Genomic DNA, 55,874 nt, shown 5'->3' with positions numbered 1-55,874 from the left:
CACCGGGGGCAATGCCGGCCCCCTCCGGAGCAACCACCCGCACCGATACGCCGGCACCCGATACCGCCGCGACCTCTGGCTCAGGCAATTCCGGTACCGGCTCACCCAGCTTGGCACGGGCCTGATTGATAATGCCCTCGATCATGCGGGCTGCTTCCGAACCGGGCGGCTCTACAGCGATCAATCGCTGCCAATACTCCACGGCAGCACGGTACTGCGCCTGTTCGTAAGAGGCCATTCCCAACAGCCCCAGCGCCGTGCGATTGTGCGGGTCTATGGCCAGCGCGCGCTCGGCGCGCATCCGTGCACTGTCGTCGAGCTGTCGATTCGCCGCCAGATAGTGTGCCTGGGCCGCGTAGGCCAGCGCTTGGGCATCTTCGGGTGCCGCCATCGACAGCGCGTCGTAGACCTCAGCTGCCTTGGGGTAGTCCTGCTGTCCCATGTAATAACGGCCCAGCAAAGCCCGGTAGTGCAGATTTTGCGGGCGCGAAGCAGCGCGAGATTCGATGGAGCGTATCAGCGACTGCATTTGCTCCGGCGAACTCTGATCGCCCAGACCGCGCAATTCGCTAGTGATCTGCACATCCGCAATGGCACCCAGCTGGAGATAAACACCGCCGCTGAATACCGCGAGGGCCAGCAGTAGGACCCAGGCGGGAAAACGCCCAACGTCCGGCGCGGTAGCAGTCTCGCCGATGGCAGACTCATCGTCTTCCAGCAGGCGCAACCTGGCGTCGTCCAAAAGGTCGCTAGCACCCTCTTCGGCCAGCTCCTGCTGGCGCAGGCGATACGCTTCGAGATTGGCCTGCTGCAGGTCCTCGGCACTGCTCTCAACGGCGCGCGGGCGCAGGTAGAACAGCCCCGACAACAAGACCAGGGCAACACAGCCCGCCAAAAACAGCGTCATTTATCCTGCCCTGCCTGCTCCAGTAGTTCATCCAGTCGCTGCTGCTGACCGGGGTCAAGCAGCGCTTCCTCACTCATGCTGCGGCGCCCACGCAGGGTCGCCACCACACCCACCAGCGCGAGCACCAGCAACCCCAGGGGGGCCAGCCACAGAATCAGGGTGGCGCCATCGTAGCTGGGCCGATAGCGCACAAACTCGCCGTAGCGCGCGACCATGTACTCAAGAATTTCCTCGTCGGATGCGCCTGCCTCCAGTTGCTCATAGAGCAGCCGGCGCAAGTCCTGGGAAATCGGCGCATTGGAATCGGCAATATTCTGGTTCTGACACTTGGGGCAGCGCAATTCGGCGCTGAGCTGCCGATAGCGTTCTTCCAACGCCGGATCGCTGAACTCATAGGTTTCGATCACCGCCTGGGCAGCAATACTGACAAACACCAACAAGGCAATAACAAAACGCATTACTGAGGGCCTCCCTGTCCACCCAGCTCCCGGTAAATGGGCGCCAGAATCGTGGTCCAGACCCGCTCATCAACCACACCCACATGGCGATAACGCACAACACCGGCTGCATCCACCAGGTAGGTTTCAGGGGCGCCGTAGACCCCCAGATCCAGCCCCAGAGTGCCCTCGCGGTCGGCGATGCTGAGAATATAGGGATCGCCGAGCTGCTCCAGCCAGGTGATGGCAGCGGCGTCATCGTCTTTGTAGTTAACGCCATAAATAGCTACACCGGCGGCACCCAGGTCGGTCAGGTAAGGGTGTTCCACCCGACAGGACACACACCAGGTGGCCCACACATTAAACAGTGCCACCTGGCCGGTCACAGATTCACGGGTGAGCGCTTCGCCACTCCCCAACGCAGTCAGAGAAAACGCGGGCAAGGGCTGATCTATCAAGGCCGAGGGCAATTCCGTAGGATCCAGTTGCAGGCCACGGAGCAGAAACGCTGCCAGCACCGCAAACAAAATCAGCGGCAAAAACAGCTTTAATCTAGCCGGCATACTGGGCTCCAGAGACAGGTGCAGTCACGGCCCTGCGAGTGCGATAGCGCTTGTCTGCCACGGTCGTAAAGCCACCCAGTGCCATCAGTATGGCGCCCAGCCACATCCAGCGCACCATCGGCTTGTAGTGCAGGCGGATGGCCCACGCACCGTCCGCACCAATGGGCTCACCCATGGCCACGTAGAGGTCGCGGAACAGGCCGGGATCGATGGCCGCCTCAGTCATGATCGAGCCACCGGCGAGGTAGCGGCGCTTCTGGGGCGCCAACCGGGCCACAAACTTGCCATCGCGACTCACCTCGAAGCGGGCCTCATCGGCGACGTAATTGGGGCCGCGAACCGGCGCAACTTCGACAAAGCGGAACTCATAACCGGCGACCGTTTCCACGTCGCCCGGCTGCATTTTGAGGTCGTGTTCAACACTGTACTGACTGGTGGCAACAACGCCGACGATGCATGCGGCAAAGCCCAGGTGGGCGGTCACCATCCCCCAGTAACTGGCAGGCAGACGGCGGAATCCGCGGCCAATATCGCTGGCAGTTTTCACCCGGTTCCAGCAGTCTCTGGCCAAACCGAACACCAACCACCCTGCCAGCAGCACCGCCAGCGCCACCCACAGGTTGTAATCTGCGCCGAACAGCGGCAGGGTCAGAGCGCAGACCACGGCCACCGCCAGGGGCAGCAACAATTCACTGCGCCACCGCGCCGGCGTGTCTTTCTTCCACCGGGAAATCGGGCCCACCCCCATAAAGGGCACCAACAGCGCCATCAGCGGCACAAATACCGCGTTAAAATAAGGTGGCCCCACCGAGTACTTACCACCGCCCAGAGCATCCATCAGCAGCGGGAACAAGGTACCGAACAAAACTGTCAGCGTTGCCACCAAGAACACGACATTGTTGAGCAACAATAGGGATTCCCGCGACACCCAGGCAAACGTTACCCGGCTGGCCACGGCCGGCGCGCGCAGCGCGTACAGGGTCAGTGACCCGCCGACCACAATGGCCAGGAATACCAGAATAAAGACGCCGCGCTCGGGATCGTTGGCGAAGGCGTGCACCGAGGTAATCACCCCGGAGCGCACCAGGAAGGTACCCAACAGACACAGCGAAAAGGCGAAGATCGCCAGCAGTACCGTCCAGCTCTTGAACAGGCCTCGCTTCTCGGTCACCGCCAGCGAGTGAATAAGTGCCGTCCCTGCCAGCCAGGGCATAAACGACGCATTTTCTACCGGATCCCAGAACCACCAGCCGCCCCAGCCCAGCTCATAGTAAGCCCACCAACTGCCGAGCATGATACCGAGGCTGAGAAACGCCCAGGCAACATTGGTCCAGGGCCGCGACCAGCGAGCCCAGGCAGCATCGAGTCGACCACCAAGCAACGCCGCAATGGCGAAGGCAAAGGCTACCGAAAAACCCGCGTAACCGATGTAAAGCAAAGGCGGGTGAATAATCATGCCCGGGTCTTGCAACAAGGGATTGAGGTCACTGCCCTCGGCGGGAATGCCTGGCAGGAGCCGCGCAAATGGATTGGAGGTGAACAGCGAAAATGACAGGAAACCGACCGCAATGGCGCCCATGACCGAAAGCACCCGCGCCTTGAACACCAGCGGCAACGAGGGACTGAAAATCGCGACCGCAAGAGTCCACAAACACAGGATCAGACTCCACAGCAGCATCGAGCCCTCATGGTTGCCAAACACCGCGCAAAGCTTGTACACCATTGGCAACAGGGTATTGCTGTTATTGGCCACCAGGGCCACAGAAAAGTCGTCCTGCACAAAAGCAATACTCAGGCAGATAAAGGACAGCGTGATAAAGAAGGTCATACCCGCAGCGAGCCCGGGGCCCAACTGCATAGACGCCTGATGACCGCGCCAGGCGCCCCAGGCAGGAATCAGGGTGAGCGCAATCGCCATGCCCAGACCAACGATCTGGGAGAACAGCCCTAACTCAGGGATCATTGTTTCACCCCCTTGTGGTCAAAGCCTGACTTTTCCAGCGCATCCGCCACTTCCGGCGGCATATAGTTCTCGTCATGCTTGGCGAGCACCTCCGTGGCACGCAACACCCCATCGGCGTCGAGCTTCCCGGAAGCAACCGCCCCCTGCCCTTCATCGAACAGATCCGGGAGAATCCCTTCATAAGTGACCGGCACATCGGCGCTGAAATCGGTGATCACGAAATACACTTCGAGACTGTTATCACTGCGGGTAACGCTACCCTCTTTCACCATACCGCCGACCCGGATCGCCTGACCGATCGGGGCCTTGCCCGCAGCCACTTCTGCCGGCGGAAAAAACAGGTTGATATTGCCGCGCAGCGCATAGGCCACCAGGCCAATCGCCGCGCTGGAAAACACAACAATAAACAGCACCAGGATCAGACGTTGTTTGCGAACAGGATGCATCAGGTTTCCTCTGTGGTCCCGGTATTTGGAGCGCCCTGCTGGCGCCGAAGTTCCCCGGCCACCTGGCGCAATTGCGCCCTGGCCCTGCGCCCGGGCAATAGCAACATGAGCACAATTACGGCAAGAGTTATCGCGTAGGCGGCCCAGACATAGGGACCGTGGCCATCCATGTGCATTAACGTCTGGAAACTGTCGAAGTACATTACCGTGCCTCCTGCGCCAGCTTGCGGACCCACTTGGTGCGCGACTCACGCTCCAGAATCTCCGCCCTCATGTTCATAAGCAACAAACAGGTGAACAGCGCATAGAACGCTGTAATCATCAGCAGCAAGGGATACAACATGCTGGGATCAATGGTCGACTCACCGGTGAACTTGATGGACGCGGGCTGGTGCAGGCTGTACCACCAGTCCACCGACTTATAAATAATGGGGATGTTAACTGTGCCGACCAGGCTAAGCACGGCACAGGCTTTGCCCGCGGCCTCCTTGTTGTCGTAGGCCTCGTAGAGCGCCACCACCCCCAGATAGAGAAAGAACAGGATCAACATGGACGTGAGCCGGGCATCCCAGACCCAGTAGGTACCCCAGGTCGGCTTACCCCAAATCGCACCGGTGACCAGCGCTATAAACGTGAGCGCGGCCCCACCGGGGCACAGGCGCGCATGGCCACGTCCGCCATCTTCATTTTCCAGATCAGGCTGATGCCGCCGGCAATCGCCATCACGTAGTAACCGGCCAGAGCCACTACCGCGGCGGGCACGTGGATATAGATAATCCGGTAACTGTTACCCTGGCGAAAATCGGGTTCGGTAAACAACACGCCCCAGACCACACCCATTGTCAGCGCGAGCAGCGTGAGAGGAAGGAGGTAACGCAGAATGCTGCCGGAAATTCCGTACAGCCAGGGCGGCGATCCGAGTTTATGGAAGAAGGTCCACATAACGGCGGTGATTATACAGTCGCGGGTGCAGCGAACAACTGCACAGGCGCAAGTTCAGGTATTTTGATCAGGACATTATCAGGCATCAATACTTATCCTCAGGCCTGCGGCAATAGCAATGGGAGCCAGCGCAATCGCCAGCGAGAGCATGGCGCCAAGTATCGCCAGATAGGGCACGGCGGGCGCCCCGCTAACCGCCGCCTGTACGGCCGCACTGCCGAAAATGAGTACGGGCATGTACAGCGGCAGTATGAGCAATGAAATCAGCATGCCGCCGCGCTTTAACCCCACGGTGAGTGCAGCGCCGATGCCCCCCACCAGGCTGAGCACTGCGGTGCCAATCAGCAGGCTCAGGAACAGCGCCCCGAGCGCCTGCCCGGGCAGGCCCAGCATGAGCGCAAACACCGGCGAGACCACTGCCAGCAGCATCCCGGTTACCAGCCAGTGGGCGCCCACATAGGCAAGCACCGACAGAAACAGCGGCTGCGGCGACAGCAGCAACTGCTCCAGGCTGCCGTCATCATAATCACTGCGAAAGACCGTATCCGATGTGAGCAGATTGGACAGCAAGGCGATAATCCAGAGAATCCCCGGCGCAAATTCCGCCAGCGAATCCGGTGCCGGGCCAAGGCCCAGCGGGAACAGCGCCACCACCATGGCAAAGAACAACAGCGGATTGGCAATCTCAATGGGGCGGCGCACGGCCAGCACCAGCTGGCGCCGCAGCAACCGAAGACAGAACGCAGCCGTACCCGGAGCCGTCATTGGCTCAAACCAGTGCTGAGTGACAGTTGCTGCATGGGATAGGCGGCATTGATTACCTGGTGCGAGGTCAATACGACCGCGCCACCCTCGCGAGCGTGGGCCACCATTAACGCCTCGAGCGCAGCGACGCCGTCAACATCAATGGCAGTAAAGGGTTCGTCGAGCAACCACAAAGGACTTTGCGACAGGTACAGGCGCGCCAGATTGACCCGACGGTGCTGCCCCGCCGACAGCGCATGGCTGGGCACATCCTCGAAGCCATAAAGCCCCACCTGCTCGAGCGCTCTCTCGATCGCAGCGTCGCTGTAGATACCCTCACCGGCGACATGCCAGGACAAGTTCTCACGCGGCGTCAGCATGCCCTTAACACCGCTCTGGTGACCGAGATACAGCAGTGGCGCCGAGCGCTCCACGCGCCCGAGATAACCGTAGCGGGAAAGCCCCGCCAATATCCGCAGCAGGCTGGTTTTACCAGCACCGTTAGCACCGGCCACCTGGACCAACTGACCGGCCTGAATAGCAAAAGACAATCCTTCAAACAGCTGACGCCCGCCCCGCTCCAGGGACAGGTTGTCCGCTGCGAGCAGCGGTGCGCTGGAAGAGGCGTTGGTCAGAGGTTCACCACGTTGACCACAGGGATGTGCAGATCGGTGTCGATCTGGTCGGCCTTGAGGCTGTTGAAGTCGAACAGTTCGCCGTCAGCCAGCTGCGACGGCGCCACATTGCGAATGCTGCGGAAAATGGTTTCAGTGCGGCCAGGATACTGTCGCTCCCAGTCGTGAAGCATCTGCTTGACCTGCTGGCGCTGCAGATTCTCCTGCGAACCGCACAGGTTGCAGGGAATGATCGGAAATTCCTTGTACTGGGCAAACTCTGCCAGGTCCGCTTCCTTGCAGTAGGCCATGGGCCTGATCACCACGTTCTTTTTGTCGTCCGAGAGCAACTTGGGCGGCATGGCCTTGAGGCTGCCGCCAAAGAACATGTTCAGGAACAGGGTCTCGACAATGTCATCGCGATGGTGCCCCAGGGCTATCTTGGTCGCACCAATATCTTGCGCAAAGCCATACAGACTGCCGCGGCGCAGGCGCGAACACAGCCCACAGGTGGTTTTACCCTCAGGTACCACTTCCTTGACAATGCTGTAGGTATCTTTCTCGAGAATGTAATAAGGAATGTCGAGACCGGACAGGTACTCAGGTAGCACTTCTTCCGGAAAGCCCGGCTGCTTCTGATCCAGGTTCACCGCCACCAGCTCAAAGGAGATTGGCGCCGACTGCTTCAGATTCATGAGTATGTCGAGCATGCCATAGGAGTCTTTACCCCCGGACAGGCACACCATGACCTTGTCGCCTTCCTCGATCATATTGTAATCGACGATGGCGTTACCCACGTTCCGCCGCAGACGCTTCTGCAGCTTGTTGAATTCAGTTTTTTCCTTGCGTGATAGTTCGCGCACGATTTCGGCCGTTAGTGCTTGAATTGGCGCGCATTTTACTTGCCCAAGGGCAGCGGAGTCCAGCGCTAACGAGCGCCGATGACGGCGATAAGCTCAGGCAGAGAATCCACCACCGCCAGGGGGCCGTGTTTTTGCAAGCGGGAGACGCTGTGCACCCCGAAACTCACCCCCACTGAGGCCACACCCGCGTTGGCCGCCATTTCCAGGTCGTACTCGGTATCGCCCACCATAATGACCTCATGGGGCGCCACTTGCTGCACCGCCATGATCTCCTGAAGCATCTGGGGATGTGGCTTGGAACGGGTTTCGTCGGCGCAACGGGTAATTTCGAAGAATTCCTCCATGCCCAATCTCGCCAGCACCCGATCCAGGCCCCGACGGCTTTTACCCGTGGCGACACCCAGCGCATAGCCGCTGTCCCGCAGGGCTTGCAGCGTGTCCAGGGCGCCGGGGAACAACTGTGGCGGGGCCTCCTCATTGGCCACATAAGTGGCGGAATACGCCTTTATCATCGCCACCAGCTCCTCCTCCGGAATATCGGGGTAAAGCCGGGCGAGCGCCTCGCGCAAGCCGAGACCGATAATGTTGGCTGCGGCGGCATCACTGGGTGCTTCCAGCCCCATACCCGTCGCTGCCTGCTGTACCGCGACCACAATTTGAGCGACCGAGTCGCACAGGGTTCCATCCCAATCAAATATAATCATATTTCAATTAATTACGCAGTTTTTCTAAAGCCATTTCAAGGTCTTCATCGAGGGGAGCCTGGAGCTCCAGACGACCTACTCCCGGCAGTTTGAAACGCAGCTCATGGGCGTGCAGAAAGAGCCGCTTGAGACCCAGCTCACGACACAGCTGCTCCCCCTTCTCCGAACCGTACTTGGCATCCCCCAGCAGTGGAAAACCGGCATGCAGGGCATGCACCCGGATCTGGTGGGTGCGACCCGTTACCGGCTTGGCCTGAACCAGCGTGGCGCGATCGAAACGCTCCACGACCGAAAATTCGGTGATCGATGGCTTGCCCTCGCGGGACACCCGCACCATTCGCTCGCCAGACTTCAGGGTATTCTTCTCCAGTGGCGCCTCTACTTTGCGCAGATTGCGCGGCCACTTGCCCGGCACCAGGGCCAGATAGCGCTTGTCGACCCTATCCTCGCGCAACTGGCGGTGCAGCTCGCGCAGCGCTGACGCCTTGCGGGCGACCATGATCAGCCCCGAGGTATCGCGATCGAGGCGGTGTACCAGTTCCAGATATCGATCCTCCGGGCGCAACTGCCGGAGACACTCAATCATGCCGTAGTTCAGGCCGGAACCGCCGTGTACCGCCAGCCCCGAGGGTTTGTTGATCACCAGCAGGCTGCCGTCCTCGTAGACTACCCGCTCGCCCAACTGCGCGGCCCAATAACGAGGCACCTTAGGCGGCTCGCTGGGCGCTGGCGTACGCAGCGGGGGAATTCGCACCTTGTCGCCGGCCGCAAGGCGGTAGTCGGCCTTGACTCGTCCTTTGTTGACCCGGATCTCGCCCTTGCGCAGCGCTTTATAGAGCCGGGTTCGGGGTACACCCTTCAGTTCGCGGGTCAGGAAGTTGTCCAGGCGCTGCCCGGAGTAGTCCTCACCCACGGTAACAAATCGCACAGTTGGCTTTGATTGTTCGCTATCTGACATAAGCTACGGAAATCGTTTAATTTTCCTTGAATTGCTGGTATAGTCCGCCCGCTGTGATCGCACCCGCCCGTGAGTTTTTCCGGTGCCGGTGAGTAACATTCCTGGCGAAGTGTGGGCCTGCCGATGAAATTGCAAGGTACCGCCAGACAGATCACATATTGAGGATGTCGAGGCGATGGCTTCAACCGCGGTCCGAATATTCCGCCAGCCAAGCGCCTGAATCGACATAAAATGTAACCGAGCAGCAGTGACTGCCGGGACACCGAATCAGTTAACGAGATATACCAGCGTCGTCGCAAGCCCCAGGTGCTGCGACACTAACAAAAAGGCGGAGTCAGTACCACAAGTACCCCCGCCGACGCTGCAAGGCTCCGCCGGATGGCGGCGTCCCTGGAACTCGATGCCGGGAGAGGCATTTACCGATACAGGGCAGACGCCCGGTGCAACGCAGCTCTGCTGCAGCCCCTCCCTTAACAGGCTTGATTGCCTGCTCTCTAACTGTATTCCCTGCCCCGCCAGGCCTGCTCTTAAGGCTAATGGCACATCTATGAAGAAAATGCTGATTAACGCAACTCAACCTGAAGAGTTACGTGTCGCGCTGGTTGACGGCCAGCGTCTGTACGACCTGGATATCGAAAATCGCACCCGTATCCAGAAAAAATCCAACATCTACAAGGGCAAGATCACCCGCGTTGAACCCTCTCTTGAAGCCGCCTTTGTCGACTTCGGCGCCGAGCGCCACGGCTTTCTGCCGCTTAAGGAAATCGCCCGCGAATATTTTTACCGCAAGCCGGAAGGTGACGGCCGCCTCAAGATCAAGGATGTGGTCAAGGAAGGCACTCAAGTTATCGTGCAGGTCGATAAGGAAGAGCGCGGTAACAAGGGCGCAGCCCTGACCACCTTTATCAGCCTCGCTGGCCGCTACATGGTGCTCATGCCCAACAATCCTCGCGCCGGTGGTATCTCCCGCAGCATTGAGGGCGACGAGCGCAGCGAACTGCGCGAGAACATGTCGCACCTGGAAATTCCCAACGGCATGGGCGTCATCGTACGCACCGCTGCCGTCGGCCGCTCCACCGAAGAGCTGCAGTGGGACCTGAACTACCTGCTGTCACTGTGGGAGAAAATTGGCGAGGCCAACGGCGAAGTCAAAGCCCCCACCCTGTTGTTCCAGGAAAGCAATGTCATCATCCGCGCAGTACGCGACTACCTGCGCGACGATATCGACCAGGTACTCATCGACTCCCCTGAAGCCTTCAAACAGGCCCAGGACTTCGTAGGCATGGTAATGCCGCAATACAAGAGCCGCCTGCGCCAGTACGACGACAACATCCCCATGTTCAACCGCTTCCAGATCGAGAGCCAAATCGAAACCGCCTTCCAGCGTGAAGTGCGCCTGCCCTCTGGCGGCTCGATTGTCATCGACCCCACCGAAGCACTGGTGAGCATCGACATCAACTCGGCGCGCGCTACCAAAGGCAAGGACATTGAGGAAACCGCCCTCAGGACCAACCTTGAAGCCGCTGACGAAATAGCCCGCCAGCTACGCCTGCGCGACATGGGCGGCCTGGTGGTGATTGACTTTATCGACATGCTGGCCTCCAAGAGCCAGCGCCAGGTTGAGAACCGCATGCGCGAAGCGCTGGGCATTGACCGCGCCAGAGTTCAGGTGGGCCGTATTTCCCGCTTCGGTCTGCTGGAAATGTCACGCCAGCGTCTGCGCCCCTCTCTGGGTGAGACCAGTGGCAAAGTCTGCCCCCGCTGTAACGGCCAGGGCACCATTCGCGACACCAAGTCGCTGGCCCTGTCGATTCTGCGCCTGCTCGAAGAAGAGGCCATCAAGGATCGCAGCGCCGAGGTGCGCGCCATCGTCCCTGTCGACGTGGCTGCCTACCTGCTCAACGAGAAGCGCGGTGCTTTAAACGGTATCGAGATCGACACCAAGGTACGGGTACTGGTTGTGCCCAACCCCAACCTAGAGACACCCCACTTCGAAGTGCAGCGCCTGCGCGACGACGAAGTCGAAGGTCACGAGATCAGCTACAAGATCGACATGGCTGAACCCGACATGGATGCCATCACCGACAGCCACAAGGCGGCCATCCCCGTGCAACAGGCTGCCGTCCAGGCGGTAACACCTTCCGCTCCTGCGCCTGAAGCCGCGCCACGCGAAGAAAAGCCCAAGCAGCAGAAGCAGCCCCAAAACCGCAAGCGCGGTGGCAAGCAGCGTAAGCCTGAGCCCAAGCCAGGACTCTTCGCGCGTATCTGGGCCGCCATTGTTGGCGAGCCTGAGCAGGAACAAAAACCTGCCAAGGGCAAAGGCAAGAGCAAACCCCAACAGCGTCAGGGTGGCGAGCAGAAATCTGGCGGTAACGGCAACAATCGGAATCGCAACCGCAACCGCAACCGCAACCGGAACTGGAATGGCGACAGCCAGCAGCGCGGCGATAACCGCAACCAGCAAAATCGTGATGGCGATCAGCAGCGCAAGTCGGAAGCCGGTGACAACCAGCAGAAGCGTCAGCGCAGCGAAGAAGGCGGCAACAACCGCAATCGCAACCGCAACCGTCGTCGTAACAACGATGATCGTCGCAAGCAGGACCAGGCGGTTGAAGCTAACAGCCAGGATCAGCAGCAGGATGCAGCAGCCCAGGGTGGCGATCGTCGCGAAGATGCACCGCGCAAGCGCCCATCTGATATGAAGCGTGGCGAACCGCGCCGTCGCCGCAACCGCAGCCGCAAGGCCGACGGTGAACAGGCAGCAGGCAACGTTCAGGCGCTGGCATCACTGCCCGCCGTTAAAGCCGAAGCCGAGGCTCCGGCACCGCAGGCAGAAGCGCAGCCCAAAGTGGCTCAGGCTGACACTGCGCCAGTTGAAGCAACTCAAGCTGCAGCACCTCAAGCCGAGGCGCCGAAGGCTGAACAGCCCAAGACGGAGACTCCGGCACCGGCTCCCGCCACCGAAGCTACCGCTGCACCCGCAGAGGAAGTCGCTGAAGCTGCCCCGGCAGTTGCAGAGACAGCCGAGGTTGTCGAAGAAACTGTCGAAAGAACTACCGAAAAGACTGTCGAGAAAGTCGTCAAGGCCGAGCCTGCTACACCCGCAATACCGCCCGCCGGCATTACTGGCGATGGCCGTGCGATTAACGACCCGCGCGTCGCCGCCAAACCGGTGACTGCATTGGCGATCAGCACCAATACCTTCGCTCTGTTCAATGACACCGTGGCCCCTGCCGCCGCGCACAGCGGGCGCGTCGTGCCCCGTGCGGCCAACGATCCCCGCGGCCCACTGACAACGGCAACACCGGTTGCTGAAGCAGCCCCGACTGAAGAAGTTGCCGTTGAAGAAGCGGCGGACAGTGAAGCGCCCGTTGCCGAGGCTGCAGCACCTGCACCGGAGGCCACCTCCGAGACAGACGCACAGCCTGCTGCAGTGGAGGCGACAGCTGAACCCAAGAAGGAGTCAGAGGCCGCACAGGGCTAAAAAGACCGGAGAAAACAGACGCAAGCGGCTTTGGGCCCTTGTGCCTGTCTCTCCAATCGGTATAATCCTCGCCTGCTCCGTACCGCGGTACAGGCGCAAACAATTTGTAAGTTTCGGTGGGCTGGCTGAGTGGTCGAAAGCGGCGGTCTTGAAAACCGTTGAGGGTTTATCCCCTCCCGGGGTTCGAATCCCTGGCCCACCGCCATATACTAAAAAGGGGCGCCCGTTTGGGTGCCCTTTTTTTTCCTCGCTTGAAAAACCGCAGGCACTTACTACGCTTAATACACGCCCATAATGTTATTTGTTGTCGTGGGCTGAGTGGTTTTTATTGTTCGCCTATATCAGAACATCGTCGTCATACGTGTTCGACATGGCACTCGAATGCTCTGTATAGGTGCAAATGCGAGGACTTAGCATTGAAAACTTTCTACACCCTGGCCTGTGTCGCCCTGATCTTCAGCTCTACCCTTCTATCTGCTTGTTCCACATCGCGCTCAGACGCGCGCGTGGAAGCGAGAACAGAAGCGCGCACTTCCGAGCGCGTGGAAGATCGGCGCGACTAAGCCAATGCGATAACTGAAAGCGTGAACGACAAAAACCCAACGGAACGCATCGCAGGATAATCGCGATACTCGTCGGGTAACTCTGACTTCGCATGGCCTCTACCTCGGTAGAGGCCACTTTCTCTCAAACCAGCTTTAATTTCCTACTGGAAAAAAGCCGCAGCACGCGCTTTGATTTCCTCGGCTTTATCTTCACTGGCATCGGCCAGTTCCTTCAGATACGCCTGCCCCTCTGCCAACTTCTCCTTGATGTCATTCACCTGGCCGAGAATTTCCTCGTCCAGGTCAGCATCCGCCAGATCCGCCTCGGCCTGAGCTTTGCGAGCGCGCGCATTGGCCTGCGCTGCTTCAAGCTGCTCGTCGTATACGGCCATCTGTTTTTCCACTTTCTGTTTCAATAAATCAATCAAACTCACTATCAGGTCTCCTGTCGTTCGATGAGTTAAACAACGTAGCCCACCGGTGCGCGGTAGACGTAAATATTTATCGGCGAATTCAATAAAGACTGAAACGTATGCAGCTGTGAATCGCCACAGTCACTGCCAACCCCCTGCCACAGCGTTTCGCGTATACTCGACGGCAACCTTCGTCATCGTCTGCCGGGAGATAAGATCATCAAACACATTGCCTTTGTTGCGCTACTAGTCAGCACACTGCTTGCCGCCTGCACCCCTACCGCCACTGTTACCAAATCCTGGACAGCCACGAACCTGTCCGACAAGCGTGGTCTGCGCGGCGTACTGGTATACACCGCAGCCTCGAGCGAATCAGGCCGCAGGGCGTTTGAGCAGGAATTCGCAGAGGCCCTGCACAAACAAGGCGTCAAGGCAGTGGCAAGTTACACCCTGCATCCGGGAACCGAGATTACCCGGGAAGATGTAGCAAAAATGGCAGCAGAGGCCGATGTAGACACAGTGCTGGTCACCCTCTTCGCGGGGCGCGATGAAACTGCCGTACTCCACCCGGGGCGCAAATACTACGGTGTCGCACCGGTTTACGGCACGGGTTATTACGGACGTGGACGTGTCTATGGCGTTCCCTACCAGGTCGGGGAAACCCAGGACTTTTGGGCGGAACACACCTCAGTCCACCTCACGGCGAAACTCTACGAGGTCAGCACGGCAGATCGGCTCTGGGAAGCGTCAGCCGGCATTGAGGAGAGCGATGACATCGCACAAATGCGCTCTGCCTTTATCGACTCTTTTATGGGGGATCTTGCGGCCCACGGCATCGTGGACCGCAAATAAGGATCAGCCCTCGTACTGATCAATCACCTCGCGCGCCACGCGCATGGCAGACAGGGCCTGCGGATAGCCGCAATAAGCGGCGGCGTGCATGATGATCTCGCGCACTTCTTCAGGCGTCACACCGTTATTGAGTGCTCCGCGCACATGCCCCTTGAGCTCGCCGTGAGCCTGCAGCGCAATCAGCATGGAGACGGTGACAATGCTCCGGGTCCGTCGATCCAGCCCGTCGCGGGTCCATACCCCACCCCACACATGCTCCATGGCGGCTTCCTGCAGCGGCATATCCAGCTCCGTGGCGTTGCCCAGGGAGGCATCCACATGGGTACTACCCATCACTTCGCGACGAATAACTTCGCCGGCTTTCATATCTTCCAGGCTCATACAAAGGCTCCAACAAGGTAACTAGCGGTCATAGCAAGTGGCGGCGATCATAGCTTAAACTTGCGTCTTTGTAGCCAGTGCGCAGAGCAAATATGCAGTTATCGATTCTTGACCAATCTCTGGCAAGACAACCCTCGGAAACACCCACCGCCCTGAAAGAAACCATCGAAATGGCCAGGCTCGCCGAAATGCTGGGCTATCACCGTTTCTGGCTGTCGGAGCACCACGCCTTTGCCACCGTCGCCGGCAGCGCGCCCGAAGTGCTATTGGCCGCAGTGGGCGCGGCCACCGAACGTATTCGCATAGGCTCCGGGGGTATCATGCTGCCCCACTACAGCCCCTACAAAGTAGCCGAGGTATTCTCGCTGCTGAGCAACCTCTACCCCGGCAGAATCGATGTGGGCATCGGCCGGGCGCCGGGCGCCGATATGTCGACGGCTGTGGCACTGGCGACCGATGGCAGGCCAAAATTTGAACGTTTTCCGGAACTCACCGAGCAACTCAGCCACTACCTCTGGGACGACAACACCCGTCCTGTGGTCAGCCCGCGGCCGCAACCCGGCATTCCCCTGTGGATGCTCGGCTCCAGCGCCGACAGCGCCGTGTTGGCGGCACAGCGCGGCCTGCCCTACAACCTCGGTCTGTTCATTAATCCGCAGGCAGACCACCGGCTGATCGGGCACTACAAACAGCACTTCCAACCCAGTGAATTACAGCCCGAACCACACGCCATTCTGACCCTGAGCGTATTCTGTGCCGACGACGAAGAGCGGGCCAAGGCCCTCTGCCTGGCCCACGACCTGAACCTGTTTCGATTTTTCACTGGCGAGAGCGACGGCAGGTCACTGACCCCGGCAGAAGCCTGCGCGTACCCGCTGGGACCACGTGAAATGGCGTTTATTCGCAGCCGCGAAGACAGCCGCGCCGTGGGCACCCCGGCGCAGGTTTGGGAGCAGATTAACCACCTGGCACAGCTGCACCAGGCGGACGAAATCATGGCGGTGACGAATATGTACTACTTCGAGGACCGCCAGCGCTCTTTCGAGCTGTTAATTGAATCTCGGCAGAACTAACCGGTCTCAGTGATAATGCTTTTGGTAAAGTAACCAGACGGAACAGCAGCAATCAGAGTTAACTTTCATTACCCTCACGGTACAGTTGTTCTGCCCTGCCTTTGAGACCTTCACCGCAAATATTGAATCCCTTGCGAACCGCTTCGCCCATCATCTCGACCATGCCCTGTACCTCGGGGCCGGTGAATTCGTCGTAGCTGACATAGGTGCAGCGGTTGTCGTCGATAGGCTCAATCACCTGCCAGCGCTCGGCGTGAATAGGATCTCCCGGCTTGTTTTCCATGGCCCAGGCAATGCGGTGCGGGGCCTCAATACAGGACATGTACTCAACCTGGTCACTGAGGCCGAAGCCAAGATCGACCTTCATCACGACCGGCGCACCCAGCACCAGCTCCGCCTCCATTGAGGGGCAGAATGCGTTCCATTCACCATAGTTGGCGAAGTCGACAACTACCTGCCAGACCAGTGCTGCCGGGGCCTCTATGGTGAAGGTGTCGGACGACACCACGATCTGTTCGGACATATTTCCCCCTGTTATGCCAATAACCCTACAAAAATTCCTGTAAATTCAGCAAGATAACCCTACTAAATTCAAGGCTAACAACCCTTTAAATTTGAACTATTCACCCTTATTATTTGTCCAAACGATACTCGCACGTAAAGTGCACCACACAACGGAGTTAACGATGCAAGACAAGAGTCTGTACAACATGAACACTACTGGCGTGGACAGTGTCCTGGCCACCAACAAGGTGCTCAAGAACACGTACATGCTACTCGGCATGACCCTGGCGTTTTCTGCGGTAACCGCCGGCATCTCCATGGCCATGGGCCTGTCCCACGGCGTTGGCCTGATCCTGAGCCTGGTCGGCTTCGGCCTGCTGTTCGTCGTCCACAAAATGGCCGACACTGCCAAGGGCCTGCCCGCCATCTTCGCCTTTACCGGCGTCATGGGTGCCTCGATTGGCCCTATGCTCAACTACTACATGTCCATGCCCGGCGGCCCTGCGCTGGTTATGCAGGCTCTCGGTGGCACCGCGGTGGTGTTCTTCGGCCTGTCTGCCTACGCCCTGACCACCCGTAAGGACTTCTCCTATATGGGCGGCTTCCTGATGGTAGGTCTGCTGGTCGCCGTGGTAGCGTCTATCGCCAATATTTTCATGGGCATTCCCGCGCTGTCGCTGACCATTTCCGCGGCCATCGTTATGATCATGTCCGGCCTGATTCTGTTTGATACCAGCCGCATCATTAACGGCGGTGAAACCAACTATATCCGCGCCACCGTCAGCCTGTACCTGAACATTTACAACCTGTTCATCCACATGCTGCACCTGCTCACCGCCATGGGCGGCGACGACTAAGCGCAGCCAACCCATGAAGACCCCGGTCCCTGGCCGGGGTTTTTTGTTTTCGAGGATCCGATTTTGATCTATACCCTGCTGGTCAACAGTTCACCCGCCTCAGGCTCGGGTGCACGCAGCGCCTGCGCGTTCGCCCAGGCGGCCATTGCCCGGGGCCACCAGATCAACCGGGTCTTTTTCCTCGATGAAGGCACCACCACCGGCTCAGCCATGGCGGTATTTCCCCAGGATGAGACTGACCGCCTCGCGCCCTGGGTGGCGCTCGCCGACAATCACAATGTCGACCTGGTGCTGTGCATCTCCTCTGCCCTCAAACGCGGCATGCTCGACAACACCGAGGCGGAACGCTATGAGCGCAACGCGGCCACCGTACATCCCGCATTCACCGTATCCGGCCTGGGCCAGCTGGTAGACGCCGGCGCGGGTGCCGACCGACTGGTAACCTTCGGTGGCTGATATGGCTGACAAGAAGCGCTACGTGGTACTGATACGGCGCACGCCTTACGGCAGCAGTCTGGCGCGCGCCTCGGTTGATCTCGCTCTGGCACTCGGCGCCTTTGAACAAGACTTTGATCTCGTGTTTATGGGCCAGGGCGTACTGCAGCTGCAGCGCGAGCAAGCCAGCGAGGCCATCGGCCAGAAAAATGTTGGCCGTGCACTGTCATCACTGCCTCTGGTGGATATTGAATCTGTCTATGTGGAAGCGGATGCGCTCAAGCGCTACGGCCTCTGCGCAGAGGATTTGATACTGCCGGTACACGCCCTCGAAGCTGAAGGCATCAGGGCACTGCTCGCCGATGCTGATCACTTGGTGGGCTGCTGACATGATTCTGCATACCGTTGCCACACTCAGTACTCTCGCAGATTGCCTGGCGGTAGCCGGCGCCGACGACAGCATCTTACTCATGGGTGATGGCGTTTACGCGGCATTGGCCAATAGCGAGCTCAGCCAGACGCTCAAGGCCAGTGGGCTTCGGATCGAGGTTATGGAGAGCGATGCCAGCTCCGCGGGTATTGCCCAGGAACTGCTGGCCTTCCCCGCTACCGACATGGCCGGCTTTGTGGCACTGACCGAGGAATACCCTCGTCAGCTGGCCTGGTACTGACCTGTGCTTTCCGCCTCGGCATTCGACCAAGAAGGCTTCCTGCTGAACCTGGATGACTGGTCTCCAGATGTCGCCCGGCAGATTGCCGCCGCTGAAGATATCGCACTCGGTGACGGCCACTGGGAAGTCATCGAGCTAGTACGCAGTTACTACCGCGAATTCGACGCCTCTCCCGCCATGCGCCCTCTGGTAAAATATTGCGCACTCAAGCTCGGGCCTGACAAGGGCAAGAGTATTTACCTGATGAGCCTGTTTCCCGGCTCGCCGGCCAAACTGGGCAGTAAAATTGCCGGCCTGCCAAAACCTGAAAATTGTCTCTGAGCTACTGTGACCACTGACTTTCAAATTCCTCGCGAAGAACACCCCTTCGCGCCCTACATTCGCATACTCGGCAAAGGCAAGACCGGCAGCCGCTCGCTGGATCGCGACGAGGCGCGCACCGCATTTACCATGCTGCTGCGCGGCGAAGCCGACCCCATGCAAGTTGGCGCCTTCCTCATGTTATTGCGGGTAAAAGAAGAGACTGGTGAAGAGCTCGCCGGCTTTGTGGACGCCTGTCGCGCCGTGATGACAGCGCCCCCCGCCTCCCTCAACGCCGACCTGGACTGGCCCAGTTATGCCGGTAAACGGGCCCAACACCCGTGGTTCCTGCTCTCAGTGAGCCTGCTGGCCCAGGCCGGATACCGCGTATTCCTGCACGGCGGCGATGGTCACACCCAGGGCCGGCTGTACACAGAACAGGCCATGCGCGCGCTGGGCCTGCCCGTGGCAGACGACTGGGCCCAGGCGGCCCAGCAACTCGACACTGATCAGCTTAGCTACCTGCCCCTGCGCCACTTCTGCGCGCCATTGAATCAGCTCATGCAGCTGCGCCCCCTACTGGGCTTGCGTTCGCCGGTAAACACCCTGACGCGCATGCTCAACCCCCTGGGTGCATCCGCCAGTATTCACAGTATTTTTCACCCGGCGTATGGCGCCCTGCATCACGCCGCTGACAAATTGCTCGGACAGCCGCGCTCACTGGTCTTCAAAGGCGATAGCGGCGAGGTGGAGATCAAGCCACAGGCCAAAACCCGCCTGCTGCTGTTAGACGGCGAGCAGGAATCCGAGCAGCTGATGGCGCGCACGATTGATGGCAAAGCACCCGCGGTGGAACACCCGACCACAGCACCCTTACAGGCTCTGTGGCGCGGCGAGAGTCACGACAACTACGGCCTTGATGCAACCCTGGCAACCACCGCCGCTGCACTGCTGGCACTCGGTTATGCCGACGACCTGCCTGCCTGTGAGCTGCGTGCGCAGGCACTGTGGGACGCACGCAACAAGGAGCAGATCTGACATGCCCATGAGCAACGTCAAGCCGCAGGACTACGATCAGCTCCTTGCGGCAAAGCGCAACACGGTACAGGCACTGCTCTCGCCCTGGTGTCAGGGCGAGCCCGATGTGTACCCTTCCCAACCGACCGGTTTTAGGATGCGCGCCGAGTTTCGAATGTGGCACGAGGGCGACGCGCTCGATTATGTGATGTTCCGCAAGGACGACCCCAAAACGCCTGTGCCCATCGAGAGCTTTCCCATCGCCTGCGACAGTATCCAGGCACTGATGCCGATAATGCGAGCGGCGCTGGCGGGCAACGAGGCGCTTCGGCGCAAACTTTTCCAGGTGGAGTTTCTCGCCACACTCTCGGGCGAAATGCTCGTGACCCTGATCTACCATCGCAAACTGGAGGAAGACTGGGAACAGCAGGCCGAAGCGCTGCGGCAGCAACTGCAAACCGACTCTCTCGGTCTTTCGATCATCGGCCGCAGCCGCAAACAGAAAATCGTGCTGGGCAATCACTGGGTCACAGAACAACTCAACATCGAGGGGCGCACGTACTCCTACAACCAGTATGAGCAGGCCTTCACGCAGCCCAATGCCCGGGTCAACATCAACATGATTGAGTGGGCCTGCGAGCGTGCCGCTGAATTGGACGGCGACCTACTGGAACTTTACTGCGGCAATGGCAACTTCACCCTGCCCCTGGCCAGGCATTTCGACGAGGTCATCGCCACCGAGCTCGCCAAAACATCGGTGCGCGCAGCCCGAGAAAATATCGAAGCCAATGCCAGCGACAACGTACAAATCATTCGCCTGGCCGCGGAGGAAGTTACCCAGGCCATGCAGGATGAACGGGAATTCCGGCGCTTGCGCGATATCCCCAAGCCGCTTCAGGATTACGACCTGCGCACGGTATTTGTGGATCCACCCCGGGCGGGGCTGGACGATGCCACGGTGAAAATGGTGCAGCGTTTCGATGCCATCATCTACATTTCGTGCAATCCGCACACGCTGGCGGACAACCTGGCGGTGCTGAGCGAAACACACCAGGTGCAGCGCTTTGCCATGTTTGACCAGTTCCCCTACACCGACCACATGGAGTGCGGTGCCTTCCTGCAGCGGAAGTAAATTAGCAACGGATACCCAGCGCCAGTAAGCCACGCCCCAGCACTTCGTCGAGCCGCTCTGCGTCGGCGGCGTTGACCTCGAGACTGTGCAGGCCGAGCTCCCGATACAGCTCGCGCTTGCGCAGCCGCTGCGAAATTTCCCCGGCGCTGATATCGCTGTCCCAGCAATCGATATAGACATTGCCCGCCGGGATATAAAAATCCGCGGTAATAAGTTCTTCTGTGGGCAGTGCCCGCTTGAACGCGTGCGCAAGCTGGGCGAGGTACAGCCAGTTACACACGCGCATTTGCAGCGGTGTATCAAGCTGGTGCCCATCAACACCCACGCAGCTCACGGATTCAGCCGGGCTGGCAAAAAGATCCGGCTCAGCCCCCGCGTCCGCGGGTTCGGCTGTCGGGATCTGGTCCGATTGACGAGTCAGCTCGCGATGAATCACCGCGTGATCAATAATTTCGTGGGGCCAGGTCACGTAGTAGGCGCCACTGGATTCGCTTTCTTCCTGCTTACCCCCAAGCGACTTACCCAGCTCGGTCAGCTCCCATCCGAGAATGGAGTGATGCTGCAGGCCGATCTCTGCCAGCGCCCGGTTAATCTGGCGCGCGTGCAGACGGGGGTAATAACGGCGCATGGACGCAGCCGTAATACGCTGATTGGATTCAATAGCCGCTAGCAACGGGTGGTGGTCCAGCGTTTGCGGCCAGACAATGTATCGGCCATAGCGACGGCTGTTCTGGTAGGAGCCGCCTTCAAACTCGCCTTTTGGGAGCAGCGTCCAGGCGTCGCCGCTGCGACGTATCCAGCCGTAGTCGCGCAGCGTGGCAAATAACTGCTGAACGGGGATATCCAGCTTTTTGGCCAGCGCTGTGGTGGAGAGTTTGCTGTCGTCGTCGGCCACGTGTTCAGTCCAGGGCGAGCTCGCGGTAGCGTTTTTCCAGTGCAGAATACACCTGGGATGCAAAGTCCTCGGCGCCTTTATCCAGCGCGTCTACCACTTCAACCAGGTGCTCGTTGTCTTCCTTGCCCGACCAGTTCTTGATGTAGGTGCCGTCCTTGTAACCATGATCCTGGCGGAAGAAGTTCAGCACGTTCTTGCCAACGTATGCAGTGTAGAGGCTGTCAAAATCGAGTTCCGAGGCCAGCATCAAATCCCAGAACAGGCTCACGGAAAACCCTTTGGTCTGAAGGCAGTTCAGCGCCAGCGCCTCAGTGGCCTCACGCACGCCTTCACCGCTAGGTTGGTGGGCCTGAATGTCGGTTTCCATCTCGGTGGCTATGGCGTCGATGGATTTGCCTTCCACAAACAGCGCCGACATACCGAAGTGCCATATATCGATCGCCTCCAGGCGCACCTGCTCAAGGTCCGGCTCCTGCTTCTTCCACCACTTGAAGCCGTAGTGGTCGATTAACTCGCCGCACTCGATCCATGCAGCGCGATACCACTCAAAGTGCTGCTCCACCCACTGCGGATGCACCCGGGTATTCATTTTGTCCTGCATGGTCAGCATGTTAATCAGCGCTTGTTTCAAGGAGAGCCTCGCGAATTCTGGATGTGGAAAGGCAGGAAGAATAACAGATTTTGTGTGAATGGTGCCCGGAGCCGCCCCTAGCAACTTGAAGACTTCGATGATGAGAACATGAAGTTACGGATGCTGACAATAGATATGCGGCGCAACACGCTGCGCGGGCGGATGTGCGCACATGTACGGGATGACCGGCTGGCGTGTCTGGACACCCTTTTGTCGCCCACGGACATGTTCGAGCGTGCCCGACCCCCTTACGCTATCTGTGACCAACCACTAGTAAGGAGAGTAGTGATGGGCAAAGGCTTGCGCAATAGAGAATTGGGATCCCAGGTCAAGGAGCTGACCGGAGGCCAAAGCGAGTCAGTTGACAAGGTCGACGATCTTTTCGAGAAGCTTGCTGAATTGGAAACGATCGACGGCTTAAGGTTGACTCAGACGAGTGAAAATATTCGCGCGCTCGAACTAGGAATAACGTACCTGTGGGCGATAATCGTAACTGGCTGGATTGTGACCTATATGGCTTAGTGGCCCGCACTCAATTGCCGCCAACCCTGCCCCATTCGAACCCACCTCTAAGCCCCCGTGGCTTTACACCGGGTAATACCGCGGCATGGCTTGGGCTTGGCGGCGGGTAGCGGGGATTAGAATGCAGGCCCACCAAGTTCCGCTTTGGGGCCAATAGCAGTCATTGATATTTCTCGCAAAAGCACTTGCGAACAAAGTAGCCTGAGATTGCTATCACTATGGTCGCTCAAACAAGCACGTACTCTTCTATATTCCTGATAGTACTTCGCATTCAAAATTTAAGTAGGTCGAGTCAACCCATGTGGCGTGCATATCTTTGTCGCATCTATCGCTGTAGATCAAGGGTACCAACATTCCTTCTATTCTACTGACTCCGATTCTATGCTCTGCGAACTCCTTAGCCGAATATTCTTTCTAGGGGGTATTTTCGTAAGGTCCAAGCACATCAGCGTATTCAGCGGATATTGGCCATAGAATCTGTAAACAGTGATCTTCCCCTCTGTATTTTTCTTTGGTGACGGCCAGCACTTGATCTTAGCTATCCCCTATGGGGAAAACATAAGCGTCACCTGAAAGCACAACTTTGTCGCCTTCAATAACGGGTAATCGCCCCGCAACGAGAACAGTGAGTACAACCAAAAATGCTATGTGTATTGCGATAGCAAATAGACTTACAATCGACACCACCAAATTTTCGATAGCTTCCATAGCGTGTGCGCATTCTAAGGATTGGAAAATCGCAGCCGCCCGGCCCAGCGGTACTGAAAAACAACTCCCGATTCCGAGCGTGCATAGATCGTTTAGGCTCCCCTGCAGAGGCCCGATCTCATAGCGGAGGATCTCTGTCAGTTCATCGAACTGCAGAAGACACAGCGGCAGCTCTGCATGAGATCTCCGTTCACAATGACGTTTAGCGCAGGGCTATGTGGCCAATATGACGAAGCTTTTTTGCTTGAAAGCAGTGCTATTTTCATAGGACGCCTTCTTTCTTTTACATGTGCCGCTATTTAATAGTTAATCAGGCAGATATAAATGAGAGTGTGCGATATAGGTACTCGTCCAGTGTAGCGCGTGTAATGATCTTGGGAGTTCAGGATGAAAGTTGCAGTAATATGGGTAGCAAGAGTGGCTTTTCTGTATTGTTTTTATCAGATACTGTGTGGGCCTTATCACGTCATCTTTACCATTGGTCTTGACTCGCCTGAAATAAAAGAGCTCTGGGGTGCTGTCTTCCAGATGTGGTCTTTTTACATTCCTGCCGCACTTGTTGCTCTGGTGCTAGCTATTCCTCTCAGTCCTCGTATACCTGATGAGATTCATTTTCGATGGGGTGAGATTACAACAGAGCCGATACCAACTCCGGAAGTTCCCGAGAACTGCAAGCCCCTCGCGTACGATGTCTCAACGAAAACATTTGTTGTACTTTGCACCGCAGCAGGCGTACTTGTAGCCGCACCGATCGCAGTTTTATCTAAATTACTCGGGATTCTTCCACCGAATGAGCCGGTTTATTATGTGATAGCCGGTATCGGTGGCTTTTGGATGGCGCCCTTTCATGAGGGTATCCATGCAGCTGCAGTTCCTGCGCGTTTTAGAGAGAGTCTATGGTTTGGTGTTTGGCCTAAGCGTCTGCTGATGTATGTGTTCTTTTCTGCAGAGCTCTCAGTCGGCAGGATGGCCTACATCCTCATGCTGCCGTTTCTGCTCCTTACGGTCCTGCCAATGATCGCTACAGCCTTTACTAGCCATGAAACCGCGTACTTTATCGCTGCCTTTGCTCTTGGGCATGCTATGAGCTGCGGAGGAGACTTCATGTCATTACTGTTGATCCTCCGAAAGACGCCGGCAAAAGCGGTTTTGCTGTTTACGCACAACAGACTCTTTTTGAAAATGCAGTAGCTTGAGGGACGGCGGTAATTTTAATAGGAATACTAGAGAAAATATTCTTGAATATTGCTACATGCGATGAAAGGTGGATGTTCGATCTCTTGCAAGTCGCGAAATATAAATCCCAATGAGGGAATGAAGATGAAGAAAGGCATTCAGAGCATCACACCTGCTCAATCCAAAGCGGTATCTGGCGGGCTTCGCCCATCAGTGATAAGCGTTAGCCCCTAAAGGACGCGTCAAAACAGTTTTAACGGCATGGAATGTATATACCGTTTATACGGCATGTATAGTTCAATGATCGACGAAAAAAGCCTCACATATTGTCCACTTTCGCCTAAAATGGGCACGCATTGCCGTAAGTCAGATGTCCGCTTTGGGGCCAAAAGCGGACGTTCATAACGCCCACAACAAGGGCCGCTGGTACAGCGGCCCCGATTGCTTGTGCTTGTTATATGGCCGCCTATTTTAGAGCGCACTAGTGGCAAATCTCCGGCGGAAACGTATGAAATACATAGACCTCACCATCTATTAGTGCCTGCTCATAGTATTCGAGGTTATCGCTTTCAGCATAATCTTCGCGTGCAACTAAACTTTTCTCTTCGAGTGTGCGAATCGCCCAACCATGGCTTTCAATATCTAGACGAGCCTGCTCCTCAGCAGATTTTGGCATTGCCTGGTTAATCCAGCAGTTTACGTATGCGCCCCCATATTGCGCATTCTCATCAGAGTCATATTTTGGTTCTACTTCAAATTGCAAGTAGATCATAGCGAGGCCATATAACGCTTCAAGCTGGGGCGGCCGTGAGGCCGTCCCGGCGCAAAGCGCCCTTGCAGCCTTGACTTGTTAATGTGCCGATCATGACTCCCTCTTTACAATAAGTAGCAGTGCACCCCAAACCACAAGCCCTACAACGACGCTAGACGTAAGATATATTTTCCAGAACTCGACGGAAACTACAGCACTTGCCCACAGTTTTTGAGGTAACGTCATAGGAAGCATCCGATCTGAGACATAGCCCTCTAGTTCTCTCGGGGCAGCGAGTCCATCAGCTGAGGCTCGAGAGCCGCTTCGTTTACGTGCTGTCCCTCAGATGCAAAGAAAATGTATGCGAATGGAGCCAATAGCCCGACAAGCATCGCGTACAGGAGGAGTCTACGTTTTCTCTTTGCTACGAGCATAGGACTAAGGCACTTTAACGCCTCGGTTTGCGGCGGACCACGCAGTGGGCCGTCCGAGCCAAAGGCGGCAACACCGACTTGTTATGTGCTTTAGACATTCCAGCCGTCACCATGATGAGAATCTTCATCTGACGAGCGATAATATTCGGATTCCTCTTGGCTGATACCGTCACCAGAACTCGCGGAACCACCAAGCAAGCCCGCTACTACAAGCCAGACCACGCCCGCACCAGCCACGCCAAGGGAGGCAAGAACACTCTCACCAGATTTGTAGGCCTCAACCCCGAGATAAAGCCCTACAAACAAAATGATGGAACCTACAATCCACTTAAGTGATCCCAAAGCTTCGTTCATGGACTAATCTCCAGGCACATAACGCTTCAAGCAGGGGCCGCTGTAAAGCGGTCCCGGCCCGCAGGGCCCTTGCTGCCTTGACTTGTTATGGGGCCGGTTCTTCATAGGATTAGATTGCCTCTAAATCAGTTACTGGAACGACTAGATCTCCAGAGCCATCTCCTGGCTCCACTAGATATTCCACCGGATTGGCGTATGAAGCGATACTTACGACAGCTGCACCCTTACCGATGCCAGGTCCCCGCCTTATTGCTACAGAGTCATTTATGCAGAATGGGAAGCTCTCGCTTCTCTTCCCTTCATAGAAGTCCCTATCTATGGCGTCGTGAGTCACTGCTTAGGCACCATAACAGCTAGGTATATGGAAAAAGTCAGTGTGCATCGAAGATCCTTTTCAATGTGAATGTCCGCTTTGTGGACGTTATTTGCCCTCAAATTTACCACATTCCCCAACGGCAGCTAAGGGGCCAATAGCGGACACTCGCTACCGTCGCGAGCAACGGCTGGCAGTAAGCCAGTCCGCCTGCCTTGCCCTGTTAGGCAATTTCCGATTCCCTCGTGCCCAGCATTATTAAAATCTCTGGCTCATCTTCGAACTCAGATACCTCAACGCCGGGAAATGGTCCATTCGATTCAATGATTCTAGTTTTAAAACTCAATGGATCTCCAACACCTATGTCTCTAACCATATCGTCATCTAGTTCCGTGAAGTTTAAAGCCAAGAAGTCACCTATCAAGAACTTATCTTTGAATGGCACCTCTATTCGCGGCATCTTGAGTTGGATAAAAGGAGAATTCATAGTGGAATCTGTTTCTATACGAACCACAGAACCGCTTGCTACTAATATCGAGCCAGCCAATCTAGATGATATATCGGCTGCACTCGAACCCGACATAAACAGTCCTGCTACTTCAGTTACTAGCTCTGACCAACTAAATTCCATGTTCTTCCTTATGCCTAACGCTTGCAGCAGCGGCGACCGAGCAGTGGCGAAGCCACTGGTTGGGCGTCCGGCCCCAAAGGGGCGTACTGCCTGCCCTTGTTAAGTGTTTCAACGGTCACCATTAGCCTCTATGGTAAAAATCGACTCGGTTTGCCTGCCGCCATTTATAGGGGCACTCTGGCGCATAGAAAGCCTTTTTCCATTCACTTTCGGTCGGGTCTAGTACCCTGCCTAGGGTCTTGCACTTTATACATTCTACTTCAAGGGTTTGATCATCCGTCGCTGTAGAGTAGACCCACCATGAATGGCTACAGTCAGGCGGGTCATTTTCCCAGTCGTCGCGCAATGCATACAGGAAGACATTGATCATGTATGCAAGCTCTCTGAATTTGATGATTATGAACACACCAGACACTTAACGCTGCGAGCTGCGGCAAAAGTTCGCTGAGCGTACTTTTGCCCGAAGCCTCGCCTTGCTATGCGCTTTCATACAGAGACCTTAGCTCGTTCATGTTGCCCGAAACGTATAGTTCGATTGCCTTACGAGCTTCTTCGGTCGAAAAATTTTGAGTATCCACACTAATAGTTCCGAGTTTAGTGCCAAGACCAAACCAACGCTTCTTCTCGCCAGGGAAAAGGCATTGTGAAACAAACGTTAAGCTTGAGCCATTTTTGAAAGAAGAAACCCATATCATATTTTTTTTGGGGAGCGTAATCAGGGATAGTGTTGGAGAGCATTTCTCTAGCTCCTCAGCCAGAGCAGACTGACCTTCCCAATCAAAGGTATCAAAGGCTTCGAGCGCTCCAGCAGCATCGACTAATCCAGCCTCTTCCGACTCGTCATGAGAATGATGTGCGTATTGATAATTCAGGTGCATAGCTTACTCTCCGGGCGCATAACAGCTGGTTACTTGGAGACAGTCAGCGTTCATCATAATTCCTTTCAATCCGAGAGGCCGCTTTGGGGCCAAAAGCTGTCATTTCTGGATGACCAGGTCGCCCTGTTGAAGTCTGATTGATCTTCCATCAAATAAAACTTCCTCCCAATTCTCAGGCCTATGTGACTCACAATCATGTGCAACGACATAATTGTCATAATTTGGATCACCAGTACCTGGCAGCGTAAAGAACTTGGAGCCACCCGTTATGCCGTAACTCTCGCATAGTTCTAATTGCTGAATAGCAGTGTCAATTCTATTGATTAACCCTATGTGTTCAGCCCTGTCGGCTATCGAGCCAAGTACCTCAGTGGATTGAAGCTCGACCAGATAGTCTTTCAGCTTATCAATGGCAGGGTTCATCGAAGCCTGCCATCCGGGTGAGGAAAGAAAACTGTGTTACATGCATCGAAAATCCTTTTCAACGTGAATGGCAGCTTTGTGGACGAAAGCTGACATCAGCCAGCCCAACCCAGAACGACCGCTTTCACCTATAATCAGACTTAGGTCTATCTTTAGAACAGTCTAGGACTGGACAGCGAGGCAGCAAAAACGACATGTTGAAAATGATCTTCTGTGTACGAAAGAAGAAAGGTCTTTCAGATGAGGAATTCTTTGATTACTGGCTCAAAAGTCATGGTCCCCTTGTAGCCTCTCAAACAATTTCGTTGAATATCAAACGCTATGTCCAAAGTCATGCGGTTGACGGTGAGTTCGGACATGAGGTTTCCGCTGCACGCGGGATGAAAATTTCAGGTTTCGACGGTATCGCCGAGATTTGGTGGGATAGCCGTAAAGAACTGGATCTAGCGCTACAAACAGAAAATGGACAGGCGGCAAGCGCCATTTTGGCTGAAGATGAGGCTCGTTTCATCGATATGGAGCGGTCTACCATATTCTTCACCGAAGAGCACTGCGTTTTCCAAGCGCCGTGAAATGAGTGGCGGCTAAGAGGTGATAGCGGACCTTTCTGGATACCTAGGCCAGTTAAGCACTTCAATGCCCGCTTTCGCCTGCAAGCAGCCGCAATATCGTGCTGAAACATAATGCAGCTGATATTTTATAGTTGTATCAAGCAGCCCGAGTATTTATGGGAACCCAAATAATATGAACGAGACGCCTCGTCCATCCCGGCTGGCGGCAATATTAGTTCTGGGCGCAGTGCTTGCTGCAATGGCAGTTACGGGCTGGCAGCTCCTCAGCATCCCAGACTCCTTTGAAATTAAGCGACTGATCGAGGATGCGGGGCCAGTTCAGCTGGCGGGACAGTCGGCAATCTTTACTGCGTTCGGCCTCGCCTGCCTGTTTGCCCTACTCGACCGCGAGCGCAGGGTAGCGTATGTGCAGTTGAGCTATCTGCTGATGTTCTACGCACTACGCGAGGCTGATTATCACTACGAGCTCTCGGATCACGCCAAGGCGACTCAGTTCAAGCGCTTCTTTTCACATGAAATGATCCCCTTGTCGACAAAGCTCTTCCTCGCAGCGATCGTCATCCTGTTCCTCGTCGTAATGTACCGTTACCTGAAAGCACAACTACCTGTGTTCCTGCGCTCGCTCCGGGTGCAGCTACCCTGGGCTATATTTGCCTTCGCCTGGGCGGTTGTGTTTTTCCTATCGCAAGCGATCGACCAGATACCCGTTTTCCACAATGTGACGGGCCAGGTATTCGAAGAGATTTTTGAATCCGGCGCGGAATTTCTGGTGCTAATCGCGATGATTCTGTTTCGCTTGCAAGTTGATTTGGACAAAGTAGCTGGAGCCGGAAGTCGGCTTTGAGGTGGGAGCGGACCGTTGGTTTAGACTCGATCTTAAAAGGATTTTCAGGTCGGGTAACTTTCTATATCAAGGACGAATGGTACATCAAGCCCTCCAGTTAATCATGATGTCTACATTGGTTCTGCGTCACATAGAGCCAAAAATTTCAAGATCATAAAGAATCAGATCAACCTAATATTTATGGTGCCCGGAGCCGGAATCGAACCGGCACGCCGATTAAGGCGGGAGATTTTAAGTCTCCTGTGTCTACCAATTTCACCATCCGGGCGGAGGGATCAGGCTGCAGTTACAGCCCTCTGGGAGGGAGCGCATCATAGCATCAGGGCATGGCCGCAGCCAAGAGAGAGGTCATCAGATCACTTTGAACGCGTGCTACACTTCTCTACACCTACATGTGCCGGCCCACTTTCCATGCGAAAACTGCTCATTGTCGCCCTGCTGTTGTCTGTGCTGCTTGCACTGCCACTGCTGGCGATGCGCTCTGAGCGGACCCTGGCGTTTCTGGCACACTGGGCTGTCGATACCTTTACCGACTATCGCCTCAAGCTGGTATCACCGGTGTTGCGGCCTTTCGAGCGCAACGTATCCGCGGCGGAGATCCACGTCTATCCCGAGGATAATGACGCGCCGCCCTTTCTCACGGTGTTGGACTTCGAGGGCAATATTGGCTGGACCGATCTGTACACGACAAACCTCGTGGACACCCGCTTGAAGGCGCAACAGGTCATTTTGTATACATCTGATACGGACAGTACCAGCGACCCCGCTCCCAGAGAGTGGCTGAAGTACATTGGCTGGCTGCCGGCCGAGCTCAGTATCGGCCAGTTCCACCTGGTTACCGCGAGAGAAGAGGTCTTTATCTTTCCGCTGGAAAATGTAAAGGGCGGCCGCCCTAACGACCAAACCTTTCTCGCCTCAGCCCGCGCCCAGTATGAGGGTGAGCCGCTGGACCTGAATGTCGGCCTGAACGCCCTGCTCGAAGAGGGCCACATCACCGCCGTCAAGTTCAACGGGGAGTTCAGCGCACCGGTCTCCAATAGTGTCGTGCAATTACGCGGCGACGTGCACGGCACCGCCGACAGCTTCAATTACGACCTGCAGCTCAACGCGGACTACGCTGATGTATCTGAATTTCTGCGAGGCTTTAACGCCCGTGGCGAGCTCGAGGGCCGCTTATTGCTGCAAGCACAGATGCGCGGCGATGCCGATGGGTTCGTGTTGAGTAACGCCCTTTTCACCCTCGACAATATGCCCGCCTACGGCATCGAGGCCGCAGGTACCCTCGACTACGATATCAGCGGCGGCGGCGAGTTAAGGCTCGATGCCGCCGGCGAAATCTCTTCCATGGACGTGGTGCTGGACTGGCTCGATGTCGACCTGCACAGCCTGGGCCGGGCCAGCGGCAACGCGGTGATTACCGGCACCGTTCGCAACCCGATGATTGATCGCTTCATGCTGCGCAGCGAGGCCGACAGCGGCCTGGTGGTGAACGCCATTGGCCGTGTAGATCCCTTCCGCATGGGGGACGCCGAAAACAAAGTTAGACTGGATGTTGCTGGGCCGTCAATCGCAACCTTGGAGCAGTGGACCGGCCCGCTGCCTTTTGAGCCCGGCGCGTTTTCTGCATCTGGCCTGCTAGTAGGACGCCATGGCAGCGTGTCATTGAGAGATCTCGTGGTCGAAGTGGGTGACCCGGACGAGCTGATCTTCAGGCTCACCGGCAGTGCCGGCAGCTTGGATGGTATGGACAGCGAAGGCATTGCCGCAGCCCGCGACCTGGACCTCACCTTGAGCGTCGATTCCCCCGACAGCCGCTACCTGGGTGAGATGCTCGACATACCGATTCCCGCCGGCTTCGTGCTTGACGGCGAGCTGACACTGAAAGGTACTGGTGCGATACTCGAACCGGTTAATGGCCTGTTCACAGCGCGCAGCCCCAAACTGGATTTCATCTTCGTGCCTCACGCTGCGAAGGTCACCCCAATGGCCCACCCTGTAATCACGGATACGCTCGCTAGCGTGGCCATTACCCTAGACGACGTGAGCGCCCTCTCTGAATATATCGATGTGGATATTCCCGCCCGGGGACGACTCGACGGCAAGGCAGAACTTACCCAGTACGGGGAACGCCTGGCGCTGAACAATCTCAAAATGATTGTAGACGGCAATGAACTACAGTTATGGGCCACCGGTGAGGTTGATCACCTGGTACCACTCGATGGGATAAAGCTGAAAGGCCGGTTCAGCGACATTCCCACCGCTCGCATACTCAATCGTGCGCTGGACGGACTCGACTATCAGAAACCACTCGGCATGCTATCGGGCAGATTTACCGTCGACTACAGCGGCGGGAAACTCAATATTCCCTCGTTCACCATCGAATCCGACGACAAACAGGGGCCGCTATTACTTACTGTCTCTGGCAAGAGCCTGGACATCACCGGCAGGCTAAATGTGCAAAGTGATATTGATTACCGCCTGCGCGACCCAGACCTGCTTGAGGCGCTGACCGGGCTGCGCATGAACCCGCTGCAGGGTCAGGGCAAGATCCAGCTTTCACCATCAGAATTTGTTTTATCCCATACCGGTGAAATTGGCGATTCGGTAGCCAAGCTTGATGCCAGAGCAAGTTTGAGCGCTGGCAAGCTTACGGGCCTGACGGCCGCACTAAACAGCCCACTGCTTTACCTGAGCGACCTGGGTCTGCAGGCAGAAGTCGCTGCTGAAGGCTATAGCCCGGTCGAAAAGCTCGACCGGGCCGAGCCACGTGACTTTATCGAACATATCCTGGGCCGGCGCGCTTCAATGCCCACCGATCTGCGGGTAAATTTTGGCGGCATCTCCGGCAAACGCACCAATATTAACCGGCTCGACATCCACGTCACTGGACAGAACAATCGCTATACCCTGCGGGAGTTCAATGTGGGATATGCAGATACCGTCGGGGAGGTGCGCGGCATAGTCGACCTCAATGCGCAACCGCCCTTCGTCAGCCTCGCGGGCGAGGCCGTAGCGTTACCATTGAACACCCTCGGCCGGGATATGGGCATGGATGCCGACGTACGCGGCGAACTGACCCTGCGTGGCGGCATCAGCTCACAGGGCACTGATATGGATCAGCTGCTCGGCGACCTGGATGGCAGCTTGGCGCTGGCGCTGGAGGATGCGGAAGTTCAGGGCGCTGCCTACGACCTGCTGGCGACGGATCTATTGGCCTGGTTTTACACCGGGCCTCCGCCAAAAAATCCACCCACATCGACTGCACCATGGCCAAGTTCAAGTTGCTGAACGGTGTCGCCAGCAGCGACAGCCTCTACGTCGAGACCCGGCGCATGGTAGCCACCGGAGAAGCCGAGCTGGACATGGTGAACCAGCTCATGGATGTAAAGATCACCCCCCGTTCTAAATCCCGCGCACTGCAGGTCCCTTCTTCGGTGCGGCTCAAAGGGAAATTCGACGACCCTAGGACCACCGTTTCGCCGATTGCGGCCGCCTTCGATGCCTATGCAGAGGTTCTGGCCCTGGTTCCTAAGATTACCCGCAAGCTGTTTGGCATCAAGTCTCGCAACAAACAACAACGACCCTGTGAGGCCGTCCAGTAGCCTGCTACAATCCGCGCATTAATAACGATTTCAGGTGAAACATGGCAACAGCACGGGGTGAATTTACCTCCCGCTTTGGGTTTGTAATGGCAGCTGCAGGCAGCGCAGTGGGCTTGGGAAACATCTGGGGGTTCCCTACCCAGGCCGCCAGTAACGGGGGCGCTGCCTTTCTGCTGGTATACCTGATCCTGGCCTTTACGCTCGCCTACCCGGCACTCATGGCCGAACTCATTATTGGCCGCCACGCGCACGCCAACACGGTATCGGCGCTCCGCCTGATTTCCCCCAACGCTGCGTTGCGCACAGTCGGCACCACCACCGGTATCGCCGGATTTGTGGTCGCCAGCCTAATCCTCAGTTTCTATGCCATAGTCGCAGGATGGATGGTTGCTCACTGTTTGTCGTCAGCGGCACTCCTGCTGGGCATGGATGGCGCCTCCGAGTGGCTGGTGTCGTTCGGCTTTGTGCGCAACCTCATTTTCATGCTGCTCTTTATGGGCCTGACAATCAGCATTATCAGCGCCGGCGTGCGCGAGGGGATTGAGCGCTGGTCCGCCAGGCTGATGCCTGCCCTGCTACTCACTCTCATGGCGCTGGTGATTTACGTCCTTACCCTGGACGGCGCTGCTGATGGCCTCAAGGTCTATCTGCTGCCTGACTTTGAACGCGCATTGGAACCCAAACTGATTATCGCAGCGCTCGGTGCCGCCTTCTTCTCGCTCTCGCTCGGGGTGGGCACCATGCTGATCTACGGATCCTATGTATCTGACAAGGAAAATCTCCCCGTGCTTGGCGGCATGGTCACGCTGGTGGATATTTCAATTGCGGTGGTGGCAGGCTTCCTGGTGCTGCCGGCCATGTATGTTGCGCTGAACAACGGCGTTGAGATTTTCACTGATACTGGTGCACTTATTTCGGAAGACACCCTGATCTTCACTGTACTGCCGGAACTGTTTTCCACCATGGGCGCTACCGGCCTGATCGTCAGCTTTACCTTTTTCTTCCTGATGAGTATTGCCGCACTGACCTCCTCCATCTCCATGCTGGAGGTACCTGTGGCGTACACCATCGAAGAGCACGGCATTAAACGGCATACGGCCGTGTGGATGATCGGCGGGGCCATTGCGCTGGTGAGCACCGCCATCCTGCTGAATTTCGGCACGCTGTTCGGCCTCGTGATCTCGGTCACCACCCGCTACAGCCAGCCGTTACTGGGCTTTATGTTCTGTATCTACGCGGGGTGGGTGTGGAACCGCAATTCTATTTTGCAAGAATTGCGCAAGGGCAACCCTGAGGTAGAACAGGGCCTGTTCTGGAAGGTCTGGCCCTGGTATGTGAAATTTGTCTGCCCGCTGATTATTCTGGCGATTTTCCTCCAGTCACTGCTGGGCTGACAAATCAATAGTGCCGGTCTCCTCGATACGCTGGGTCGGCAGAAAGCCATTGAAATCGATTTTGGCCGAGAATTTATAGTCAAGGCTGCTGGTGGTCTCATGGGTAAGGCCTGCCAGTAGCCGCACCAGCTGGAACAATTGCAACCCCGCTTCTACAGTAACGACCTCCTCGGAATACCCGTCGATATAAGGGACGTCGTTAGTCACACCGCTCAGCAGTTCCTTGTCTAGTATCTCTACACTGTAGCTGATGCCCGCGATATCGAGTGCTTCCTTATTGGGGTTGGCGATTCTCAATTTAAATTCAAAGCGTGGCGTGCTGCCGTTTGATGGCAGTGCTTTGAAACTCTCCAGGGTCACTTTGGGGGGATCGTATTCGGCCATCATATTGGCGCAGCCTGACAGCAGCGCCAGCACAACGATGACGAAGAATGGTCTCAGCTGGGCCATCAGCCGCCCTCCCCTTTGCGGGTAAAGAAGAACACACCGTAGGCGAGGCTACCGCTGGCAAACACCAGTGCCACCCAATCGCCTGTGCGCTGGTACATCCAGGCGCTGAACAGGAACATAGCAATGGCTGCCGCCATGCCGAGACTTCTACCGAGTTGACCCATGTCACCCCACCATCAAGATCGTGGGGTCACATTCTAGACCAATTGATCAGGAGCGCCCATGGGGGCTGACTGCGGTCTCCAGGGCACGTTCGGTTAACCACCGGGCCTGGCGCACCAGCGCATAGATCACGGCGTTGCTGGCAGCTTGCTGCCAGGTGTCACCGTCCCTGGAGGCACAGGTATCCTCGAGTTCGTTGAGATCCTGCACCATACTCACCAGCTTCTGGTAACCGTCAGGGCTCGCCTCTTGCAGCTCGCGCAACTGCTTGTCGCTGAAGGAATGCGGCCTGCGAGCCACCAGATCAGCAAGGCTCGAGTGCCCCGCTTCTGTTTCACGCTCGGTAATTCCGTGGGCCAGGTAGTAAGCCAGCTCAGTGGGCTCCGGAGGGAATGGTGCCGAGGCCACCCCGGCACGATCCAGCTCCTCGCGCCAGTGGTCGCTGATGCTATCCGCCAGAATCATCAGGCAGGGATCACCGAGACATTCCCGGGCGCTGTTCAAACGGCGCCACGCCTCAGGCCCCAGGGAGGTGCTTTCAACGACAAGGGCGTCGCACTGAAACTCCCGTGAGCTTGCCGCTTCGAGAAATTCAATCACGCTACTGGATGTAATCCGGGCATTGCACTTGGCGAGATAGCCCTGGTGCTCCTCCAGCCAACCGGCCAGACGCTGTCCAACAAACGTCACCCTTGGCCGCGGTGCCGCGGCAGCAGTGCCTGTGCTACTTTCCAGTAAATGCTCGAGCGTCTTGCGGTCGCTGTTGGCAATCTCGCCTATCCGAGTGCCGCTCTGAACCAACGCTGAGATCAACTGCAAATGATCCAGGTCTGTCTGCGTATACTGCCGCCGCCCAGTAGGTGACTTGTGGCTAGCGCCTAAGTGATAACGACGCTCCCACACTCGCAAGGTATCCGGTTTTACGCCCGTCAGCCGAGCCACGGTACCGATGCCATAAAGGGGCATGGATTGGAACTCTATCTGTGTCACTTGCTTGCAACCTCTACCACTGTTTAGTAACTGTACGCAGCTGCCGATAGGTTGGATTTACCTATCGTACGCAATCCTCTGGCGTCTACTTTGCGTAGCTATTGCATACCCGTTCGTGACCACGTAGTTTCAAACTTCAGGAGAGCCGCTCATGACAACTGCACAGGACAAACACCCACAACCACTGGTCGGTATCGGCTCCTGCCTGGCGGGCAATGAGGTGCGCTACGATGGCCAGAGCAAGGCCGCCAATATTCACGTACAGCGCATGCGGGAATGCTTTGACACCCGCCCGTTCTGCCCGGAAATGGCGATTGGCCTGGGTGTACCGCGCCCCCCGATCCAGGTTGCCGGGGAACCGGATGACCTCAGGGTTGTAGACGTTGCGACGCGGCAGCAGGACGTCACTCAGCCGCTCAAAGACTTCGCTCAGCAGGTGCTCAACAACAACCCCACTATGGCCGGATACATTCTGGTGAAAGGTAGCCCCAGCTGCGGCTTTGACCGAGTGAAGCGCTTCAACAAAGAAGGCCGACTGGTCGCCCGGGACAGCCAGGGGGTATTTGCCGCAACACTGGCCACCATCGATCCCCTACTCCCGTTGGAAGACGACGGGCGCCTGAATGACCCCGGGTTACGCGAGAGTTTTGTCACCCGGGTATTCACCTACCACCAGTGGCGCGAGTTGTGTGCTGAGGGCCTGGATGCAGGCAAGCTGGTGTCTTTTTACAGCCGGCACAAATATCTGGTCATGGCCCACGACGTGCCGAGTTATCGCAAGATAGGTAAGATGCTGGCAAACGCCGGCAAGGAAGATATTGAGGAACTCGGCCAGGCATTTATCACCGAACTGATGACGGCTCTCACCAAACGCACCAGCCGCCGCAGCCACGCCAATGTGTTGTTTCACATTGCCGGGTACCTACGCAAGAAAATTGCCCCTCCGGAGCGCCAGCGCCTGAGCGATTTGATCGAACAGTACCGTCTCAGTGCAGTTCCGCTTATCGTGCCTATCACGCTGCTAAAGCACCACTTTGCCAATCACCCCAACGCCTATATCGATCAGCAGGCCTTTTTAAGCCCGTTCCCCGATCAGCTGCAAATCCGCAACGTCACCTAGAGCTAGCACTCAGGTGACGGGAACCTGGTCCCGCTGTGCAGGCTGTTCATCCATCCGGTAGCGATAGTCCCAGCTGAAAAAACGCCCGGGGGTTATCGTAATGGTGACCTCATCCTCAACTCGCGACATCAGCCAGCGAGCCAGGGACTGGCTGCCGCCGCCCAGATAGCGATCGATCGCCAGCAGCAGTGTGTCAGCGGCTCCCTCGCCGGTGAGCGCTGCGTCGCCCTGCCCACGCACACCGCAGTAAGGCGGCTGGTTCGGCGACACCTCGAACCCCACCTTGGGTGATTTACGCAACAGTTTTACCAGCGGCGAATTGCGATGGGATACACAATGGAATTTTCCGTCGCGAAAGATGTACCAGAGTGACACGACTCGCGGGTAGCCGTCCTCGCCCACACAGGACACGCGCAGGGGGTAGCGGCTGTCGCCAAGCCAGTTGTGAATGTCCGCTAATTCCCAGGGGCCATTGGTCTTCAAGGCGTTCTCCTATTGCTGGATTGCAGTCACTGCCTGTCGCAGTGAAGGATAGCGAAATACGAACCCGTTTGCCTGCAGCGCGCTAGGTACTACGCGCTGGCCATTCAGCAGGAGTTCATCCGCCATTTCGCCCACCAGTATTCGGGCCACCGGGCCTGGCACAGGGAGCGACACCAGCGGTGAATAGTGATGCGCCAACTCGCGGCAAAATTCGCGCGCTGTGACGGGTTCGGGGGCACTTAGGTTAAAAGGGCCTTCGGCGGCATCGTCTTGCAACAGGTATTTGATGGCGGCAACCACATCGGCGCGATGCACCCAGCTAAGCCACTGCCGACCACTCCCGAGCCAGGTACCAAGGCCGAAGCGGAATGAGCCGGCCATCTGGACGAACGCGCCACCGCCCTGGTCGAGTACCACACCCAGGCGCAGCATGGTCACCCGGCAGCCCAACTCGCGCGCCTGTGCCGCGGTTTCTTCCCAACGCTGGCAGAGGTCCTGGGCAAACCCGGGTACCTGCTGCCCATCTTCACCCAACGCTTCGTCCTGGTGATGGCCGTAATAGCCTATCGCGCTGGCCGTGAGAATCACCGCCGGCGGCTGTGCCAACCGGCTGGCAAGGTCAACCAGCGCCTGGGTGGTGTCGATACGGCTGTTCACCAGCTGCTGCTTGTAACTGCGACTCCAGCGCTTGCCGGCCATGGATGCGCCCGCAAGGTTGATGAACGCGTCGAAGGTCTCGGATGAAGGGATGTCGGCGAGCGCTGTGAAGGATGTAAAGCGGCCTTCACATGGGTTCACCTGCCTGCTGTAAACCACAATGTCATGGCCATCTTCGACCAGTTCAGGCAGTAGCGCCTCGCCGATAAACCCTGTGCCGCCGGTAACCAGAATTCGCATACATCCTCCTCGAGAAATTATACGTCAACCCACGTCTGTGGATCACTGCATCCATTGTCGAAACGCTACGTATACTAACAGTATGACAATGACAGACAGCCACGACGCACTCGCACATTTTCTTGCCGCACACAGCAATCTACTGGTGCTCACGGGGGCAGGCATAAGCGCCCCGTCGGGGCTCCCCACCTATCGCGATGAGAATGGCAGTTGGTTGTATCGCAAACCCATTCAACACCGCGATTTCCTAACCCGGGAGAGCACCCGCAAGCGCTACTGGGCGCGGTCAACCCTTGGCTGGCCCGCGGTGCGCGATGCATCACCCAACGAGGCACACTGCGCGCTGCAAAAACTGGAAAAAAAGGGCCAGCTGGAATTGCTGGTTACCCAAAATGTGGACCGGCTGCACCAACGTGCCGGCAGTCGCAGGGTCATCGACTTGCACGGCAGGCTGGACCGGGTGCGCTGCCTGGATTGCGGTGCCTTGGCCAGCCGCGAAAGCCTGCAGGAGACACTGGCCAGCGCCAACCCCTGGCTGAGCGCAGACAGCGGCGAGGCCCGCCCCGATGGCGACCGGGATTTGCCAGATGACACACTGGCACGTTTTGAAATTCCATCCTGTGCACGGTGCACCGGCGTACTGATTCCGGATGTCGTGTTCTTTGGTGGCAGCATTCCGCCGGCACGTCACGATTCCTGCAATGCGGCACTGGATCGGGCAGACGCCCTACTCGTGGTGGGCAGCTCGTTACAGGTGTATTCGGGATATCGATTCTGTCGCCGCGCCAAAGAGCTGGGCTTACCGCTGGTGATTGTAAATCCCGGCAAGACCCGCGCGGACGACATTGCCGATATGCGCATCGCCCAGACAGCGGCCGAGGCGTTTGCGTCAGTGCAGGTCTAGCACCACCGAAAACTTGGCGAAATCATCCTGCATACGAGGGCAATGCGTCACCGTCCCCCTGGGCTCGTGATGATCGCCACAGAACGGGCAGAACACCTGACCAGACACCTGGGGAAGCTTGATTTCCCCAAGACTGACCAGCAACAGAAACTGGCCAAAGACATAGTCAGCGGGCCATATAGCATCGGCTCCGATAAATTGTCCCGCGTCGCTGTCCCAGTAGAGGTGATCCGCCCGATCACCGAGCGCATCGCTTAAGGGCCCCTGCGGCACATCGCTGTGCCAGAACACCGCAAATCGGCCATCCGCCAGTGACATAACCCCTGCAAGCGAAGTCTGTCCGCGCAGATAAGGTTCCAGCAGCGCTTTCAATGGGTTCGCCCCCAGGCGATCGCGGGTCACCACCATCTGTGAATTGGCAGCGGCAGAGCCCACGTAAATGGCGCCTGCACCGGCCATGGCGGCGAGCACGCGATTGTACTTGGCTTGATCAGTTTCTCGGACGATATCGGTCATTGGGCATCGGCACGTTGTGGGAGGCCTGAGCTCCCATTGAGCGAGCGCTGCATTGTATAGAAGTCTGTTTTTTACACAATCTCCCCGGCACTTACCTGGCATAGGCCCGCGTGAGTGCAATCAGGGTAATCTCACCGGCCCCTGAAAGCTGCGCATGCCCTGTTCCATCCAGAAAAAGGCCCGGGTCGGTGCAGGCAGCGCTACCACCCAGGGTGCCGCCAGCTCAATAGTGATGAGTTCGGCGCCATCGGGCAGCACCAGCGCGTCGTCTTGATCGTTGTCGCCTACCACTTCAACGAAATCACCCTCTGGCAGGCGCAATATGGCTAACGTGCGCCCCGCCTCGAAGCCAAGCACGTGGTGCTTATCCACCTCAATTTCTATCGGCCCACCTGGCTTGGTGGGCATTTTCGGCGCCATTGGTCGCGCCACGTTAATGTAGCTCTTGCCGTCGATTTCTCGTGTCAGCACCGCCTCGCCCTCACGCCCGGGGGAGCATTGAAAACCAGCGCTATCCATTGAGGCTGAGGCAATGCCCACTTTGGACAAGCCTTCATCGAGTGCCAGATTATGAAAGTACTCTACGGTAACCGGCACGGTGGACATCCATACCAGCCCCGTAGCCGCATCGACAACCTCCATCACGAGCTCCCGGCCTGTGGTCACCAGGTAGGCTCCCTCGATCAATTGGGCTGATATTTGTTGTTCGAGTACAGCCAGCGGTAAAGACGACATATGTTTCTCCGTTGTGATTTTATTGGCATATACTATGTCTATTTTTAGCAGCCAGCAAATGGCGGGGCTCAGGTGGAGAAACCCGTGTCGAAATCTTGGGAAATTCTAAAGGGATATGGAGGCTCGGGTCGGGGTCGATGGTCCGACACTGGCCGGCGTGCATACTTGCGCGCTGTCGGAACCAGTAAAGATATGGAGGCTCGGGTCGGAATCGAACCGGCGTACACGGAGTTGCAGTCCGCTGCATAACCACTCTGCCACCGAGCCATATCGCGACTGAGAACCAGTCTGGGGAAAGGAAATTGGAGTGGGAAACGGCCGGGGTGGCGGACCACTTCGAACTCCTCAACCCTCATTGCATCAGGAGAGATGCGAGGAAATTGGAGCGGGAAACCGGGTTCGAACCGGCGACCTCAACCTTGGCAAGGTTGCGCTCTACCAACTGAGCTATTCCCGCAATTCAACTTCCTTAAAGCGTGTCGGTAAGACCGTGCACGTTCAAGAGGCGCCTATTGTATGCACCGGGCGCCCGGTGTCAACCAATTATCCAAAAAAATCCTGCAAGGCGCTGAATTAAAAAGAATTATCGCGCTCTTTCATCACGATCCAGGCCGCTTTCAGGTAGATAAACATGGACCACAGGGTCAGAATCGCGGCGATATACAGCACCACGTAGCTGAGGGCCAGTAACCAGCTCTCATTCGTCTGCGGATTGATGGCCAACAGGGCCGTAATCGCCACCATCTGGAAGGCGGTTTTCACCTTGCCGACGTAGGACACAGCCACCGAAGTACGCGCCCCTAGCTCGGCCATCCACTCCCGCAATGCCGACACCACAATTTCCCGGCCGATGATGACACAAGCCGCCAGGGTGAACAGCAGCGTGTCGTGGCGTTCCACCAGGAGTACCAGTGCCACGGCCACCATGAGCTTGTCGGCGACGGGGTCGAGAAACGCGCCGAATGCCGTGGTCTGTCCCAGCCGCCGGGCAAGGTAGCCGTCAACCCAGTCGGTAATGGCCGCGACGGCAAAGATGACGGCTGCCACCAACAGGTGATTGTTGAACGGGAGATAGAACACCACCACCAACACCGGGATCAGGCAGATTCGCAGCAGTGTCAGTGCGTTCGGTATGTTGAGTTTCAATGCCCCGTATTCCCGTGCAAGTGGTCGTATATCTGTTGCGCCATTGTGGCACTAATTCCCGAAATTTTCTGCAGTTCCTCAACATTGGCGTTCACCACACCCTGGGCGCTGCCAAAGTGCCGCAATAATTCCCGCCGGCGCTTGGCCCCCACGCCGGGGATATCTTCCAGCACTGACCGCTGCCGGCTCTTGTCACGCCGCGCGCGGTGTCCGGTAATCGCAAAGCGGTGTGCCTCGTCGCGAACCTGTTGAATCAGATGCAGCGCCGGGCTGTCACCTGGCAATTGCCACTCGCGCCCGGTGCTGCCATCGATGAGCGTTTCAAAGCCTGCCTTGCGTGTCACGCCCTTGGCCACGCCAATCACCTCTACACCAGAGATCTGCAGCTCCTGCAGCACTTCCATGGCCTGGGTGACCTGCCCCTTACCGCCGTCGATAAACAGGATATCCGGCTGGGCGCCCTCGCCTGACTTAAGGCGCTTGAAGCGGCGCTCCAGGGCCTGCTGCATGGCGGCGTAATCGTCGCCACCGGTAATGCCCTCAATATTGAACTTGCGGTAATCGCTCTTGCGCGGGCCGTTCTGGTCAAACACCACACAGGACGCCACGGTGGCTTCACCCGAACTGTGGCTGATATCGAAACACTCCATGCGTTCAGGGAGTTCCGGCAGTTGCAGAATGTCCTGCAGGTTCTCCAGGCGGCTGAGCACCGTCTGGCGGTCAGCGAGATGCGACTGGAGATTGGTCTCCGCGGTTTGCACGGCAAGGCGCAGCCAGCGCGCCCTGGCATCGCGCACGCGGCTGCGCAGCTTTACCTTGCGCTCCGCTTGCACAGACAGCGCCTCGGCGAGCGTTTCGGCGTCGTCGGGCAAGGCGTTGACGATCACTTCACCGGGTATCGCGCGCGAACCGTTCAGGTAGTACTGCGGCAAAAAGGCCTCCAGCACCATGGCCGGGGTCTCTTCCAGTTTCAGGGGCGGATAGTAGGTTTTACTGCCCAGCACTCTTGCGCCGCGCACGAACAACACCTGCACACAGGCGCGCCCGGCAGATACCGCCGCCGCCATGATATCCAAGTCGCCCTGTACGCCCTCAATGCCCTGGCTGGCCTGAACCTGTTGCAGCTGCGCCAGCTGGTCGCGAAACACCGCGGCTTTCTCGTACTCGAGTTCTGCCGCCGCTTTTTCCATATCGTCCGCCAACCGCACCATAAGCTGCTGCGACTTACCTTTGAGGAAAAGGCTGGTGTTCTCTACCTGCTCGGCGTAGTCGGCCTCGCTGACCAGGTCGACACAGGGTGCCGTACAGCGATCGATCTGGTATTGCAGGCACGGCCGGGAACGATTGCGAAAGTAGCTGTCTTCGCACTGCCGCACCTTGAAGACTTTCTGCATGAAATGCAGGGATTCACGCACAGCGCCCGCACTAGGATAAGGGCCGAAGTAGCGGCCTTTTTTGCGCTGGGCACCCCGGTGCAGACTGATGCGCGGGAACGTGTCGCCGCTCATGTAAATGTAGGGGTAGGACTTATCATCCTTGAGGAGGATGTTATAAGGCGGTTGGTGCGTCTTGATCAGGTTGTGTTCCAGCAGCAGCGCATCCACCTCCGTGGAGGTCACCGTCACCTGGATCTCGGCGATGCGATTAACCAATGCAACGGTTTTGTCGGTCAGCCCGCTGGCGCGAAAATAGCTCCCCACGCGATTGCGCAAGTTCTTGGCCTTGCCCACGTACAGCAACTTAGCCGCCTCATCGTACATCTGGTAAACCCCCGGCCGCGTGGTCAGGGTTTTCAGGAATGCCTTGTGATCAAAGCTGCTCATATCAGGTGCCGTACACCCTGGGTTCCATCTCCAAGGCAACGCCAAAACGCTCTCGCACCGCGTCAATCACAACGCCGGCATAAGCCAGAACTTCTTTGCCGGTAGCACTACCTGAGTTCACCAACACCAGTGCGTGATCGCCGTGCATACCCACGTCGCCCTCGCGATGTCCCTTGAAACCACACTGCTCGATCAACCAGGCTGCGGCCAGTTTAACGCTGCCATCGGCTTGCTCGTATGCGGGCATGGCCGGCGCGGCCTGGCGCAAGGCATGGGCCTGATCGCCACCGATGACGGGGTTTTTAAAAAAGCTACCGGCATTGGGCTCACGCGCCGGGTCGGGCAAGCGCCGGCTGCGCACCGCCACCACCGCATCGAAAACATCGACCGGTGCGGGATCATCGACGCCCCTACTCTGTAGTTCCTGCTCCAGGGCCGGGTACACCACGTGTACCTGGCGGCGCGTAGACAGGCGCAAATCGATGGCGGTGACCACCGCTTTGTCGCGTAAGTTGCGCTTGAAAATACTGTCCCGGTAGCCGAACTGACATTCGCCAGTCGAGAACACAAACGCCTCACCGGTTTCAATGTACACGCCGTGCACAGCTTCGACAAAGCGTTCAACCTCTACGCCATAGGCCCCAATATTCTGGATGGGGGCCGCACCTGCCTGCCCCGGAATCAGGGCCAGGTTTTCCAGGCCATGCCAGCCGCGCGCAAGACAAGCCTGCACCAGCGCATGCCATCCGTAACCGGCGCTGACCCGCAGTCTCACCGCGTCAGTGTGCTCAGCCAGCAACTGAATCTGCTGCGCGCTCTGGCACAGCACAAGTGCGGCGAGATCACCGGCCAACACCACGTTACTGCCCTCACCCATCGGCACCACAGGCAGCCCCTGGGCCCGGGCGTAATCCAGCGCTGCAATCACTTCCCGCTCATCAGCGGCGCTCACCAATAGCTGCGCACGGGCATCCAGATGCAGGGTATTGCGCTGTTTGAGTGACTCAGCGTGAAGAATCTGCACGCTCAATCTCCGCCAACAAACCCTCGCTGGCAGCCTCTACCATGTCGAGCACCTGGGTAAAGCCCTCCGGACCGCCGTAGTACGGGTCGGGGACTTCATCCACGATGTTTACCGCGGCAAAGGGCAAAAACAAGCCGAGGTAACCACTGAAATGCGTGGGACACATGGCGCGCAGATCGGCCAGGTTTTGGTTATCCATGGCCACAATGTAATCAAACTCGTCAAAGTCCGCCGCGGTCACCTGGCGGGCACGCAGGGGCGTTAGGTCGTAGCCGCGCTCGGCCGCCTCAGCAGTTGCACGCTTATCCGGCGCATGGCCAATATGCCAGTCGCCGGTGCCACAGGAATCCACAGCAATTCGGCTCTGCAATCCGCGACAGTCCACCATCGACTGAAAGACGCCGTGGGCCGTCGGCGAACGACAAATATTACCCAGGCAAACAAAGAGTACACGGGTCATAGCTTGCGCTCCTTTAACAGGGCGCGCACCGCGTCGAGATCCTCCGGTGTATCAACACCAGCCGGGACAGGCTCCTGCGCGAGTTCCACATGAATGCGCACACCGTTGTACATGGCGCGCAACTGCTCCAGTTGCTCTAACTGCTCCAGGGGCGCTGGCGCCCAGGTCACGTACTGATGCAAAAATGCGGTGCGGTAGGCGTAAATACCGATATGGCGCCACCACTGCCCTTCCGGCATGGTCGTCGCATCGGCGGCAAAGGCATCCCTGGGCCAGGGCAGCGTGGCGCGGCTGAAGTACAGCGCCATGCCCTGCTGGTCAGTCACCACCTTCACGGCGTTCGGGTTCTTGAGTTCTTCGAGGCTGGTTACGTGCTCACAAAGCGTGGCGATACCGGCGTCGTTGCGGCTGGCAAGATTGCCCGCCACCTGATCAATCAGCGCGGGGGGAATCAGGGGCTCGTCGCCCTGCACATTGACCACAATGTGCTCATCGGGCCAGTTCTGCAGCGCGGCCACTTCCTGAAGGCGATCCGTACCTGAGGGGTGATCGGGGTCCGTCATGCAGGCCTGGGCACCAAAGGCGATCGCCGCCGCATGGATACGATCGTCATCCGTCGCGACAATTACCTCGCTCGCGCTGCTCTGGCAGGCTTGCTCCCACACCCATTGCACCATCGGTTTGCCGGCAATGTCCTGCAGTGGCTTGCCCGGCAAACGGGTAGAGCCATGGCGTGCGGGGATGACGACAGAAAAAGACATAGACACTCCAGGTCGTTGTTGGCTTAGCGCTGGGCGAGTTCGGCGACGCGCTCTATGAGGGACTGCGGCAGCACCGCATCAATACGGAGGAACCAGGCATCATCTCCAGCCAGCGACGCGCATTTTACCGCGTCTTTCTCGGTCATGAGAACGGTCTGCCCCTCAAGGGAGGCAAAGTCTTCGGCGGAGTAGTCGTGGTGATCAGGGAAAACCATCTGTGCGGCGGCAATCGACAAGTCGGTCAGCGTGTCGAAAAACTGCTGCGGCTGGCCAATACCCGCAATCGCCGCTAACGTGGCCGCGTCAACAAAACTATCGAGGGGGCGCATGGCCCCGCTGCTGACATTCACCCAGCACTGCGGCTGGTAGGTCACCGACGAATCGCTGACGTCGCCGCCGCGATAGATGACCCGGTCCACCGTTTTCAGACGCGACTTTGGCTCGCGCAGCGGCCCGGCGGGCAGACAGAAACCATTGCCCAGGCCACGCTCTGCATCGATGACGGCAATTTCCAGGTCCCGGGCCATGGCATAGTGTTGCAAGCCATCATCACTGATAACCACATCAATATCGGCGTTCGCCAGCAGGGCCTTGATCGCCTCGGCGCGCCGCGGAGCCACCACCACCGGTACGCCAGTACGGCGATAAATTAACAGCGGTTCGTCACCGCAATCACTAGCGTTGGAAGACAGGGAGACCTGGTGTGGAAATGCGGAGATATGGGCGGTGGCACCGTAACCACGACTGACCACGCCGGGGCGCAGGCCGCGTTGCTTGAGCGCTTCAACCAGCGCAATCACCACCGGCGTCTTTCCCGTACCGCCCACCGTGATATTGCCGACGATAACCAGGGGCCGGTCGCAACGATAGGCGCGAATCAGGCCGCGTCCATAGGCGCCGCGACGCAGGGCGGTGAGAATACGATACAGCCATTCCAGTGGGCGCAACAGCCAGAGCCAGACGGCACCGCGGTACCAGGCTGCCTCCAGAGTACCCATCAGTCTGCAAACTCCTGGTGATACAGCTGCGCGTAAATGCCCCCTGCCGCCAGCAACTCCTGGTGGGTTCCCACGGCGGTAATCTCGCCGCTGTCCATCACCACGATGCGGTCGGCGCGCTCCACCGTCGACAGGCGATGGGCAATAATAATGGTGGTACGGTCTTCCATGATGCCGTCCAGCGACTTCTGGATCCGGTGTTCCGATTCATTGTCCAGCGCCGAGGTAGCCTCATCGAGAACAATAATCGGGGCATCTTTGAGAATTGCCCTGGCGATCGCCAGGCGCTGGCGCTGGCCGCCGCTGAGACCGCCGCCATCATCACCGAGCATGGTATTGACACCCTCAGGCATGCGTTCAATAAAGTCGCTCGCATACGCAGAATCGAGCGCGGCCATGACCTCGGCCTCGCCCTTCTCAGCCAGTGTCCCGTAGGCGATATTGTTGTAAACGGTGTCGTGAAACAGGGTCACATTCTGCGACACCATGGCGATCTGATCGCGCAGGTTCGCCAGCTGATAGTCGCTGAGTTCTCTGCCATCGAGGGTAATAGCACCACTGGCGGGGTCATAAAAGCGCATCAGCAATTGCACCAGCGTACTCTTGCCACTGCCGGAGCGGCCGACTAACGCGACGGTCTCACCGGCATGAATGGCCAGTGACAAATCCCGCAGCACCGGTGCATCACTGGCGGGATAGGCAAAACTCAAGTCTGTAAATTCAATGTCGCCGCGCGCTCTGTCGGTGCTATAGCTGCCACTGTCAGGCTCACCGGGCTGATCCAGTTGCGCGAAGATATCCTCGGCGGCAGCAAGACCGCGTTGTACCATGGCCTGCACGCCACTGAGAGAGCGTATCGGTTTGCCCAACTGCCCTGCTGCGGTCAGAAACGCCACCAATTTACCGCCACTGAAGTCGGTCAGAATTCGCGGATCCAGCGCAAACCAGACCAACGCGCCCAGGGCGACCGCCAACAGGGTTTGAATCACCGGTGTGCTGGCGGCATCCACCAGCGCCAGTTTGAGGCTCTGGGTGCGGTTGTAGGCCGAGGCTTTATGGAACCGGCCGGACTGTTGCTCCTGCCCGCCGAAGATACGCACTTCCTTGTAGGCGCCAATGCTTTCATTGGAGACCTGGGTCACGTCGCCCATGGAGGACTGAATGCGCCGGCTGTAGCGCCGGAAATACTTGCCCACGACGACCACGACGCCGGCGATAAAGGGCGCCACCAGGAAGAACACCAGGGTCAGGCGCCAGTTGAGATACAGCATGTAGGTCAGCAGGCCAATCACCAGCAGACCCTCGCGAACAATAATCTTCAGGGCCTTGGTGACAGCCCCGGACACCTGTTCGACGTTAAAGGTAATCTTGGAAATCAAAACACCCTGGTTGTGGGCATCGTAGTAGGCACTGGGCGCCACGAGCATTTTGTCGAACAACTGGCAGCGCAATTCATGGATCAGATTGCGCGCCACATGATTCATGAAATACGTGCCGACGAAAAAGCCCATGGCTCGCAGAAACGCGATGGCCACCAGAAACACCGGGAATGCCACCCGGGTAAATTCCAGCGTATCCATGCCCGGCTCGTAAAAAAGACGGTAGGCAAATCCGGACACAATACCGCTGTCCACTGCCTCGTCGTTATTCAGCGCATCGAGCAGGAATTGCATCATGTCCGCAAACAGTACGCTGCCCAGTGAGTAGACGATGTAGCCCACCAGGCTGAAGGCAAAGACCCACCAGTAAGGCACGATGTAGCGCAGCAGGCGGCCATAAAGCTGCCAGTCGCTCATCTCTCCGCGGCGCGGAATACCGGGATGGCGGGACTTGCTACCCATCGCTGCGCGGAGCCCCTGCCGGCTGGCGGGTGGTGATACTCAGGTGTACAAAGCCCATTTGACCGGCAGCGTCCATGGCCCGCACCACATCCTCATGGGCGGCCTGGGCATCGGCGGTAATAATCATGGGCATGGTCGTATCCCCGGCAGATATCTTGTATATCGCAGCCTGCAGTGTTCGCATGCTGTTGTCTACCAGGCCTTGGCCATTGACACGATAGGTGCCGCCTTCATCGATCAGAATTTCGATCTCTTCCTCGACGACTTCCTTGATCTCGCCCTTGGCCTCAGGGAGATCAATACTCAGTGACGTCTCGCGGGTAAAGCTGGTAGACACCATGAAAAAAATGAGCAACAGAAAGACAACGTCGATAAGCGGCGTCAGGTTGACGTTGACGTCGTCCAGGCGTTGGCGGCGAAATTTCAACGGTTCTCTTCCGCGTTGTCTTCGCTGTGCAGGGCATCCACCAACTTGATGGTCTCCTGCTCCAGCTCGACCACAATCGCATCGATCTTGCCGATGAAGTAGCGGTGCATAGCCAGCGCAGGAATCGCCACGGTCAGTCCCGCAGCGGTAGTAATCAGTGCCTCGGAGATTCCGCCGGCCAGCACACTGGCATTGCCAGTGCCCTGGGCCATGATCTCGGCAAACACTTTAATCATACCCACCACGGTGCCCAGCAGGCCTAGCAGCGGTGCAATGGCTGCGATCGTACCGAGGGTATTGAGGTAGCGTTCAAGGTCGTGCACCACGTGGGATGCCGCTTCCTCGATGCTCTCCTTCATCACCTCACGGCCGTGATAGGCATTGCCCAGACCCGCGGCCAGAATACGCCCCAGAGGCGATGACTGCTTCAGCGCCTTGAGCCGGTTGGCATCCATTTCACCCGCCTTGAGCTGCTTCCAGACCGTGGCCAGCAGATGCGGAGGCGCGATTTTTTTCGGGTTAAGGGTATAGAGTCGTTCGATACAGATAGCCAGCGCGACGACTGAACTCAACACAATGAGTATCATCAGCCAACCGCCAGCGGTCAAAAGTTCCAGCACAGGGACATCTCGACAGTAAATTCGGTGGTTCCATTATACGCACAGGCCATATTCCGGTGGTACTGGTGAAATCTCACAACCTCCAGTTTTCCGGATATTTCCGATGCGCGCGAATCTGCCACTGATTCGATGTCGACAGCTCCAGTTCCAGGGCGCCGTGACGGGCAGTAGCCAGCGCGACGACGCCCTGGGCCTGCAGCCGCCGCAATACCACCGGCGCAGGGTGCCCAAAACGATTGCCATAGCCGTAGCTCAACAGTGCCAGGTCCGGATCGACCCGATTCAGCCAGGACTGCGACGTGGACGTGGCGCTGCCGTGATGTCCGACCAACAATACCTCTGCACTCAGAGCCGCGCCCCAGTAGCGAATCAGTTCGCGCTCCATGGCCGACTCGATATCACCGGCGAGCAGAATTCGCTGCCCGCGGACGTCGATCAGCAACACACAGGAGCGGTTGTTGCTGCTGCCCCAGGCTGCGCCGGGAGCCAGAAACTGAAACACAATGTCATCTGCCCAGCGCCACCGCTGCCCGGCGCGGCAGACATCGTGCCCGGCGCTATGCAGGCCACCGTACCAAGTTCGGGCCGGTGCCATGGCAGCAGCCACGGCCTGATGACCGGCGGCGTGATCGAGATCGCCATGACTGATCACCAGCGTATCCAGTGTACGAATACCGCTGGCCCGCAAATAGGGAATCACCACCCGCTGGGCCTGATTGGGCCCCTCAGGGTCGCCACCGCCGGTGTCGTATAACAGCGCCCTGCCCGCGGCCATAAACACCACCGCCGTGCCCTGCCCGACATCCAATAGCGCCAGGACCGGGGGCACTGGTGGACGCGGTGCGAGAAACAGGGGCACGACAATGGCAAGGCTGAGTATCCGCCTGACGCGCCCACCTGGCACAACGGCGGCGACCAGACCAAACACCGCCAACGCTATCGCAGGCGCCGACGGTGTCAGCGCAACAAACCCGCGCTCCAACTCCAGGCCCTGGCTCCACTGCATCACAACTTGCAACGGCGCGGCAGCCCATTGCCACAACATTGCGCCCCACCCTGTCGCTCCGAGCAACACCGCTGCACTGCCAGCCAGCGCCAGGGGCACAAGAAAAAAGGTAAAAAACGGTATCGAGAGAAAATTGACCGGCGCGGCAATCGCACTCGCACCACCAAACCAGATGGCACCCAGCGGCAACATAACCAGGCTCATATAGGCGTGCACCGACGACCAGCGCTGCCAGGCATATGCGTGCCGGGACCATCCCCCCAGCCATAGCAGCGCTGCCACAGCGCCAAACGACAGCGTCAGCGCGCTGCCGAACACTGCCAGGGGATTGGCCGCCAACACCAGTACCAGCGCCAACAGCACCTGCCACGGTGTTACCCGACGAGCCGTCACCACAGCGATGACCGCGATAGCAATCATCAGGAAAGCCCTGGTGGTGGCCATTGAAAAGCCTGCCAAAGCGGTGTAAAAGCCACTAAATACCAGTGCCAACAGTGCCCCGCAATAGCGAGGATTGACAGGCCAGAAGGCTGCTAGCCAGCGCGCCAGCAGCGCCCCCAGCAACCAGCCGAGGCCAGCCACCATGCCCACATGAAGGCCGGAGATCACCAGTAAATGGTTGATACCCAGATGTTGCAGCATCACCCAGAGACGATGACGAATGCCGCTCTTGTCAGCCACCGTAATCGCCTGCATTACAGCGGATGCCATACCAGGCGCCAGCGCCGCTGTCACTGCCGCGCTCAAGCGGGCGCGCAACCGGTGATGGCTACTGCGCCAGGGGCGATTCCACTGCGGGGCTCGCTGCGCATACTGACCACTGCTGCCAACCCCATGAATACGACTCTGGGCATACCACCGTGCGAAGTCGCCCGACCCCGGATTCACCTGACCGCGGGGTGGACGTAACCGCACCCTGAACCGCCAGCCCTGCCCCGGCGCTATCACCTCTGGGCCGTAATAGGTAATCAACAATTTGCGGGGTGCGTCACAGGCAAGTGGCGCCAGCCTGCCTACTGCAAACTCAAAGCGCTGGCTATCGCTGCCGGTATAGCCGCGCTGTCGGCGCGGCAGTGACACGACGGTGCCCTCAACCAATACCGGCACACGAGTACAGGACACCGGAAGTTTGGCAGACAACCAAAAGCCACTGTGCATGAGGCTGCAGGCCGCGGCCAACGCGGCGAACAATGCTGCTACAGACAACATGGGCCGACGGCGCAGCCACCACGCCAGCATCAACAGCAGCAATGCAACCGCGGCCAGGTAGCCGAGATGCGGCACAAAGGGCGCGGGAACGATGCCGGCAACGAATCCGGACATCGCCGTACGCATATAGAGAACCGCGACAGGAGCAGGCATAATACCGGGGCGCAAAAACGGGGGTCCGACTTTCATGCGTGCAGTAGAGCACGGCAGAATTGGCACCTGAACACCGATTCCGACCACCAGAGATATGCCAAAGGATACGCTTAAATCTATTACACCCAGCCCTGAACGGATACGCTCCATCAAGTCGCTGCGGGTTCTGGGTGACTGGGTGTACGCCACCAACCTGTGGCATATCAATCGTTATTCTTCGGCAATGGCGTTCTTTGTCGGCCTGTTTGTGGCCTTTATGCCCGTCCCCGGGCAAATGCTGATAGCGGCATGCCTGGCCGTGCTATTGCGCTGCAACCTACCACTGTCTGTGGGCCTGGTGTGGATTACCAATCCGGTGACCATGCCGGCGATTTTTTATCTGGCCTACAAGGTGGGCGCAATGATTATCGACGTCCCCATGCAGCCCATTGAGTTTGAATTGAGCTTTTACTGGCTCTCAACCAGCACCCGCGCAATCTGGTTACCGTTTCTCACCGGGTGTTTTATCTGCGGTCTGTTTTTCGGATCGGTGGGGTACTTTGTGATCAGTATTCTGTGGCGAATGCGCGTGGCACGCATGTGGCGCGAACGCAAAAAACGTCGCCAGGCAAAACTCAGCTAAGCTCCTGGCTCAACACCGCCGCCGGCGCCAGGCGCGCGGCGCGTATCGCCGGGTAAATGGCAGCGACCAGGCACATCACCAATGCAATCCCGGCAACAGCGGCCACATCCCGCCAGAGCAAATCCACCGGCACAAAAGATACCGGGTACACGTCAGTATCGAGGAACTGCGTTCCCAGGGCCGCTTCCAGCGCGCTGACAAAGCCGGGCACCAGCTGACTGCCGAGCACACCCAGCGAACTGCCCAGCGCCACACCGACCAGGCCGATCATGGCCCCCTGCAATACAAAGATCCAGGCAATATCGCCACCCGAAGCACCGAGGGTACGCAGGATGGCAATATTGTCGCGCTTATCGAACACCACCAGCACCAGCGAGGAGACGACGTTAAATGCCGCCACGGCAATGATTGAGAACAACAGGATACTCACGAGGTCCCGGGACAACTGGATCGCTGCGTAAAGGTTGCCGTGCGTCATCTTCCAATGGGTTGCGTAGTGGCCCACTGGCAACTGGTTGACCAATTCCCAGGCCAATCGCGAACTGGAGAACACATCCGAGGTCACCACCCGCAGGCCACTCACTGCATCACCCAACCCGGCAAGCGTCGATGCCTTGTCGAGATGCAACAGGGCCATGGCCTCGTCCAGCTCGGTACCGGTAGCGATAACACCGGCGAGATACAGCGATTCGAAACGGGTGCGCCCCGTATCACCGGTCAACCCGCCGCCGGGCACAATAAGCGTCACCATATCGCCGGCGGCCACACCGAGGCGGCGAGCAATTCCCACGCCAAGGACAATACCGTCATCGCGCGCAGCAAAGGCGGAATACTGTTCGTCATCCAAGGACTCGAGCAGGCGTCGGGTCGCGGGTGAGTCCATTGGCAAACCAATGCCCTGGGCAGTCTCAATCTCGTTCCCGCGCATAAATAGCGCATCGAACTGACTGAACGGCGCCACCTCCCGCACCTGCGGATGCTGCTCAAGCGACAGCGAAAGGTCCGGCCAGTCATCCATGGGTTCGTGCGAATACACAGTAATGTGAGGCACCAGAGACAAAATACGCTCGCGCATTTCCCGATCGAAACCGTTCATAACGCTCAGCACAATAATCAGCAATGCAATCGCAAGCACCAGGCCAAGCATCGACAGCGACGAGAGAAACGTGGACAAGTGCCCCTGGCCGAAGGCAAACGTGTAGCGACGTGCCACCCTGCCCCGGTCGGCCCAATTCACTGGCGCGCCTCGAGTACGCCGCCGCGCAGCTCCAGGGTGCGGTGCATATGGGCAGCGATCTCAGGGTCATGGGTAACCACAATAAACGCGGCACTGGACTCGCCGAGTTCGTCGATCAGCGCCAGTACCTGGGCGCCGGATTCCGGGTCGAGATTACCCGTGGGCTCATCCATCAACACACAATCCGGCGATGTCACCAGTGCCCGGGCAATGGCCACCCGTTGTCGCTCGCCGCCGGACAGCTGCCCGGGGCGGTGGCGAAGACGGTGCTGGAGACCGACGCGGGTCAGTATTTCCTCGGCAGCTGCAGCACTGTCGCGGCGCGACACCCCCGCGATGAGAAGCGGCATTGCGACATTTTCCTGGGCATCAAATTCCGGCAACAAATGGTGGAACTGATACACAAAGCCCAGCTGCTGATTGCGCACTGCGCACAACTGCGCCTCGCTTAGGGCAGCCATGTCCTGCCCATCGAGCACCACCCGCCCTGCCGTGGGATGATCCAGGCCACCGAGCAGGTTCAATAGCGTAGACTTGCCGGAGCCGGAGGCACCGACCACGGCGATTTTTTCACCGGGCATCAGTGTGAGTTCAACACCATCGAGCACCCGCACCACCTTGTCTCCATCGGCGTAATCACGCACCAGCGATTCGCAGCACAATACCGGCTCACTCATAGCGCAGTACCTCTGCAGGCGCCACGTTGGCGGCCCGCCATGCGGGATAAATCGTCGCCAGCAGGCTCAGTGCGAGCGAAGCAAGCGTCACCATAAGCACGTCACCCGGCATTAATACCGAGGGCAACTCACTGATGAAATACACAGAGGGATCGAACAATTTCACTCCGAACAGGTTTTCAATAAAGAGGGTAATCGCGGAAATATTGGTAGCCAACAATACGCCGATGATTGCGCCTGCGGTAATACCCACCAGCGCAAGTCCCAGCCCATGGGCGACAAAAATAGCCATGACGCCGCTGGCCCGGGCGCCCATGGTACGGAGCACCGCAATGTCGCGACGTTTCTCAGCCACCGACATCACCAGGGTGGAGACGATGTTGAAGGCCGCCACGGCTACCACACTGAGCAACAGCAGGCTGACCATAACTTTCTCCATTTTTACCGCGCGAAACAATGAGCCCTGGGTCTGGCTCCAGTCCTGCAACTGGTAACCCTCAGGCAGCTGATCTGCCAGCTGGGCGATAGTCTGCGGCGCCGAAATCAGATCGGCGGTTTTCAGCTGCAGGCCCTCGACAGAACGCCGCGGGCCCAGCAGCTTTTGTCCGGCAGCCAGGCCCACGTAAGCCTGAAACGTGTCAGGCTGGGCGCCCACTTCAAACAAACCCACGACAGTAAGC

The 55,874-nt window shown here is 57.8% G+C and carries 62 protein-coding genes, 4 tRNA genes and 1 pseudogene (2 of these 67 cut by a window edge); 22 read left to right on the top strand and 45 right to left on the bottom strand.

What is annotated here, in order from left to right:
- From ccmI to rluC, 12 genes and pseudogenes are all read right to left on the bottom strand, one after another.
- Positions 1 to 907, bottom strand: the 5' portion of a protein-coding gene (gene ccmI / locus BST95_RS11745) for a c-type cytochrome biogenesis protein CcmI (RefSeq protein WP_084199655.1). Its footprint begins 284 nt before the window's first position; the window shows 907 of its 1,191 coding nt (coding positions 1-907); its start codon is at positions 905 to 907; its stop codon lies off the left edge, out of view.
- Positions 904 to 1,365: a cytochrome c-type biogenesis protein gene (locus BST95_RS11740; protein WP_084199653.1), complete on the bottom strand. Its 462-nt coding sequence runs from the start codon at positions 1,363 to 1,365 to the stop codon at positions 904 to 906. Before BST95_RS11740 ends, ccmI begins: the two co-directional genes overlap by 4 nt.
- Entirely contained in the window at positions 1,365 to 1,907 is a 543-nt protein-coding gene (locus BST95_RS11735; protein WP_066049859.1) for a DsbE family thiol:disulfide interchange protein, read from the bottom strand. Before BST95_RS11735 ends, BST95_RS11740 begins: the two co-directional genes overlap by 1 nt.
- Positions 1,897 to 3,870 (bottom strand): heme lyase CcmF/NrfE family subunit, encoded by a 1,974-nt coding sequence (locus BST95_RS11730; RefSeq protein WP_084199651.1) that lies wholly within the window; start codon positions 3,868 to 3,870, stop codon positions 1,897 to 1,899. The genes BST95_RS11735 and BST95_RS11730 overlap by 11 nt, the downstream gene beginning before the upstream one ends.
- Positions 3,867 to 4,316, bottom strand: a complete 450-nt coding sequence (gene ccmE, locus BST95_RS11725; protein WP_084199649.1) for a cytochrome c maturation protein CcmE — start codon at positions 4,314 to 4,316, stop codon at positions 3,867 to 3,869. Before ccmE ends, BST95_RS11730 begins: the two co-directional genes overlap by 4 nt.
- Positions 4,316 to 4,519, bottom strand: a complete 204-nt coding sequence (gene ccmD / locus BST95_RS11720) for a heme exporter protein CcmD (protein ID WP_066049850.1) — start codon at positions 4,517 to 4,519, stop codon at positions 4,316 to 4,318. The genes ccmE and ccmD overlap by 1 nt, the downstream gene beginning before the upstream one ends.
- A pseudogene (locus BST95_RS11715) lies at positions 4,519 to 5,258 on the bottom strand (heme ABC transporter permease). The gene ccmD and the pseudogene BST95_RS11715 overlap by 1 nt, the downstream one beginning before the upstream one ends.
- 78 nt (positions 5,259 to 5,336) lie before the next feature.
- The gene (ccmB, locus tag BST95_RS11710; RefSeq protein WP_084199647.1) at positions 5,337 to 6,023 is read right to left on the bottom strand and encodes a heme exporter protein CcmB; all 687 of its coding nucleotides are present in this window, start codon (positions 6,021 to 6,023) and stop codon (positions 5,337 to 5,339) included.
- Positions 6,020 to 6,610, bottom strand: a complete 591-nt coding sequence (gene ccmA, locus BST95_RS11705; protein WP_084199645.1) for a cytochrome c biogenesis heme-transporting ATPase CcmA — start codon at positions 6,608 to 6,610, stop codon at positions 6,020 to 6,022. The genes ccmB and ccmA overlap by 4 nt, the downstream gene beginning before the upstream one ends.
- 23 nt (positions 6,611 to 6,633) lie before the next feature.
- The gene (ttcA, locus tag BST95_RS11700) at positions 6,634 to 7,479 is read right to left on the bottom strand and encodes a tRNA 2-thiocytidine(32) synthetase TtcA (RefSeq protein ID WP_066049838.1); all 846 of its coding nucleotides are present in this window, start codon (positions 7,477 to 7,479) and stop codon (positions 6,634 to 6,636) included.
- Between the two features lie 65 nt (positions 7,480 to 7,544).
- The gene (locus tag BST95_RS11695) at positions 7,545 to 8,183 is read right to left on the bottom strand and encodes an HAD family hydrolase (RefSeq protein ID WP_084199643.1); all 639 of its coding nucleotides are present in this window, start codon (positions 8,181 to 8,183) and stop codon (positions 7,545 to 7,547) included.
- Positions 8,184 to 8,190: 7 nt separating this feature from the next.
- Positions 8,191 to 9,141: a 23S rRNA pseudouridine(955/2504/2580) synthase RluC gene (gene rluC / locus BST95_RS11690; RefSeq protein ID WP_084199641.1), complete on the bottom strand. Its 951-nt coding sequence runs from the start codon at positions 9,139 to 9,141 to the stop codon at positions 8,191 to 8,193.
- Positions 9,142 to 9,688: 547 nt separating this feature from the next.
- On the opposite strand from rluC, the gene rne reads away from it, so the two are divergent.
- The 3 genes from rne to BST95_RS19745 all read left to right on the top strand — a co-directional run bounded on the left by rne (position 9,689) and on the right by BST95_RS19745 (position 13,188).
- On the top strand, positions 9,689 to 12,625 hold the full coding sequence (rne, locus tag BST95_RS11685) for a ribonuclease E (RefSeq protein WP_084199639.1): 2,937 nt from the start codon (positions 9,689 to 9,691) through the stop codon (positions 12,623 to 12,625).
- 115 nt (positions 12,626 to 12,740) lie between these two features.
- Positions 12,741 to 12,830, top strand: a tRNA-Ser gene (locus BST95_RS11680).
- Positions 12,831 to 13,041: 211 nt separating this feature from the next.
- Entirely contained in the window at positions 13,042 to 13,188 is a 147-nt protein-coding gene (locus BST95_RS19745) for a hypothetical protein (RefSeq protein ID WP_157114484.1), read from the top strand.
- 143 nt (positions 13,189 to 13,331) lie between these two features.
- Here BST95_RS19745 and BST95_RS11675 read toward each other — a convergent pair whose 3' ends face one another.
- Positions 13,332 to 13,604 carry a hypothetical protein gene (locus BST95_RS11675; RefSeq protein WP_066049823.1) on the bottom strand — a complete coding sequence of 91 codons (273 nt, stop codon included), beginning with the start codon at positions 13,602 to 13,604 and terminating at the stop codon, positions 13,332 to 13,334.
- 414 nt (positions 13,605 to 14,018) lie between these two features.
- Here BST95_RS11675 and BST95_RS11670 point away from each other — a divergent pair, with 414 nt between their 5' ends.
- The gene (locus BST95_RS11670) at positions 14,019 to 14,435 is read left to right on the top strand and encodes a hypothetical protein (protein ID WP_084199637.1); all 417 of its coding nucleotides are present in this window, start codon (positions 14,019 to 14,021) and stop codon (positions 14,433 to 14,435) included.
- Positions 14,436 to 14,438: 3 nt separating this feature from the next.
- On the opposite strand, the gene BST95_RS11665 is transcribed toward BST95_RS11670, so the two are convergent.
- A complete protein-coding gene (locus tag BST95_RS11665) occupies positions 14,439 to 14,816 on the bottom strand; it encodes a carboxymuconolactone decarboxylase family protein (protein ID WP_084199635.1) in 378 nt (125 codons plus the stop codon).
- Positions 14,817 to 14,908: 92 nt separating this feature from the next.
- On the opposite strand from BST95_RS11665, the gene BST95_RS11660 reads away from it, so the two are divergent.
- Positions 14,909 to 15,889, top strand: coding sequence for an LLM class flavin-dependent oxidoreductase (locus tag BST95_RS11660; protein ID WP_084199633.1), 981 nt, complete (start codon positions 14,909 to 14,911; stop codon positions 15,887 to 15,889).
- Between the two features lie 58 nt (positions 15,890 to 15,947).
- On the opposite strand, the gene BST95_RS11655 is transcribed toward BST95_RS11660, so the two are convergent.
- Complete coding sequence (locus tag BST95_RS11655; protein ID WP_084199631.1) at positions 15,948 to 16,412, bottom strand: SRPBCC domain-containing protein; 465 nt, start codon at positions 16,410 to 16,412, stop codon at positions 15,948 to 15,950.
- 163 nt (positions 16,413 to 16,575) lie between these two features.
- On the opposite strand from BST95_RS11655, the gene BST95_RS11650 reads away from it, so the two are divergent.
- From BST95_RS11650 to trmA, 7 genes are all read left to right on the top strand, one after another.
- On the top strand, positions 16,576 to 17,250 hold the full coding sequence (locus BST95_RS11650; RefSeq protein WP_180962028.1) for a Bax inhibitor-1/YccA family protein: 675 nt from the start codon (positions 16,576 to 16,578) through the stop codon (positions 17,248 to 17,250).
- Positions 17,251 to 17,313: 63 nt separating this feature from the next.
- Positions 17,314 to 17,706 (top strand): sulfurtransferase complex subunit TusD, encoded by a 393-nt coding sequence (tusD, locus tag BST95_RS11645; RefSeq protein WP_084199629.1) that lies wholly within the window; start codon positions 17,314 to 17,316, stop codon positions 17,704 to 17,706.
- A 1-nt stretch (position 17,707) separates the two neighbouring features.
- Entirely contained in the window at positions 17,708 to 18,073 is a 366-nt protein-coding gene (tusC, locus tag BST95_RS11640) for a sulfurtransferase complex subunit TusC (RefSeq protein ID WP_084201152.1), read from the top strand.
- Between the two features lies 1 nt (position 18,074).
- Complete coding sequence (gene tusB, locus BST95_RS11635) at positions 18,075 to 18,356, top strand: sulfurtransferase complex subunit TusB (protein WP_169843925.1); 282 nt, start codon at positions 18,075 to 18,077, stop codon at positions 18,354 to 18,356.
- A 3-nt stretch (positions 18,357 to 18,359) separates the two neighbouring features.
- On the top strand, positions 18,360 to 18,677 hold the full coding sequence (locus BST95_RS11630) for a TusE/DsrC/DsvC family sulfur relay protein (RefSeq protein WP_084199625.1): 318 nt from the start codon (positions 18,360 to 18,362) through the stop codon (positions 18,675 to 18,677).
- 6 nt (positions 18,678 to 18,683) lie between these two features.
- Complete coding sequence (locus BST95_RS11625) at positions 18,684 to 19,694, top strand: glycosyl transferase family protein (RefSeq protein WP_084199624.1); 1,011 nt, start codon at positions 18,684 to 18,686, stop codon at positions 19,692 to 19,694.
- 7 nt (positions 19,695 to 19,701) lie between these two features.
- Positions 19,702 to 20,805: a tRNA (uridine(54)-C5)-methyltransferase TrmA gene (gene trmA, locus BST95_RS11620; protein ID WP_229801925.1), complete on the top strand. Its 1,104-nt coding sequence runs from the start codon at positions 19,702 to 19,704 to the stop codon at positions 20,803 to 20,805.
- Position 20,806: 1 nt separating this feature from the next.
- Here trmA and BST95_RS11615 read toward each other — a convergent pair whose 3' ends face one another.
- The gene (locus BST95_RS11615) at positions 20,807 to 21,700 is read right to left on the bottom strand and encodes a hypothetical protein (protein ID WP_084199620.1); all 894 of its coding nucleotides are present in this window, start codon (positions 21,698 to 21,700) and stop codon (positions 20,807 to 20,809) included.
- 4 nt (positions 21,701 to 21,704) lie between these two features.
- Positions 21,705 to 22,310, bottom strand: coding sequence for a dUTP diphosphatase (locus BST95_RS11610; protein WP_084199618.1), 606 nt, complete (start codon positions 22,308 to 22,310; stop codon positions 21,705 to 21,707).
- A gap of 309 nt (positions 22,311 to 22,619) precedes the next feature.
- Between BST95_RS11610 and BST95_RS19740 the strand changes: the two genes are divergently transcribed.
- On the top strand, positions 22,620 to 22,853 hold the full coding sequence (locus BST95_RS19740; RefSeq protein WP_146004210.1) for a hypothetical protein: 234 nt from the start codon (positions 22,620 to 22,622) through the stop codon (positions 22,851 to 22,853).
- 1,095 nt (positions 22,854 to 23,948) lie between these two features.
- Positions 23,949 to 24,752, top strand: a complete 804-nt coding sequence (locus tag BST95_RS11600; protein WP_084199614.1) for a DUF3267 domain-containing protein — start codon at positions 23,949 to 23,951, stop codon at positions 24,750 to 24,752.
- Positions 24,753 to 25,218: 466 nt separating this feature from the next.
- Here BST95_RS11600 and BST95_RS11595 read toward each other — a convergent pair whose 3' ends face one another.
- From BST95_RS11595 to BST95_RS11575, 5 genes are all read right to left on the bottom strand, one after another.
- Positions 25,219 to 25,509 carry a hypothetical protein gene (locus BST95_RS11595; RefSeq protein ID WP_084199612.1) on the bottom strand — a complete coding sequence of 97 codons (291 nt, stop codon included), beginning with the start codon at positions 25,507 to 25,509 and terminating at the stop codon, positions 25,219 to 25,221.
- 503 nt (positions 25,510 to 26,012) lie between these two features.
- Positions 26,013 to 26,276 carry a hypothetical protein gene (locus BST95_RS11590; RefSeq protein ID WP_084199610.1) on the bottom strand — a complete coding sequence of 88 codons (264 nt, stop codon included), beginning with the start codon at positions 26,274 to 26,276 and terminating at the stop codon, positions 26,013 to 26,015.
- 536 nt (positions 26,277 to 26,812) lie between these two features.
- Positions 26,813 to 27,220 (bottom strand): hypothetical protein, encoded by a 408-nt coding sequence (locus BST95_RS19735; protein ID WP_146004209.1) that lies wholly within the window; start codon positions 27,218 to 27,220, stop codon positions 26,813 to 26,815.
- Positions 27,221 to 27,696: 476 nt separating this feature from the next.
- The gene (locus tag BST95_RS11580; RefSeq protein WP_084199606.1) at positions 27,697 to 28,098 is read right to left on the bottom strand and encodes a hypothetical protein; all 402 of its coding nucleotides are present in this window, start codon (positions 28,096 to 28,098) and stop codon (positions 27,697 to 27,699) included.
- Between the two features lie 99 nt (positions 28,099 to 28,197).
- The gene (locus BST95_RS11575) at positions 28,198 to 28,521 is read right to left on the bottom strand and encodes a hypothetical protein (protein WP_084199604.1); all 324 of its coding nucleotides are present in this window, start codon (positions 28,519 to 28,521) and stop codon (positions 28,198 to 28,200) included.
- Between the two features lie 194 nt (positions 28,522 to 28,715).
- Here BST95_RS11575 and BST95_RS11570 point away from each other — a divergent pair, with 194 nt between their 5' ends.
- Complete coding sequence (locus tag BST95_RS11570) at positions 28,716 to 29,093, top strand: EthD domain-containing protein (protein WP_066049774.1); 378 nt, start codon at positions 28,716 to 28,718, stop codon at positions 29,091 to 29,093.
- 172 nt (positions 29,094 to 29,265) lie between these two features.
- Positions 29,266 to 29,937 (top strand): hypothetical protein, encoded by a 672-nt coding sequence (locus BST95_RS11565; RefSeq protein ID WP_084199602.1) that lies wholly within the window; start codon positions 29,266 to 29,268, stop codon positions 29,935 to 29,937.
- Between the two features lie 181 nt (positions 29,938 to 30,118).
- Here BST95_RS11565 and BST95_RS11560 read toward each other — a convergent pair.
- Positions 30,119 to 30,205: transfer RNA gene (locus tag BST95_RS11560), tRNA-Leu, on the bottom strand.
- A gap of 143 nt (positions 30,206 to 30,348) precedes the next feature.
- On the opposite strand from BST95_RS11560, the gene BST95_RS11555 reads away from it, so the two are divergent.
- The 3 genes from BST95_RS11555 to BST95_RS11545 are packed head-to-tail and all read left to right on the top strand — an operon-like array spanning position 30,349 to position 34,933.
- The gene (locus BST95_RS11555; RefSeq protein WP_084199600.1) at positions 30,349 to 33,225 is read left to right on the top strand and encodes an AsmA family protein; all 2,877 of its coding nucleotides are present in this window, start codon (positions 30,349 to 30,351) and stop codon (positions 33,223 to 33,225) included.
- Positions 33,204 to 33,539: a hypothetical protein gene (locus tag BST95_RS11550; protein ID WP_084199598.1), complete on the top strand. Its 336-nt coding sequence runs from the start codon at positions 33,204 to 33,206 to the stop codon at positions 33,537 to 33,539. The genes BST95_RS11555 and BST95_RS11550 overlap by 22 nt, the downstream gene beginning before the upstream one ends.
- Positions 33,540 to 33,580: 41 nt before the next feature.
- Positions 33,581 to 34,933 (top strand): sodium-dependent transporter, encoded by a 1,353-nt coding sequence (locus BST95_RS11545; protein WP_084199596.1) that lies wholly within the window; start codon positions 33,581 to 33,583, stop codon positions 34,931 to 34,933.
- Here the strand turns inward: BST95_RS11545 and BST95_RS11540 are convergent.
- The 3 genes from BST95_RS11540 to BST95_RS11535 all read right to left on the bottom strand — a co-directional run bounded on the left by BST95_RS11540 (position 34,919) and on the right by BST95_RS11535 (position 36,511).
- A complete protein-coding gene (locus BST95_RS11540) occupies positions 34,919 to 35,383 on the bottom strand; it encodes an LEA/WHy family protein (RefSeq protein WP_084199594.1) in 465 nt (154 codons plus the stop codon). The genes BST95_RS11545 and BST95_RS11540 overlap by 15 nt on opposite strands.
- Complete coding sequence (locus BST95_RS19730) at positions 35,383 to 35,520, bottom strand: hypothetical protein (protein ID WP_205737408.1); 138 nt, start codon at positions 35,518 to 35,520, stop codon at positions 35,383 to 35,385. The genes BST95_RS11540 and BST95_RS19730 overlap by 1 nt, the downstream gene beginning before the upstream one ends.
- A 73-nt stretch (positions 35,521 to 35,593) precedes the next feature.
- A complete protein-coding gene (locus BST95_RS11535) occupies positions 35,594 to 36,511 on the bottom strand; it encodes a MerR family transcriptional regulator (protein ID WP_084199592.1) in 918 nt (305 codons plus the stop codon).
- Positions 36,512 to 36,686: 175 nt separating this feature from the next.
- Between BST95_RS11535 and BST95_RS11530 the strand changes: the two genes are divergently transcribed.
- Positions 36,687 to 37,655, top strand: coding sequence for a YbgA family protein (locus BST95_RS11530; protein WP_066049757.1), 969 nt, complete (start codon positions 36,687 to 36,689; stop codon positions 37,653 to 37,655).
- Positions 37,656 to 37,664: 9 nt separating this feature from the next.
- Here the strand turns inward: BST95_RS11530 and BST95_RS11525 are convergent, their stop codons facing one another.
- A complete protein-coding gene (locus BST95_RS11525; RefSeq protein ID WP_084199590.1) occupies positions 37,665 to 38,138 on the bottom strand; it encodes a pyridoxamine 5'-phosphate oxidase family protein in 474 nt (157 codons plus the stop codon).
- A gap of 9 nt (positions 38,139 to 38,147) precedes the next feature.
- A complete protein-coding gene (locus BST95_RS11520) occupies positions 38,148 to 39,035 on the bottom strand; it encodes a TIGR01777 family oxidoreductase (protein ID WP_084199588.1) in 888 nt (295 codons plus the stop codon).
- Positions 39,036 to 39,123: 88 nt separating this feature from the next.
- On the opposite strand from BST95_RS11520, the gene BST95_RS11515 reads away from it, so the two are divergent.
- The gene (locus BST95_RS11515; protein ID WP_084199587.1) at positions 39,124 to 39,939 is read left to right on the top strand and encodes an NAD-dependent protein deacetylase; all 816 of its coding nucleotides are present in this window, start codon (positions 39,124 to 39,126) and stop codon (positions 39,937 to 39,939) included.
- On the opposite strand, the gene BST95_RS11510 is transcribed toward BST95_RS11515, so the two are convergent.
- The 14 genes from BST95_RS11510 to BST95_RS11445 form a co-directional block, all read right to left on the bottom strand.
- Positions 39,925 to 40,455 (bottom strand): hypothetical protein, encoded by a 531-nt coding sequence (locus BST95_RS11510; RefSeq protein WP_084199585.1) that lies wholly within the window; start codon positions 40,453 to 40,455, stop codon positions 39,925 to 39,927. The two genes, BST95_RS11515 and BST95_RS11510, sit on opposite strands and share 15 nt — an antisense overlap.
- A 120-nt stretch (positions 40,456 to 40,575) precedes the next feature.
- Positions 40,576 to 41,190, bottom strand: a complete 615-nt coding sequence (locus BST95_RS11505; RefSeq protein WP_084199583.1) for a hypothetical protein — start codon at positions 41,188 to 41,190, stop codon at positions 40,576 to 40,578.
- A 193-nt stretch (positions 41,191 to 41,383) separates the two neighbouring features.
- A tRNA-Cys gene (locus tag BST95_RS11500) sits at positions 41,384 to 41,457 on the bottom strand.
- A gap of 114 nt (positions 41,458 to 41,571) precedes the next feature.
- Positions 41,572 to 41,647 (bottom strand) — tRNA-Gly (locus tag BST95_RS11495).
- A gap of 116 nt (positions 41,648 to 41,763) precedes the next feature.
- Positions 41,764 to 42,336: a CDP-diacylglycerol--glycerol-3-phosphate 3-phosphatidyltransferase gene (gene pgsA, locus BST95_RS11490; RefSeq protein WP_066049739.1), complete on the bottom strand. Its 573-nt coding sequence runs from the start codon at positions 42,334 to 42,336 to the stop codon at positions 41,764 to 41,766.
- Positions 42,333 to 44,159, bottom strand: a complete 1,827-nt coding sequence (uvrC, locus tag BST95_RS11485; RefSeq protein WP_084199581.1) for an excinuclease ABC subunit UvrC — start codon at positions 44,157 to 44,159, stop codon at positions 42,333 to 42,335. The genes pgsA and uvrC overlap by 4 nt, the downstream gene beginning before the upstream one ends.
- 1 nt (position 44,160) lies before the next feature.
- Entirely contained in the window at positions 44,161 to 45,183 is a 1,023-nt protein-coding gene (murB, locus tag BST95_RS11480) for a UDP-N-acetylmuramate dehydrogenase (RefSeq protein WP_084199579.1), read from the bottom strand.
- Positions 45,164 to 45,643: a low molecular weight protein-tyrosine-phosphatase gene (locus BST95_RS11475; RefSeq protein ID WP_084199577.1), complete on the bottom strand. Its 480-nt coding sequence runs from the start codon at positions 45,641 to 45,643 to the stop codon at positions 45,164 to 45,166. The genes murB and BST95_RS11475 overlap by 20 nt, the downstream gene beginning before the upstream one ends.
- Complete coding sequence (kdsB, locus tag BST95_RS11470; protein WP_180962027.1) at positions 45,640 to 46,404, bottom strand: 3-deoxy-manno-octulosonate cytidylyltransferase; 765 nt, start codon at positions 46,402 to 46,404, stop codon at positions 45,640 to 45,642. Before kdsB ends, BST95_RS11475 begins: the two co-directional genes overlap by 4 nt.
- Before the next feature lie 23 nt (positions 46,405 to 46,427).
- Positions 46,428 to 47,402 (bottom strand): tetraacyldisaccharide 4'-kinase, encoded by a 975-nt coding sequence (gene lpxK / locus BST95_RS11465; RefSeq protein WP_084199573.1) that lies wholly within the window; start codon positions 47,400 to 47,402, stop codon positions 46,428 to 46,430.
- A complete protein-coding gene (gene msbA / locus BST95_RS11460) occupies positions 47,402 to 49,243 on the bottom strand; it encodes a lipid A export permease/ATP-binding protein MsbA (RefSeq protein WP_084199571.1) in 1,842 nt (613 codons plus the stop codon). Before msbA ends, lpxK begins: the two co-directional genes overlap by 1 nt.
- Positions 49,236 to 49,670 carry an ExbD/TolR family protein gene (locus BST95_RS11455; RefSeq protein WP_066049718.1) on the bottom strand — a complete coding sequence of 145 codons (435 nt, stop codon included), beginning with the start codon at positions 49,668 to 49,670 and terminating at the stop codon, positions 49,236 to 49,238. The genes msbA and BST95_RS11455 overlap by 8 nt, the downstream gene beginning before the upstream one ends.
- A complete protein-coding gene (locus BST95_RS11450) occupies positions 49,667 to 50,290 on the bottom strand; it encodes a MotA/TolQ/ExbB proton channel family protein (protein ID WP_084199569.1) in 624 nt (207 codons plus the stop codon). The genes BST95_RS11455 and BST95_RS11450 overlap by 4 nt, the downstream gene beginning before the upstream one ends.
- Before the next feature lie 73 nt (positions 50,291 to 50,363).
- Positions 50,364 to 52,619: a DNA internalization-related competence protein ComEC/Rec2 gene (locus BST95_RS11445; protein ID WP_169843924.1), complete on the bottom strand. Its 2,256-nt coding sequence runs from the start codon at positions 52,617 to 52,619 to the stop codon at positions 50,364 to 50,366.
- A 133-nt stretch (positions 52,620 to 52,752) separates the two neighbouring features.
- On the opposite strand from BST95_RS11445, the gene BST95_RS11440 reads away from it, so the two are divergent.
- Entirely contained in the window at positions 52,753 to 53,280 is a 528-nt protein-coding gene (locus BST95_RS11440) for a DUF2062 domain-containing protein (RefSeq protein ID WP_066049709.1), read from the top strand.
- Here BST95_RS11440 and BST95_RS11435 read toward each other — a convergent pair.
- The 3 genes in view from BST95_RS11435 to BST95_RS11425 are tightly spaced (each overlapping or abutting the next) and all read right to left on the bottom strand, a layout consistent with a single transcriptional unit that may run on beyond the window.
- On the bottom strand, positions 53,273 to 54,517 hold the full coding sequence (locus tag BST95_RS11435) for a lipoprotein-releasing ABC transporter permease subunit (protein ID WP_084199565.1): 1,245 nt from the start codon (positions 54,515 to 54,517) through the stop codon (positions 53,273 to 53,275). The two genes, BST95_RS11440 and BST95_RS11435, sit on opposite strands and share 8 nt — an antisense overlap.
- A complete protein-coding gene (locus tag BST95_RS11430; RefSeq protein WP_084199563.1) occupies positions 54,514 to 55,194 on the bottom strand; it encodes an ABC transporter ATP-binding protein in 681 nt (226 codons plus the stop codon). Before BST95_RS11430 ends, BST95_RS11435 begins: the two co-directional genes overlap by 4 nt.
- Positions 55,187 to 55,874 carry the 3' portion of an FtsX-like permease family protein gene (locus BST95_RS11425; RefSeq protein WP_240500182.1) on the bottom strand. It continues 254 nt past the right edge of the window, so 688 of the gene's 942 nt are visible here — the last part of the coding sequence; its start codon lies off the right edge, out of view — the gene reads right to left on this strand; it ends in the stop codon at positions 55,187 to 55,189. The genes BST95_RS11430 and BST95_RS11425 overlap by 8 nt, the downstream gene beginning before the upstream one ends.

This window comes from Halioglobus japonicus (assembly GCF_001983995.1).
GTDB lineage: Bacteria > Pseudomonadota > Gammaproteobacteria > Pseudomonadales > Halieaceae > Halioglobus > Halioglobus japonicus.
This window is presented reverse-complemented; position numbering and strand designations above follow the sequence as displayed.

Coding starts and splice junctions, on each gene's coding strand:
- BST95_RS11740 (WP_084199653.1), bottom strand. CDS start 1,365: ATGCGTTTTGTTATTGCCTTGTTGGTGTTTGTCAGTATTGCTGCCCAG.
- BST95_RS11735 (WP_066049859.1), bottom strand. CDS start 1,907: ATGCCGGCTAGATTAAAGCTGTTTTTGCCGCTGATTTTGTTTGCGGTG.
- BST95_RS11730 (WP_084199651.1), bottom strand. CDS start 3,870: ATGATCCCTGAGTTAGGGCTGTTCTCCCAGATCGTTGGTCTGGGCATG.
- ccmE (WP_084199649.1), bottom strand. CDS start 4,316: ATGCATCCTGTTCGCAAACAACGTCTGATCCTGGTGCTGTTTATTGTT.
- ccmD (WP_066049850.1), bottom strand. CDS start 4,519: ATGTACTTCGACAGTTTCCAGACGTTAATGCACATGGATGGCCACGGT.
- ccmB (WP_084199647.1), bottom strand. CDS start 6,023: ATGACGGCTCCGGGTACGGCTGCGTTCTGTCTTCGGTTGCTGCGGCGC.
- BST95_RS11695 (WP_084199643.1), bottom strand. CDS start 8,183: ATGATTATATTTGATTGGGATGGAACCCTGTGCGACTCGGTCGCTCAA.
- rluC (WP_084199641.1), bottom strand. CDS start 9,141: ATGTCAGATAGCGAACAATCAAAGCCAACTGTGCGATTTGTTACCGTG.
- rne (WP_084199639.1), top strand. CDS start 9,689: ATGAAGAAAATGCTGATTAACGCAACTCAACCTGAAGAGTTACGTGTC.
- BST95_RS11665 (WP_084199635.1), bottom strand. CDS start 14,816: ATGAGCCTGGAAGATATGAAAGCCGGCGAAGTTATTCGTCGCGAAGTG.
- BST95_RS11660 (WP_084199633.1), top strand. CDS start 14,909: ATGCAGTTATCGATTCTTGACCAATCTCTGGCAAGACAACCCTCGGAA.
- BST95_RS11655 (WP_084199631.1), bottom strand. CDS start 16,412: ATGTCCGAACAGATCGTGGTGTCGTCCGACACCTTCACCATAGAGGCC.
- BST95_RS11650 (WP_180962028.1), top strand. CDS start 16,576: ATGCAAGACAAGAGTCTGTACAACATGAACACTACTGGCGTGGACAGT.
- tusC (WP_084201152.1), top strand. CDS start 17,708: ATGGCTGACAAGAAGCGCTACGTGGTACTGATACGGCGCACGCCTTAC.
- tusB (WP_169843925.1), top strand. CDS start 18,075: ATGATTCTGCATACCGTTGCCACACTCAGTACTCTCGCAGATTGCCTG.
- trmA (WP_229801925.1), top strand. CDS start 19,702: ATGAGCAACGTCAAGCCGCAGGACTACGATCAGCTCCTTGCGGCAAAG.
- BST95_RS11610 (WP_084199618.1), bottom strand. CDS start 22,310: ATGCTGACCATGCAGGACAAAATGAATACCCGGGTGCATCCGCAGTGG.
- BST95_RS19740 (WP_146004210.1), top strand. CDS start 22,620: ATGGGCAAAGGCTTGCGCAATAGAGAATTGGGATCCCAGGTCAAGGAG.
- BST95_RS11600 (WP_084199614.1), top strand. CDS start 23,949: ATGAAAGTTGCAGTAATATGGGTAGCAAGAGTGGCTTTTCTGTATTGT.
- BST95_RS11595 (WP_084199612.1), bottom strand. CDS start 25,509: ATGATCTACTTGCAATTTGAAGTAGAACCAAAATATGACTCTGATGAG.
- BST95_RS11590 (WP_084199610.1), bottom strand. CDS start 26,276: ATGAACGAAGCTTTGGGATCACTTAAGTGGATTGTAGGTTCCATCATT.
- BST95_RS19735 (WP_146004209.1), bottom strand. CDS start 27,220: ATGGAATTTAGTTGGTCAGAGCTAGTAACTGAAGTAGCAGGACTGTTT.
- BST95_RS11580 (WP_084199606.1), bottom strand. CDS start 28,098: ATGCACCTGAATTATCAATACGCACATCATTCTCATGACGAGTCGGAA.
- BST95_RS11575 (WP_084199604.1), bottom strand. CDS start 28,521: ATGAACCCTGCCATTGATAAGCTGAAAGACTATCTGGTCGAGCTTCAA.
- BST95_RS11570 (WP_066049774.1), top strand. CDS start 28,716: ATGTTGAAAATGATCTTCTGTGTACGAAAGAAGAAAGGTCTTTCAGAT.
- BST95_RS11565 (WP_084199602.1), top strand. CDS start 29,266: ATGAACGAGACGCCTCGTCCATCCCGGCTGGCGGCAATATTAGTTCTG.
- BST95_RS11555 (WP_084199600.1), top strand. CDS start 30,349: ATGCGAAAACTGCTCATTGTCGCCCTGCTGTTGTCTGTGCTGCTTGCA.
- BST95_RS11550 (WP_084199598.1), top strand. CDS start 33,204: ATGGCCAAGTTCAAGTTGCTGAACGGTGTCGCCAGCAGCGACAGCCTC.
- BST95_RS11545 (WP_084199596.1), top strand. CDS start 33,581: ATGGCAACAGCACGGGGTGAATTTACCTCCCGCTTTGGGTTTGTAATG.
- BST95_RS11540 (WP_084199594.1), bottom strand. CDS start 35,383: ATGGCCCAGCTGAGACCATTCTTCGTCATCGTTGTGCTGGCGCTGCTG.
- BST95_RS19730 (WP_205737408.1), bottom strand. CDS start 35,520: ATGGCGGCAGCCATTGCTATGTTCCTGTTCAGCGCCTGGATGTACCAG.
- BST95_RS11535 (WP_084199592.1), bottom strand. CDS start 36,511: ATGCCCCTTTATGGCATCGGTACCGTGGCTCGGCTGACGGGCGTAAAA.
- BST95_RS11530 (WP_066049757.1), top strand. CDS start 36,687: ATGACAACTGCACAGGACAAACACCCACAACCACTGGTCGGTATCGGC.
- BST95_RS11520 (WP_084199588.1), bottom strand. CDS start 39,035: ATGCGAATTCTGGTTACCGGCGGCACAGGGTTTATCGGCGAGGCGCTA.
- BST95_RS11515 (WP_084199587.1), top strand. CDS start 39,124: ATGACAGACAGCCACGACGCACTCGCACATTTTCTTGCCGCACACAGC.
- BST95_RS11510 (WP_084199585.1), bottom strand. CDS start 40,455: ATGACCGATATCGTCCGAGAAACTGATCAAGCCAAGTACAATCGCGTG.
- BST95_RS11505 (WP_084199583.1), bottom strand. CDS start 41,190: ATGTCGTCTTTACCGCTGGCTGTACTCGAACAACAAATATCAGCCCAA.
- uvrC (WP_084199581.1), bottom strand. CDS start 44,159: ATGAGCAGCTTTGATCACAAGGCATTCCTGAAAACCCTGACCACGCGG.
- BST95_RS11475 (WP_084199577.1), bottom strand. CDS start 45,643: ATGACCCGTGTACTCTTTGTTTGCCTGGGTAATATTTGTCGTTCGCCG.
- kdsB (WP_180962027.1), bottom strand. CDS start 46,404: ATGTCTTTTTCTGTCGTCATCCCCGCACGCCATGGCTCTACCCGTTTG.
- lpxK (WP_084199573.1), bottom strand. CDS start 47,402: ATGGGTACTCTGGAGGCAGCCTGGTACCGCGGTGCCGTCTGGCTCTGG.
- msbA (WP_084199571.1), bottom strand. CDS start 49,243: ATGGGTAGCAAGTCCCGCCATCCCGGTATTCCGCGCCGCGGAGAGATG.
- BST95_RS11445 (WP_169843924.1), bottom strand. CDS start 52,619: ATGTCCGGATTCGTTGCCGGCATCGTTCCCGCGCCCTTTGTGCCGCAT.
- BST95_RS11440 (WP_066049709.1), top strand. CDS start 52,753: ATGCCAAAGGATACGCTTAAATCTATTACACCCAGCCCTGAACGGATA.
- BST95_RS11430 (WP_084199563.1), bottom strand. CDS start 55,194: ATGAGTGAGCCGGTATTGTGCTGCGAATCGCTGGTGCGTGATTACGCC.